The organism is Streptosporangium sp. NPDC001559, from assembly GCF_042893955.1.
GTDB lineage: Bacteria > Actinomycetota > Actinomycetes > Streptosporangiales > Streptosporangiaceae > Streptosporangium.
On the sequence record NZ_JBIAVG010000010.1, the window covers coordinates 1 to 57059 of the forward strand.

At 71.9% G+C, this 57059-nt stretch carries 52 protein-coding genes (1 of these 52 running past the window's edge); 17 read left to right on the plus strand and 35 right to left on the minus strand.

The genetic code is table 11. The features are described 5' to 3' along the window. The 3 genes from ACFYY8_RS22155 to menC all read left to right on the plus strand — a co-directional run. A partial coding sequence (locus tag ACFYY8_RS22155) for a membrane dipeptidase (RefSeq protein ID WP_390043699.1) occupies positions 1–242 on the plus strand: 242 nt, incomplete at its 5' end. After that, positions 239–1045 (plus strand): GNAT family N-acetyltransferase, encoded by an 807-nt coding sequence (locus tag ACFYY8_RS22160; protein WP_390043701.1) that lies wholly within the window; start codon positions 239–241, stop codon positions 1043–1045. The genes ACFYY8_RS22155 and ACFYY8_RS22160, both read left to right, overlap by 4 nt. An 80-nt stretch (positions 1046–1125) precedes the next feature. Beyond that, a complete protein-coding gene (gene menC, locus ACFYY8_RS22165) occupies positions 1126–2244 on the plus strand; it encodes an o-succinylbenzoate synthase (protein WP_390043703.1) in 1119 nt (372 codons plus the stop codon). 66 nt (positions 2245–2310) lie between these two features. On the opposite strand, the gene efeB is transcribed toward menC, so the two are convergent. From efeB to efeU, 3 genes are read right to left on the minus strand one after another with little or no spacing between them, the layout of a single operon-like run. Beyond that, positions 2311–3570, minus strand: coding sequence for an iron uptake transporter deferrochelatase/peroxidase subunit (gene efeB / locus ACFYY8_RS22170; protein WP_390043705.1), 1260 nt, complete (start codon positions 3568–3570; stop codon positions 2311–2313). A 43-nt stretch (positions 3571–3613) separates the two neighbouring features. Next, the gene (efeO, locus tag ACFYY8_RS22175) at positions 3614–4756 is read right to left on the minus strand and encodes an iron uptake system protein EfeO (RefSeq protein ID WP_390043707.1); all 1143 of its coding nucleotides are present in this window, start codon (positions 4754–4756) and stop codon (positions 3614–3616) included. 14 nt (positions 4757–4770) lie between these two features. After that, the gene (efeU, locus tag ACFYY8_RS22180) at positions 4771–5619 is read right to left on the minus strand and encodes an iron uptake transporter permease EfeU (protein ID WP_390043709.1); all 849 of its coding nucleotides are present in this window, start codon (positions 5617–5619) and stop codon (positions 4771–4773) included. A 241-nt stretch (positions 5620–5860) separates the two neighbouring features. Here efeU and ACFYY8_RS22185 point away from each other — a divergent pair, with 241 nt between their 5' ends. Continuing rightward, positions 5861–6712 carry a hypothetical protein gene (locus tag ACFYY8_RS22185; protein WP_390043711.1) on the plus strand — a complete coding sequence of 284 codons (852 nt, stop codon included), beginning with the start codon at positions 5861–5863 and terminating at the stop codon, positions 6710–6712. Between the two features lie 4 nt (positions 6713–6716). Here ACFYY8_RS22185 and ACFYY8_RS22190 read toward each other — a convergent pair whose 3' ends face one another. From ACFYY8_RS22190 to ACFYY8_RS22300, 23 genes are all read right to left on the minus strand, one after another. Further along, on the minus strand, positions 6717–7412 hold the full coding sequence (locus tag ACFYY8_RS22190) for an ABC transporter ATP-binding protein (RefSeq protein WP_390043713.1): 696 nt from the start codon (positions 7410–7412) through the stop codon (positions 6717–6719). After that, on the minus strand, positions 7409–9232 hold the full coding sequence (locus ACFYY8_RS22195; RefSeq protein WP_390043715.1) for a dipeptide/oligopeptide/nickel ABC transporter permease/ATP-binding protein: 1824 nt from the start codon (positions 9230–9232) through the stop codon (positions 7409–7411). Before ACFYY8_RS22195 ends, ACFYY8_RS22190 begins: the two co-directional genes overlap by 4 nt. Then, entirely contained in the window at positions 9232–10236 is a 1005-nt protein-coding gene (locus tag ACFYY8_RS22200; RefSeq protein ID WP_390043717.1) for an ABC transporter permease, read from the minus strand. Before ACFYY8_RS22200 ends, ACFYY8_RS22195 begins: the two co-directional genes overlap by 1 nt. Further along, positions 10237–11823: an ABC transporter substrate-binding protein gene (locus ACFYY8_RS22205; protein ID WP_390043719.1), complete on the minus strand. Its 1587-nt coding sequence runs from the start codon at positions 11821–11823 to the stop codon at positions 10237–10239. It abuts the gene before it with no gap. Positions 11824–11850: 27 nt separating this feature from the next. Then, positions 11851–13437 carry an ABC transporter substrate-binding protein gene (locus ACFYY8_RS22210; RefSeq protein ID WP_390043721.1) on the minus strand — a complete coding sequence of 529 codons (1587 nt, stop codon included), beginning with the start codon at positions 13435–13437 and terminating at the stop codon, positions 11851–11853. 96 nt (positions 13438–13533) lie between these two features. Beyond that, entirely contained in the window at positions 13534–15123 is a 1590-nt protein-coding gene (locus ACFYY8_RS22215) for a PucR family transcriptional regulator (protein ID WP_390043724.1), read from the minus strand. Positions 15124–15152: 29 nt separating this feature from the next. Continuing rightward, the gene (locus ACFYY8_RS22220) at positions 15153–16031 is read right to left on the minus strand and encodes a serine hydrolase (RefSeq protein WP_390043726.1); all 879 of its coding nucleotides are present in this window, start codon (positions 16029–16031) and stop codon (positions 15153–15155) included. Next, on the minus strand, positions 16024–17370 hold the full coding sequence (locus ACFYY8_RS22225) for a serine hydrolase domain-containing protein (protein WP_390043728.1): 1347 nt from the start codon (positions 17368–17370) through the stop codon (positions 16024–16026). Before ACFYY8_RS22225 ends, ACFYY8_RS22220 begins: the two co-directional genes overlap by 8 nt. A 9-nt stretch (positions 17371–17379) precedes the next feature. After that, positions 17380–18705: a serine hydrolase gene (locus tag ACFYY8_RS22230; RefSeq protein ID WP_390043730.1), complete on the minus strand. Its 1326-nt coding sequence runs from the start codon at positions 18703–18705 to the stop codon at positions 17380–17382. Beyond that, positions 18654–20582, minus strand: a complete 1929-nt coding sequence (locus ACFYY8_RS22235; protein WP_390043732.1) for a S9 family peptidase — start codon at positions 20580–20582, stop codon at positions 18654–18656. Before ACFYY8_RS22235 ends, ACFYY8_RS22230 begins: the two co-directional genes overlap by 52 nt. A gap of 98 nt (positions 20583–20680) precedes the next feature. After that, positions 20681–21226 (minus strand): bacterioferritin, encoded by a 546-nt coding sequence (locus ACFYY8_RS22240; protein ID WP_390043734.1) that lies wholly within the window; start codon positions 21224–21226, stop codon positions 20681–20683. A gap of 85 nt (positions 21227–21311) precedes the next feature. Continuing rightward, the gene (locus ACFYY8_RS22245; RefSeq protein WP_352012060.1) at positions 21312–21953 is read right to left on the minus strand and encodes a GntR family transcriptional regulator; all 642 of its coding nucleotides are present in this window, start codon (positions 21951–21953) and stop codon (positions 21312–21314) included. 48 nt (positions 21954–22001) lie between these two features. Further along, positions 22002–22847, minus strand: a complete 846-nt coding sequence (locus ACFYY8_RS22250) for a DUF4438 domain-containing protein (RefSeq protein WP_390043736.1) — start codon at positions 22845–22847, stop codon at positions 22002–22004. Continuing rightward, entirely contained in the window at positions 22844–23686 is an 843-nt protein-coding gene (locus ACFYY8_RS22255) for a DUF4438 domain-containing protein (protein ID WP_352012058.1), read from the minus strand. The genes ACFYY8_RS22250 and ACFYY8_RS22255 overlap by 4 nt, the downstream gene beginning before the upstream one ends. Continuing rightward, a complete protein-coding gene (locus tag ACFYY8_RS22260; protein ID WP_390043739.1) occupies positions 23683–25080 on the minus strand; it encodes a TldD/PmbA family protein in 1398 nt (465 codons plus the stop codon). The genes ACFYY8_RS22255 and ACFYY8_RS22260 overlap by 4 nt, the downstream gene beginning before the upstream one ends. An 8-nt stretch (positions 25081–25088) precedes the next feature. After that, positions 25089–26570, minus strand: a complete 1482-nt coding sequence (locus tag ACFYY8_RS22265) for a TldD/PmbA family protein (protein WP_390043741.1) — start codon at positions 26568–26570, stop codon at positions 25089–25091. Next, positions 26567–27739 carry a Gfo/Idh/MocA family protein gene (locus tag ACFYY8_RS22270; protein WP_390043743.1) on the minus strand — a complete coding sequence of 391 codons (1173 nt, stop codon included), beginning with the start codon at positions 27737–27739 and terminating at the stop codon, positions 26567–26569. The genes ACFYY8_RS22265 and ACFYY8_RS22270 overlap by 4 nt, the downstream gene beginning before the upstream one ends. Before the next feature lie 35 nt (positions 27740–27774). Then, complete coding sequence (locus ACFYY8_RS22275; RefSeq protein ID WP_352012054.1) at positions 27775–28707, minus strand: ABC transporter permease; 933 nt, start codon at positions 28705–28707, stop codon at positions 27775–27777. Between the two features lie 4 nt (positions 28708–28711). After that, the gene (locus ACFYY8_RS22280) at positions 28712–29626 is read right to left on the minus strand and encodes an ABC transporter permease (RefSeq protein WP_390043746.1); all 915 of its coding nucleotides are present in this window, start codon (positions 29624–29626) and stop codon (positions 28712–28714) included. After that, positions 29623–30651, minus strand: coding sequence for an ABC transporter ATP-binding protein (locus ACFYY8_RS22285; RefSeq protein WP_390043748.1), 1029 nt, complete (start codon positions 30649–30651; stop codon positions 29623–29625). Before ACFYY8_RS22285 ends, ACFYY8_RS22280 begins: the two co-directional genes overlap by 4 nt. Next, on the minus strand, positions 30648–31661 hold the full coding sequence (locus ACFYY8_RS22290; RefSeq protein WP_390043750.1) for an ABC transporter ATP-binding protein: 1014 nt from the start codon (positions 31659–31661) through the stop codon (positions 30648–30650). The genes ACFYY8_RS22285 and ACFYY8_RS22290 overlap by 4 nt, the downstream gene beginning before the upstream one ends. Positions 31662–31667: 6 nt before the next feature. Beyond that, positions 31668–33317 carry an ABC transporter substrate-binding protein gene (locus ACFYY8_RS22295; protein WP_390043753.1) on the minus strand — a complete coding sequence of 550 codons (1650 nt, stop codon included), beginning with the start codon at positions 33315–33317 and terminating at the stop codon, positions 31668–31670. Between the two features lie 326 nt (positions 33318–33643). Next, positions 33644–34675: a D-2-hydroxyacid dehydrogenase gene (locus ACFYY8_RS22300; protein WP_390043757.1), complete on the minus strand. Its 1032-nt coding sequence runs from the start codon at positions 34673–34675 to the stop codon at positions 33644–33646. Positions 34676–34930: 255 nt separating this feature from the next. Here ACFYY8_RS22300 and ACFYY8_RS22305 point away from each other — a divergent pair, with 255 nt between their 5' ends. Next, on the plus strand, positions 34931–35431 hold the full coding sequence (locus ACFYY8_RS22305; RefSeq protein ID WP_390043759.1) for a hypothetical protein: 501 nt from the start codon (positions 34931–34933) through the stop codon (positions 35429–35431). 52 nt (positions 35432–35483) lie between these two features. Further along, the gene (locus ACFYY8_RS22310) at positions 35484–36293 is read left to right on the plus strand and encodes a GntR family transcriptional regulator (RefSeq protein ID WP_390043761.1); all 810 of its coding nucleotides are present in this window, start codon (positions 35484–35486) and stop codon (positions 36291–36293) included. Between the two features lie 150 nt (positions 36294–36443). On the opposite strand, the gene ACFYY8_RS22315 is transcribed toward ACFYY8_RS22310, so the two are convergent. The 4 genes from ACFYY8_RS22315 to ACFYY8_RS22330 form a co-directional block, all read right to left on the minus strand. Beyond that, positions 36444–36998 carry a cysteine hydrolase family protein gene (locus ACFYY8_RS22315; protein ID WP_390043763.1) on the minus strand — a complete coding sequence of 185 codons (555 nt, stop codon included), beginning with the start codon at positions 36996–36998 and terminating at the stop codon, positions 36444–36446. 151 nt (positions 36999–37149) lie between these two features. Further along, a complete protein-coding gene (locus ACFYY8_RS22320; RefSeq protein WP_390043765.1) occupies positions 37150–38604 on the minus strand; it encodes a serine hydrolase domain-containing protein in 1455 nt (484 codons plus the stop codon). A 78-nt stretch (positions 38605–38682) separates the two neighbouring features. Next, entirely contained in the window at positions 38683–39345 is a 663-nt protein-coding gene (locus ACFYY8_RS22325; protein ID WP_390043768.1) for a response regulator, read from the minus strand. Then, positions 39342–40496, minus strand: coding sequence for a sensor histidine kinase (locus ACFYY8_RS22330; protein ID WP_390043771.1), 1155 nt, complete (start codon positions 40494–40496; stop codon positions 39342–39344). Before ACFYY8_RS22330 ends, ACFYY8_RS22325 begins: the two co-directional genes overlap by 4 nt. Before the next feature lie 324 nt (positions 40497–40820). Between ACFYY8_RS22330 and ACFYY8_RS22335 the strand changes: the two genes are divergently transcribed. The 5 genes from ACFYY8_RS22335 (at position 40821) to ACFYY8_RS22355 (ending at position 47174) form a co-directional block, all read left to right on the plus strand. Continuing rightward, a complete protein-coding gene (locus tag ACFYY8_RS22335) occupies positions 40821–41372 on the plus strand; it encodes a hypothetical protein (protein WP_390043773.1) in 552 nt (183 codons plus the stop codon). A 388-nt stretch (positions 41373–41760) separates the two neighbouring features. Further along, positions 41761–42234 (plus strand): low molecular weight protein-tyrosine-phosphatase, encoded by a 474-nt coding sequence (locus ACFYY8_RS22340; RefSeq protein ID WP_390043775.1) that lies wholly within the window; start codon positions 41761–41763, stop codon positions 42232–42234. Between the two features lie 227 nt (positions 42235–42461). After that, positions 42462–44915: a N,N-dimethylformamidase beta subunit family domain-containing protein gene (locus ACFYY8_RS22345; RefSeq protein ID WP_390043777.1), complete on the plus strand. Its 2454-nt coding sequence runs from the start codon at positions 42462–42464 to the stop codon at positions 44913–44915. Between the two features lies 1 nt (position 44916). Continuing rightward, positions 44917–46143, plus strand: coding sequence for an MFS transporter (locus ACFYY8_RS22350; protein WP_390043779.1), 1227 nt, complete (start codon positions 44917–44919; stop codon positions 46141–46143). After that, positions 46140–47174, plus strand: coding sequence for a TolB family protein (locus tag ACFYY8_RS22355; protein ID WP_390043781.1), 1035 nt, complete (start codon positions 46140–46142; stop codon positions 47172–47174). The genes ACFYY8_RS22350 and ACFYY8_RS22355 overlap by 4 nt, the downstream gene beginning before the upstream one ends. Positions 47175–47186: 12 nt before the next feature. On the opposite strand, the gene ACFYY8_RS22360 is transcribed toward ACFYY8_RS22355, so the two are convergent. The 3 genes from ACFYY8_RS22360 to ACFYY8_RS22370 all read right to left on the minus strand — a co-directional run bounded on the left by ACFYY8_RS22360 (position 47187) and on the right by ACFYY8_RS22370 (position 49404). Beyond that, a complete protein-coding gene (locus ACFYY8_RS22360; protein WP_386188055.1) occupies positions 47187–47939 on the minus strand; it encodes an HAD-IIA family hydrolase in 753 nt (250 codons plus the stop codon). 106 nt (positions 47940–48045) lie between these two features. Further along, the gene (locus ACFYY8_RS22365; RefSeq protein ID WP_390043783.1) at positions 48046–48480 is read right to left on the minus strand and encodes a nuclear transport factor 2 family protein; all 435 of its coding nucleotides are present in this window, start codon (positions 48478–48480) and stop codon (positions 48046–48048) included. Positions 48481–48504: 24 nt separating this feature from the next. Further along, the gene (locus ACFYY8_RS22370) at positions 48505–49404 is read right to left on the minus strand and encodes a TIGR03619 family F420-dependent LLM class oxidoreductase (RefSeq protein ID WP_390043785.1); all 900 of its coding nucleotides are present in this window, start codon (positions 49402–49404) and stop codon (positions 48505–48507) included. 43 nt (positions 49405–49447) lie between these two features. Here ACFYY8_RS22370 and ACFYY8_RS22375 point away from each other — a divergent pair, with 43 nt between their 5' ends. Then, entirely contained in the window at positions 49448–50383 is a 936-nt protein-coding gene (locus tag ACFYY8_RS22375) for a phosphotransferase (protein WP_390043787.1), read from the plus strand. 46 nt (positions 50384–50429) lie between these two features. Next, positions 50430–50693, plus strand: coding sequence for a zf-TFIIB domain-containing protein (locus tag ACFYY8_RS22380; RefSeq protein ID WP_352012027.1), 264 nt, complete (start codon positions 50430–50432; stop codon positions 50691–50693). A gap of 80 nt (positions 50694–50773) precedes the next feature. On the opposite strand, the gene ACFYY8_RS22385 is transcribed toward ACFYY8_RS22380, so the two are convergent. Both ACFYY8_RS22385 and ACFYY8_RS22390 read right to left on the minus strand, forming a co-directional pair. Further along, positions 50774–51745 carry a hypothetical protein gene (locus ACFYY8_RS22385; RefSeq protein ID WP_390043789.1) on the minus strand — a complete coding sequence of 324 codons (972 nt, stop codon included), beginning with the start codon at positions 51743–51745 and terminating at the stop codon, positions 50774–50776. A 52-nt stretch (positions 51746–51797) separates the two neighbouring features. Beyond that, a complete protein-coding gene (locus tag ACFYY8_RS22390; protein WP_390043791.1) occupies positions 51798–52412 on the minus strand; it encodes a phosphatase PAP2 family protein in 615 nt (204 codons plus the stop codon). 131 nt (positions 52413–52543) lie between these two features. Here ACFYY8_RS22390 and ACFYY8_RS22395 point away from each other — a divergent pair, with 131 nt between their 5' ends. The 4 genes in view from ACFYY8_RS22395 to ACFYY8_RS22410 are tightly spaced (at most 2 nt apart) and all read left to right on the plus strand, a layout consistent with a single transcriptional unit that may run on beyond the window. Next, positions 52544–53761: a hypothetical protein gene (locus ACFYY8_RS22395; protein WP_390043793.1), complete on the plus strand. Its 1218-nt coding sequence runs from the start codon at positions 52544–52546 to the stop codon at positions 53759–53761. A gap of 2 nt (positions 53762–53763) precedes the next feature. Then, complete coding sequence (locus ACFYY8_RS22400) at positions 53764–54918, plus strand: toxic anion resistance protein (RefSeq protein ID WP_390043795.1); 1155 nt, start codon at positions 53764–53766, stop codon at positions 54916–54918. Beyond that, the gene (locus ACFYY8_RS22405) at positions 54915–56489 is read left to right on the plus strand and encodes an extracellular solute-binding protein (protein ID WP_390043797.1); all 1575 of its coding nucleotides are present in this window, start codon (positions 54915–54917) and stop codon (positions 56487–56489) included. The genes ACFYY8_RS22400 and ACFYY8_RS22405 overlap by 4 nt, the downstream gene beginning before the upstream one ends. Next, positions 56476–57059, plus strand: partial view of a hypothetical protein gene (locus ACFYY8_RS22410; protein ID WP_390043799.1) — the 5' portion only. Its footprint extends 40 nt past the window's final position; only the first 584 of its 624 coding nucleotides appear in the window; its start codon is at positions 56476–56478; its stop codon lies beyond the right edge, outside the window. The genes ACFYY8_RS22405 and ACFYY8_RS22410 overlap by 14 nt, the downstream gene beginning before the upstream one ends.

Here is a 57059-nt window from a genome sequence, read left to right on the forward strand (position 1 = left end):
TCGACCACGTCGGCCTCGGCCCCGACTTCGTCCGCGAAGTCATCCACGACACCACCCCACCCTGCTGCGAGGACACCGCCCCCGACGGACTCGACGCCGCGGCCTCCGTCCCCGGCCTCGACGGGCCGCGTGGCCTGCCCATGGTCACCGAGGCGCTCCTGCGGCGCGGGCTGCCCGAGGAGGACATCCTCAAGATCCTGGGCGGCAACGTGCGGCGTCTGTTCCAGCGGGAACTGCGATGAGCGGGGTCGGGCTCGACGCGACCGCGACCGGGGTCAGTCTCCGTGAGCTCCACCACCTCGAGGAGCTGGAGGAGGTGTACCGGCTGCTCGGTGAGATCTGGCAGTCGGAGCCGGGCAACGCGCCGATCAGCGTCGAACTGATGCGGGCGCTGTCGCACGCGGGCAACTACATCACCGGGGCCTACCTGGACGGGCGCATGATCGGGGCCTCGGTCGGCTTCCTCGCCGCCCCCGCCGGACGGGCGCTGCACTCCCACATCACCGGGACCACTCTGGGCAACGGCGTCGGCTTCGCCCTCAAACAGCACCAGCGTCTGTGGGCCCTCGAACGCGGCCTGGACACCATCACCTGGACCTACGATCCGCTCGTGCGCCGCAACGCCCACTTCAACCTGGCCAAACTCGGCGCCTTCCCCACCGAGTACCTGCCGTCGTTCTACGGCGTCATGGGCGACGCGATCAACGCCGGTGACGAGTCCGACCGCGTCCTGGCGACCTGGCCGCTGGCCGTCCCGCACGTCGCCGCCGCGGCGGCGGGCACGCCGTACGCGGTGGACGTCCCGGTGGACGCCGTCGTCGGGCTGCGCGACCGGGACGGCCGGCCCGCGGCCGGTCGTACCGACGCGGAGATCGTGCTGATCGACCTGCCCGCCGACATCGAGACGCTGCGCCACACCGACCCGTCCACGGCCCGCGCCTGGCGCCAGGCCCTGCGGGAGGTCCTCGGCGGCCTGATGGCGCGGGGCGCCCAGGTCGTCGGCTTCCACCGCAAGAGCAGCTACGTCGTCCGGCTCCCCGCCTGACCCCTCCGGACGCTCCGAAGACCGCAGGCACACCGCAGAAGGCACACCGCAAAGGAGACGCGGCACCGGCCGCACACATCATGAAGATCACCGGAATCGAACTCCGTCGCATCACGATGCCCCTCATCGCCCCCTTCCGTACCTCCTTCGGCACCGAGCACCACCGCGACACCCTCCTCGTGCGCGCGGTGACCCCGGACACCGAGGGGTGGGGTGAGTGCTCCGCGATGACCGCCCCGCTCTACTCCCCCGAGTACACCGAGACGGCCATCGACGTCCTGCGCCGCTATCTCATCCCCGCGCTGGTCCCCCACCTCGCCCAGCCCGGCCCCTTCGACATCAACGCCGTCCACCGGGCCCTGCGCCGCTACCGGGGCCACCAGATGGCCAAGTCCGCCCTGGAGACCGCGATTCTCGACGCCGGGCTGCGCACCGCGGGCCAGTCCCTCGGCTCCTACCTCGGCGCCGCCGTCCCGACCGTCCCCTGCGGCGTCTCGGTCGGCATCATGGACTCCATCGAGGCCCTGATCGACGCCGTGGACGACTACGTCGGCCAGGGTTACCGGCGCATCAAGCTCAAGATCGAGCCGGGCTGGGACCTGGCCCCGGTCCGCACCGTCCGGGAGCGCTTCGGCCCCGACCTGCTCCTGCAGGCCGACGCCAACGCCGCCTACACCCTCGCCGACGCCCCCCATCTGGCCAAACTCGACGCCTTCGACCTGCTGCTGATCGAGCAGCCGCTGGCCGACGACGACCTCGTCCAGCACGCCCAGCTCGCCAAGCGGATGAGCACCCCCATCTGCCTCGACGAGTCGATCCACTCCGCCGAGCACGCCGCAGCCGCCATCGCCCTGGGCTCCTGCTCGATCATCAACATCAAGCCCGGCCGGGTCGGCGGTTACCTCGAGGCCCGCCGCATCCACGACATCGCCGGCGCCCACGGTGTGGCCGTCTGGTGCGGCGGCATGCTCGAAACCGGCATCGGCCGCGCCGCCAACGTCGCCCTGGCCGCCCTGCCCGGCTTCACCCTGCCCGGTGACACCTCGGCCTCAAGCCGTTACTACACCACCGACATCACCGCCCCGTTCGTCCTCCAGGACGGTCACCTGCCGGTTCCCACCGGCCCGGGCATCGGCGTCGACCCCATCCCCGAGCTGCTCGACGAGATCACGGTCTCCACCGAGTGGATCCCCTTCTGAGCACGCCGTACGGCCCGCGCGGAACCTCCGCGCGGGCCGTTTCCCTGCGCCACGACCGGGCCCGGCTCAGGTGAGCAGGGTCCTGCCCCAGTAGTCTCCGGCGTCGCGGACCCCGCCCGGGCAGGCGAACAGGCCGCTCGACACGTGCTTGATGTACTCGTTGAGCGCGTCGTGCCTGGCCAGGGAGAGCTGGATCGGAACGAACTGGCGGTGCGGGTCGCGCTGGTAGGCCATGAAGAACAGGCCCGCGTCCAGGCGGCCGAGGCCGTCGGAGCCGTCCACGTAGTTGTAGCCCCTGCGCAGCAGGTGGGCGTTGCCGTTGCTGCTGGGGTGGGCCAGCCGTACGTGGGCGTCGGTCTTGATGAGCGGCTGTCCCGCCGCGTCCCTGGCGTTGAAGTCGATCGGGTCGAACTCGGCCTTCTTCCCCAGCGGGGCGCCCTCGCCCTTGTCACGGCCGAAGATCTGCTGCTGTTCGTCCAGCGGGGCCCGGTCCCAGGTCTCGACCATCATCCGGATCTTCCTGGTGACCAGGTAGCTGCCACCCGTCATCCAGTCCTGGCCGTCGCCGGGGGCGACCCACAGCTGCTCGGCGAGCAGCGCCTCGTCCTCCAGCTTGAGGTTGTTGGTTCCGTCCTTGAACCCCATCAGGTTGCGGGGCGTCGCCTGGGCCCGTGAGGTCGAGGAGGTACGGCCGAAGCCGAGCTGCGACCAGCGCACCGAGACCCGCCCGAAGCCGATGCGGGCCAGGTTGCGCACGGCGTGCACGGCGACCTGGGGGTCGTGCGCGCACGCCTGGACGCAGATGTCACCGCCGGAGATCTCCGGCAGCAGGGCGTCGCCGGGGAACTTCGGCAGCGGGGCCATGGCGGCCGGTCTGCGTGACGCCAGGCCGAACCTGTCGTCGAACAACGAGGCACCGAAGCCGACCGTCAGGGTGAGCCCGGAGGCGGGCAGCCCGAGCGCCTCCCCCGTGTCGTCGGGCGGCGCCTCGGGCAGGCCGCCGACGGCGCCGAAGGTGCCCGCCTCCCTGCCCTGGGTCATCCGCGCCGCGGCGGCCGTCCACTCCTGCATCAGCTCGTCGAGCTCGGCCTTCTTGTCGGTGATGACGTCGAAGGCGACGAAGTGCAGCCGGTCCTGGGCCGGGGTGACGATGCCCGCCTGGTGCTCGCCGTAGAAGGGCACCGCGTCGGTGGCGGAGGCGACACGGGCCGCGGTCGGGCCCTGTCCGCCCTCGCCCGCCCGCAGCGCGACCACACCCGCCCCGGCCGCCGCGACCCCCGCCGCGCCCAGGCCGAACAGCTTCCTGCGGCTGATCCGCTCACTCATGCCTTCTCCTCAGTCCGGCCCGCGCCGCAGGCGACGGTCCCGGTTACTTCGCGACGATCGCGGCGATCTTGCTGATCGGTTCGGACAGCGCGTTGATCGAGTCCGACAGCTTCTTCAGCTCGTCCTTGGACAGCTCGGTGTGGAGCTTCCAGCCGTCGCCGGCGCGGTGCGTGCCGAGCTCCGCCTCGGTCGCGGCGAACCTCTCGTCAAGAGTCTTGACCAGGTCGGGAGCCCGCTCCTCAAGCACCGGCCTGAGCGCCTGCACGGCGGCCTTCGAACCCTGCAGGTTGGCGTCGAAGTCCCACAGGTCGGTGTGCGAGTAACGGTCCTCCTCACCGGTGATCTTGCCGGAGGCCACCTCGTCCAGCAAGCCCTTGGCGCCGTTGCCCAGCAGAACGGGGGAGATCTCGGCGCCGTTGGCCTTGTCGACGATGGTCTTGATGTCGGCCATCAGCTTGTCGGCGACCGGGCCGTCCTTGCTGACGTCCTTGGTGACCCAGAGGTCCTTCTCGATCTTGTGGAAGCCGGTCCACTTCTCGCCCTCGGCCAGGTCGTTCTCCCGGGCGTCGATGGCCGGGTCGAGGTCGCCGAAGATCTCCGCGACCGGCTCGATCCGCTCCCAGTAGGTCCGCGCGACCGGGAAGAGCGCCTTGGCCTTGTCGATGTCACCGGCCTTGACCGCGTCGACGAACTCCTGGGTCTTGGCCAGCAGGGTGTCGCTCTGGGTCTTGATGTAGCGCTTGTAGCCCGCCGTCGCCTCGGCCAGCTTGGCGTCGTCGCTGAGCGGCTTGTGCTCGCCGGTCACCTTCAGCGGGCCCCTGATGCCCTTGCCGGTCATGCCCGGCTTGCAGGCGGTCTCGTAGGCGCCCGCGGGCAGCTCGACGATCACCTCACGGGTCAGGCCGGGCACGATGTTCTCCACCTCGCCCATCACCCGGTCACCGGGGGCGTAGACGTAGAACTCGGTCACCTTGCTGCCGGCGTTGGTGATCGTGAAGGTCGAGGTGCCCGCGGTGACCTCGGTGACCGCGACCTTGCACTCGGTGTCGTTCGCGGCGACGGTGATGGGGCCGCCCGCCGAGCTGCTCGCCGCCTGCGGGCCCGCGGCGGGGGTGCCGCCGCCGGAGCAGGCGGTCAGGCCCGCCATGGCGAGGAATCCGATGGCGACGACGATGGGAGTACGCATGTTGAACCCTGGTTTCATGCCGCGGGACGCGGGTCGGAGACGGAGAGGGGAGGGGAGGCGGGCCGCTTGCGCTGGGGCCGCAGGAAGAGGAAGAGGGTGGGCACGACGTAGAGGAGCCAGGCGGCGGTCTCCAGCACGCTCGGCTGCGGGGTGATGTTGAACATCCCGGACATCAGCGCGCCGTACCAGGAGTCGGCGGGCATGACGGAGCTGATGTCGAAGGCGTAGGTGGACAGGCCGGGCAGGATGTTGGCCTCCTGCAGGTCGTGCACGCCGTACTTGAAGATGCCCCCGGCGACCAGGATCAGCAGCAGGCCCGTCCAGGTGAAGAAGACGGTCAGGTTGATCCGCAGCGCGCTGCGGTACAGACCCCAGCCGAGGGCGACGGCGGTGAGGATGCCCAGGGTGATGCCGATCAGCGGGCTCGCCGACGTCGTCGCGCCCTGCACGGAGGCGAAGAACAGCAGGGCGGTCTCCAGCCCCTCGCGGGCCACGGCCAGGAAGGACATGACCACGACGGCGCCGGTGCCCACCTGGATGGCCTCGTCCAGCCTGGCCCGCAGCTCACCGGAGAGGGAGCGGGCGGCCCGGCGCATCCAGAAGATCATCCAGGTGACGAAGACCGTCGCCAGCAGCGAGGTGACGGCGTCGAACATCTCCTGCTGGCCGTGGCTGAGGTGCGCCGCGGTGAAGGTCAGCAGGGCGCCGAACCCGACGGAGAGGGCGACGGCCACGCCGACGCCCGCCCAGACCTGGGGAAGCCGGTTCTTCCTGTCGCTCTTGACGAGGAAGGCGACGAGGACGGAGACGACGAGGGTCGCTTCGAGGCCCTCTCGCAGTCCGATGAGGTAGCTGGCGAACACCTGGACTCCCGGGAAAACTACGAAGGCTTACCTAATTTAGGGCAGGGCAACCTTACTCTCCACACGAGGATGCTCCTTTTCCGGTCCCCGGTCGAGTTTCCCTTTCGGATGGTTTCGGTTCACCACGACGTCGCCGAAGAGGCCGGGCGCCGGATTCCGGTCCGGTTTCCGGAACCGGCGCTGTTCTCCGTCCGGACCGGCCAGCACACTGAGGCCGAGAGGATCCGAGAGGAGGACGCCCGTGGACCCCACATCGGCCAGACGTCTCTGGCAGTCCGTCGAGCCGTTGCACGCCGCGGTGTACTTCACGCCCGAGCCCGCCGAGGCGGCCAGGGCGCTGGGACTGCCGGGGTGGTGGGCGGGTTACCTCACCGGGCGGGTCGCGCCGCTCGGCCCGCTCGACGCCCCCGCCGCCACGGCCGTGCTGTACGGCTTCGCCCCCGGCAGGGTCGCCAGGGCGCTCCCCGGCGCCTGGGCCCACGCCTCTCCGGGGGACGTGCTCGCCGCCCGGCTCGGCGCCGTACGCGCCGTGCTGGAACGGGCGCTGCCACCCGGGCTGGACGGTCTGGAACGGCTGGCGTCGCTGTTGGAGACGGCGGCCGGGGCGTGCCGCTTCGACGGCAGGCCGCTGGCGGCCGGGTGGTCCGGCGTCCCGGCTCCCCCGGACCCCGTGGGACGCCTGTGGCTGGCGGCGACGGTGCTGCGTGAGCACCGGGGGGACGGGCACGTCATCGCGTCGGTGCACGCCGGGCTACGGGGGCTGGACGCCATCCTCACCCACGTGGCCACCGGGGCGATCACCAGGGAGTCCGTCCAGATCAACCGGGGCTGGAGCGACGAGGAGTGGCGGGAGAGCCACAGCGGGCTCACCGCCAGGGGGCTGCTCGACCGTGCCGGGCGGCTGACCGGGTCCGGTGAGCGGCTGCGGCGCGAGATCGAGGACGCCACCGACCGGCTGGCCGCCGACCCGGTCACCGCCCTCGGGGAGTCCGGCGTCGAGGAGGTCGTCGCGCTGGCCGCCCCGCTCGGCAGGCACCTCGTCGACACCGGTGTCGTCCCGGTGCCCAACCCGATCGGCGCCCCCAGGCCGTGACGTCTCAGGAGGTACGGCCCAGGCGGGGGACGGCTTCGAGCAGGGAGCGGGTGTAGTCGTGCCGCGGGGCGCCGACGACCTCCTCGGTCGGCCCCGTCTCCACCAGCCTGCCCTGGTGCATCACCGCGACGACGTCGGAGACGTAGCGGACCACGGCGAGGTTGTGCGAGATGAACAGCATCGACAGGCCGAGTTCCTCGCGCAGCGAGCGGACGAGGTTGAGCACCGCGCCCTGCACGGAGACGTCCAGGGCGGAGGTGATCTCGTCGGCGACCAGCAGCTCGGGCCTGGCGCCCAGCGCCCTGGCGACGGCCACCCGCTGCCGCATGCCGCCCGACAGCTCGCGCGGGTAGCGACCGGCCAGGGTCGCGGGCAGCGAGACCAGCGAGAGCAGCCGCTCGACCTCGGCCCGGCGTTCCGCGCGGGGCAGGCGGAGTCCCTCTCCGACCGAGGCGCCGACGGTCATCCTGGGGTCGAGGGAGGCGTAGGGGTTCTGGAAGACCATCTGGATGCGCCGCGGATCGGCCCCGGTGATCTCCCCCCGGTACGGCACCAGCCCGGTCACCGCCTTGGCCAGGGTCGACTTGCCCGAGCCGGACTCGCCGACCAGCCCGACGATCGCCCCCGGCGGGATCTCCAGTGTGACGTCGTCGACGGCGGTGAAGGCACCGAACCGCACCGTCAGGTTCTTTATGATCATGAGGCCTCCCAGCAGGCGACGCGGTGCGCCTTGCCGTACGGGACGAGGGGCGGCAGTTCGGCGCAGCGGTCGCCGGCCAGCTCGCAGCGGTCGGCGAAGGCGCAGCCGGAACCGACCTCGGCCGGAGCGGGCTGACGGCCGGGGATGCTGGCCAGCGGCAGGGACCTGTCGGTGTCCATGTCGGGCAGCGAGGCGACCAGCGCGCGGGTGTAGGGGTGCGCGGCGCCCGTGGCGAGCTGTTCGACGGGCAGTTCCTCGACCACCCTGCCCGCGTACATGACGACGACCCGGTGGCACAGCTCCCCGACCACGGCGATGTCGTGGGAGATGAACAGGGTCGCGGCGCCGGTCTCCGCGGTCACCTGCCGCAGCAGGCGCAGGATCTGCCGCTGCACCGTCACGTCCAGCGCGGTGGTCGGCTCGTCGGCGATGATGAGCCGTGGCGTGCCCATCAGGCCCATCGCGATCACCACCCGCTGGCGCATGCCGCCGGACAGCTCGTGGGGGTGCTGGCGGGCACGCCTGGCGGGTTCGGGGATGCGCACGTGGTCGAGGCGGTCGACCGCCCGTTCCCAGGCCTGGGCGCGCCCCGCCCCCTGGTGCACGGTGGACACCTCGGCGAGCTGGCCGCCGATCCGCAGCGCGGGGTTGAGGGAGGCCATCGGGTCCTGGAAGACCATGGCGAGCGAGGTGCCGAGCAGTTTGCGGCGCTGCTGCTCGGTGAGGTCGTCGAGGTCGGAGCCGCACAGCCGCAGCCTGCTCGCCGTCACCTCGCCCGGGTAGGGCACCAGGCCGCCGACGGCGGAGGCGGTCAGGCTCTTGCCGCTGCCCGACTCGCCGACCAGGCCGACGATCTCACCGGGCGCGATGGTCAGCGACAGACCGCGGACCGGGGTCACGCCGCCGGGGAAGGTGACGGTGAGGTCGCGCACCTCCAGGACGGCCTCGGGGTCGGGCTCGGTCTCCTGCCGGGGTACGGCCGCGCCCGCGGGGGCGGCCTTGACCGCCGCGCCGCCACGTGCCGCGGCCCGGGCCAGGGCGTCTCCGAGCAGGTTGAACCCGATGCCCGCGAGCGCGACCGCCACGGCGGGGCCGAGCGCGACGGCCGGGGTGTCGTAGATGCGGCCGAACCCGTCGAACAGCAGCCGTCCCCAGTCGAACGACGGCGGCTGCACGCCGAGCCCGAGGAAGGACATCCCGGCCAGCGCGAGCAGGGCGTTGCCCAGCGCCTGGGTGAGGTTGAGGATCAGCGGCTCGGCGATGTTGGGCAGGACGTGGCGGGTCATGACCCGCATCCGGGGCACGCCGAGCATCCTGGAGGCCGCCACGTAGTCGGCGCTCGCGACGGAGGCGGCGAGCGTCTGGGTGAGCCGCGCGAAGCCGGGCGCGAGGGCCACGCCGATGCCGAGCACGGCCCCCTTGGCGCCCAGCCCGGAGATCACCGCGGTGAACATGGCCAGCAGCAGGCTGGGGAAGGCGACCAGGGCGTTGACCGTGCCGGTGACCAGGCGGGCGCCCCTGCGGGGCAGCACCGAGGGCAGCGCGCCGAGCACGATGCCCGCGGCCGCGCCGATGAGCGTGGTCAGCAGGGCCAGGACGAGGGAGAGCCGTCCGGCGACGAGAACCCTGGCCAGGATGTCCCGGCCCAGGTTGTCGGTGCCGAGGAGGTGTTCGCCCGAGACCCCCTGGAGGATGGCCGCCGGGTTGATGCGCTCGGCCTCCGCACCCCAGATCGGCGGCCCGATGACGGCCAGGACCACCATGAGCGCGACCAGTATGGTCCCGGCGAGCCCGGCCGGGGTCCGCAGCAGGTGCCGCATCAGGTCTCCTTCAGGGCGGAGGTCGGGTCGAGCAGGCCGAGCAGCACGTCGACGAGCAGGTTCACCACGAGCACGATCGCGCCGTAGACGAGGATCACGCCCTGGGCGACGGGATAGTCCTTCTGGGTGATCGACTCCACGATCCGCAGGCCGAGACCGGGCCAGGCGAAGACGTACTCGACCAGCACGCTCCCGGCGATCAGGCCGGTGAGCAGCAGGCCGCCGATGGTGAGGGTCGCGGTGAGCGTGTTGGGCAGGACGTGCCGCAGGTGGATCCGGGCGGAGGGCAGCCGTTTGGCACGCGCCAGCCGTACGTAGTCGCTGCCGAGTTCGCGCAGCGTCTCCACCCGCGAGATGCGGGCGATCATCGCGGCGGGGGCGATGGCCAGGGACAGGACGGGCAGCACGTAGGACTCGGGGCCGCCCTTGCCCGCGGGCGGGAACCAGCCGAGCCCGATGGCGAACAGGGCGACCGCGGCGATGGCGTAGAGGAACTCCGGTATCGCGACGGCCGTGCCGGTGGCCGAGGTGAAGGCCGCCTCGGTGCCCCGGTTGCGGCCGTTCTCCGTACGGACCCCGGCCCACATGCCGAGCGGGACCGCCACCAGCAGGGCGACGACGGTCGCGAGCAGGGCCAGCGCCAGGGTGTTCGGCAGCCGGGAGGCGATGACCTCGCCGACCGGCTCCCCGCTGAGGAAGGAGGTGCCGAAGTCGCCGGAGACCACGTGGCCGACGTAGGAGGCGAGCTGGGTGAGGATCGGCTGGTCGAGACCGAGGGCCGCGCGCCTCGCCTCGACCAGTTCGACCGGGGCCGCCGGGCCGAGCGAGGCGCGCACCGGGTCGCCCGGGATGAGGTGGATCATCGCGAACGACGCGACGAGCAGCACGGCCAGCGAGATCACGAAACGGACGAGGTGCCGCAGCACGAACGCCCCTCGCGCACGGCCCCGGGAGCCGCCGTCCGTGGACGGGCGGCGGCCCCGCAGACGAGGGATGACGGCCACTCAGCCCGCCTCGGTCATCCGGATGGAGGTCGGCACGAACGTGCCCGCCACCATGTCGAACGTGGCGTTCCGCTTGGCGATGAGCATGGTGGTGTCCACGGCGGGCACCAGGTCGGAGGCCTCGAACAGGGCCGACTCGGCCTGGGACCAGAGCTTGCAGCCCTCCTCGCCGGGCTTGGTCACGGCCTCGGCGACGAGTTCGCTGTAGCGCTGGTTGCTCAGGTGGGCGAAGTTGGCGCCCTTGGGGGCCGACGGGCCGGACAGGAACCCGACCAGCTGGGTGGGGAGCGTGACCCCAATGGGCAGCCAGACCACGTCCCAGTCCTGGGCGGCGTTGAGCGACTCCGACAGCTTGGTGTCGATGACGCCGTTCAGCGTGACCTCGACACCGGCCTTCTTCCAGGACTGGGCGAGGTACTCGTTGGCGGCCTGGGTCGCCGCGCCCTTGGTGGTGATGTACAGCAGGCGCAGGCTGAGCCGCTTGCCGTCCTTGACGCGGATGCCGTCGGCTCCGGCCTTCCAGCCGGCGGCGTCCAGCGCCGCGGCGGACGCCGCCGGGTCGAACGCGGGGACGTGGCCGGTGACGCTGTCGCCCTGGCAGGGCTTGGGGTCGCCGACCAGCCCGGTCGCCGGCCGTCCCGTGCCGCTGGTGGCGATCCCGGCGAGTTCGGGGAGGTTGATCGCCTGGGTGAGCGCCTTGCGCACCGCCGGATCCTTGGCGGGCCGGTCGTCGCCCTGATGGTAGAAGAACTGCCCGTTGCCCGCCGACGCGATCGTCTTGCCCATGCCCGGAGTGGCCTCAAGGCGCTTGCGGTCGGCGCCGTAGACGATCGCCCCGTTGATGTCACCGGAGATCAGCAGGTTGGCGGCGGTCTGCTCGTTCGGCACGACCTTCAGCACGACCTTCTCCGGCATGCCGGACCCCTTCGTCGCCGCGCCGCCCGGCCCCCAGACGTAGTCCTCGCGCAGCTTGAAGGTGTAGTGGTCGCTGGGCACCGCCTCGGTCAGCGTGTACGGCCCCGAGCCCGAGGAGGCGTGCGCGATCGAGGAACGGTCCTTGAGCCCCTTGCCGCAGACCACGAACATCAGCGTGGTGCTCTCCAGGATGAAGCTGAACGGCTGGGGCGTGGAGAGCGTCACGGTGCCCGCCGCGTCGTCCGCCTCGGCCTTCATCCCGGCGGGGACGAGCACGCCGTACACGGGGGACTTCGTCGCGGGGTCGGCGATGTGCCTGACGTTCTCGGCCACGTCGGACGGGGTGAGCTTGGAGCCGTCGGAGCAGGTGACGTCCTTGCGCAGGGTGAAGGTCACCGAGTCCGGCTTGACGTCCCACTTCTCGGCGAGCCTGGGCAGGAGCTTTCCGTCCGGGGTGTAGGCGACCAGGGTGTCGTAGGCCAGCGACAGCGTGGTGTTGGTGACCCCGAGGATGCCCATGGCCGGGTCGAGCGCCCCGGGATCGGCGCTGAGCGCGAAGGAGAAGGTGCCTCCCGCCGCGGCCTTGCCCGAGGGGCCGTCGGAGGTGCCGCCGCAGGCGGTCGCGAGCAGGCTCAGGGTGGCGAGAGCGGCCACCGGAGCGGTTTTCTTCATCGGAACTCCAGGAAGGATTCTTGCTGCTTAGCCTGCCGCGGTCATTCGGATAGAGGTCGGGGAGAACGAGGCCGCGGGGAAGTCGAAGGTGGCGCCCCTCTGGGCGATGAGCACGGTGTTCTCCACGACCGGGACCAGGTCGGAGGCCTCGAACAGGGCCGACTCGGACTCGGTCCAGAGCTTGCAGCCCTCCTCGCCGGGCTTGGTCACGGCCTCGGCGACGAGCTTCTCGTAACGCTCGTTGCTCAGGTGGGCGAAGTTGGCGCCCTTGGGGGCCGACGGGCCGGACAGGAACCCGACCAGCTGGGTGGGGAGCGTCACGCCGATGGGCAGCCAGACCGCGTCCCAGTCCTGGGCGGCGTTGAGCGACTCCGACAGCTTGGTGTCGATGACGCCGTTCAGCGTGACCTCGACGCCCGCCTTCTTCCAGGACTGGGCGAGGTACTCGTTGGCGGCCTGGATGCCGGCCCCCCTCGTGGTCACGTACAGCAGGCGCAGGCTGAGCCGCTTGCCGTCCTTGACGCGGATGCCGTCGGCTCCGGCCTTCCAGCCCGCCGCGTCCAGCGCCGCGGCGGACGCCGCCGGGTCGAACGCGGGGACGTGGCCGGTGACGCCGTCGCCCTGGCAGGGCCTGGGGTCCGTCACCAGGCCCCTGACCGGCCGTCCCGTGCCGCTTGAGGCGATCCCGGCCAGTTCGGGGAGGTTGATCGCCTGGGTGAGCGCCTTGCGCACCGCCGGATCCTTGGCGGGCCGGTCGTCGCCCTGGTGGTAGAAGAACTGCCCGTTGCCCGCGGCCAGGACGAGTTTGCCCATGCCCGGGGTGGCCTCAAGGCGCTTGCGGTCGGCGCCGTAGATCACGGCGCCGTTGAGGTCGCCGGAGATCAGCATGTTGGCGGCGGTCTGCTCGTTCGGCACGACCTTCAGCACGATCTTCTCGGGCTGCCCCTGGTTCTTGGTGGTCGCGCCGTTCGGCCCCCAGGCGTAGTCCTCACGGAGCTTGAAGGTGTAGTGGTCGCTGGGCACCGCCTCGGTCAGCGTGTACGGCCCGGAGCCCGAGGTGGCGTGCGCTATGGACGACCTGTCCTTGAGTCCCTTGCCGCAGACGACGAAGATCTGCGCGGCGTTCTCCAGGATGAAGCTGAACGGCTGGGGCGTGGAGAGCGTCACGGTGCCCGCCGCGTCGTCCGCCTCGGCCTTCATCCCGGCGGGGACGAGCACGCCGTACACGGGGGACTTCGTCGCGGGGTCGGCGACGTGCCTGACGTTCTCGGCCACGTCGGACGGGGTGAGCTTGGAGCCGTCGGAGCAGGTGACGTCCTTGCGCAGGGTGAAGGTCACCGAGTCCGGCTTGACGTCCCACTTCTCGGCGAGGCCGGGAACGATCTTCCCGTCGTCGGCGGCGAAGACCAGCGGGTCGTAGGCCAGCGACAGCACCGTGTTGGTGATCGAGAGCACCGCCATGGCCGGGTCGAGCGCCCCGGGGTCGGCGCCGAGTGCGAAGGAGAAGGTGCCTCCTTCGGCGGGCTTCCCGGACGGGCCGTCGGAGGTGCCTCCGCAGGCGGCCACGAGCAGGCTCAGGGCGGCGAGGGCGGCCACCGGACCTGTGTTTTTCATCGGAACTCCAGGAAGGTGGGGGGCGATGCCCCACACTCGCTCTTTCGCGCGGCTCGTTCTTCGTGCTCAATCACAAAAAGCGGGTCGCCCGTCGTGTTATCTGCCGAAGATCCGCATCTGGAGCATCACGGTCAGCCTGGCCTCGGAGTCGCCCAGGTCCAGGCCGCCGATCTCGGTGAGCCGCTTCAGCCGGTAGCGGAAGGTGTTGGCGTGCACGTGGACCCTGGTCGCGGCGGCGTTGACGTCGCCGAAGGCGTCGAGGTAGGCCCGCAGGGTGGGGACGAGCTCGCTGCCGTGCTCGGCGTCGTAGGCCAGCAGCCGTTCGTAGGGGCCGGTCGGCGCCTGCTCCTCCGCCTCGGCCAGGTCGGCCAGCTGCAGCAGCAGCGCCTCGAAGTGCACGCCGGTGTAGCCGGCGACGGCGCCGGAGGCCTCCCTGGCGCGCAGCACCCGCAGCGCCCTGTCGGCGTCGGCCCTGGACCTGGCCACCTCGGAGAGGTTTCCCGCCAGGCGCCCGACCCCGATGTTGGCGGGGTGTCTCGGGCCGACGCGGGCCAGGAAGCTCTCGGCGACCCGTACGGCCCGTGACTCCTCCTCGCCGCCGCTGCCCGCGTGCAGCGGCAGGACGGCGTAGGCGACCGAGCCGACCAGCGCGGCCGCCGCCTTGGGGTGGATGGCCCCGACGTGCAGGGCGAGCGCGTCGCAGAAGCGCTGCCTGTCGCTCTCCCTGCGCGCGGCGTCGCCGTCCGACCTGCCGCTGAGCTGGGCGGCGAGCACGCACAGCCGTTCGCTGGCGACACCGAGCCGTCCCGCGGCCTCGGCGGCGTCCTTGCCCCCGGCCAGTACGGTCGACAGCAGGTCGGCGCGGAGCCTGCGGCGGGTGTCGGCCCCGGCCCGCTGCCGCAGCAGCTGCAGGGCGACGATCTTCGCGGCGTCGGCGAGGGCGCGCTGCCGCTGGTCGCTCAGCGGCTCGCGCACCGCGGCCCAGATGGAGCCGAGGATCTCGTCGCCCGACCGTACGGCGACCGCGGCTCGGTGGATGCTGTCGCCGTCCAGTTCCAGGTAGATCGGCTCGTGGCTCTGGTAGAGCTTCCTGAAGAAGCCGCGTTCCTCCAGCATCCGCCGGTAGCGCATGGGCACCTGGCGGCCGAGCACCGTCTCGACACGGCCCGGGTCGGCCTCGTCCTGCCGTCCCGAGTAGGCCAGCACCCTGGAGGAGCGGTCCTCGATGGTCACCGGGGCGTCCAGCAGCGCGCACACGGCGTTGGCCAGCGAGAACAGGTCGTCGGCCGGGGCCTCCCCAGGCTCGGCGAGGTCGCCCTCGGCCAGCAGGGAGCGCAGCAGGGCCGCCACCTGCGCCCAGGAGGCGGCCCTGGTCAGCCCGAGGACCGCGACCCCGGTCTCCAGGACCTTGGCACGGACGAGTTCGTCGACGTCGACGGGCTGTTTGACGACGACACCCGCCGCCGGGCCCGCCGCGTCGAGCAGGGCGCAGATCTGCTCGGCGCGGTCGACCCCGACGGCCAGCAGGATGTTCCCCTCGGCGAGCAGCAGCTCGTCGAGGGGGTCGTAGATGTGCACGCCGGTGACCTCGGCGTCGAGCTCGCCGGGCGAGGCGGCCACGTCCAGCACCGTGCTTCCCAGGTCTTCCAGGATGCGTCGGAGGCTGGAACGTGGCCGATTACTCATCTGCTCACGATAATGGACATAAAGTGACATTAGGTGCGCAGGTGGTCTATCGCCACACGAACCGCACGACCAATGGCCGCGTCCGCCTTGGGCAGCCTGAGCCCGAACGAGCGGGTCCGCAGGAAGACCGCCGCCGCGTACCGCCGTCCGTCCGGATACTCCAGCACACCCGCCTCGTTGCGGATGCCCCAGAGCGTTCCGGTCTTCCCGGAGATCTTCACCTCGTCGCCGAAGGCGGAGGACAGGCGGTGCGGCCAGATCTGGTTGCCCAGGATCCTGCGCGCCTCGGCGCAGGCCTCGGCCGGGCCCGCCTCGTCCCGCCAGATCAGGCCCAGCAGGGTGGTGACCTCCCGGGGCGTGCTCGAGGTCGTCCGCCCGGGGTCGCGTACGGCGAGCGACCCGATCCGCTCCTCGGTGACCGCGGCGAGCCCTTCCTCGTCGTCCAGGCCGGACAGGCCGAGTTCGGTGACCACGCTGCCCAGCAGCTCGGCGCAGCCGCCGATCAGCCGGGTCCGCTCCAGGCCCAGCTCGCGCAGCGTGGCGTGCACGTTGCCGAGCCCGACCCGGCGCAGCAGCACGTCGGTCGCCGCGTTGTCACTCATGGTCATCATGAAGTGGGCCAGGTCACGCAGAGTGAGCGAGACGTCGTCCACGCACCCGGAGGTGCCGATGCCGCCGTCCTTGTCCGCCGCGGTCACCGTCAGCCGCTCGGTGCGCTCCAGCTTCCCGTCCGCCGCCTGCCTGGCGTACTCCAGCAGGATCGGAAGCTTGAACACCGAGGCGAGCACCACCGGGTCGTCGGCGCCGAAGCAGACCTCGGCGTCGCCGTCGATCTCCCGGACGTGGACGAAGCCCTCGGTCTCCGCCTCCTCGAACACCGCGCGCAGCGCGCCGGAGATCTCAGACACGACGCAGCGTCCTCGCGCCCGAGTGCAGGTGGGTGGTCCGCCCGTCCTCGCCGACCACGAAGGTGATCGTCTCATGCATGCCGCCCCTGGGCTCGGCCGCGATGAAGGAGTGGCCCTCGTGGTGCACGAACCGGGTGGTGGTCCGTGTCTGGCCGGTCTGCCGCATGAACTCGCCGGGGACCAGGGTGACGTCCAGGCCGCCGGGGGCCCCGGCCACCTCCCAGCTGTACATCGGCCCGGAGTACTCACCGAGGTAGGGCGACGGGTCGACCTCCCCCGGCGCGGGAGCCGGGACGGGCAGATCCGGCACGGGCAGGCCGGTGACCTCGCGGATCAGCGGCAGCGCCAGGTCGGAGATCACCCCGGCGACGGAGCCGCCGTTGACGCTCATCGCGATCACGAAGTCCGACCCGGGCACGACCCGCCAGAACGTGCTCTGCCCGATCGTGCCGCCGTCGTGCCCGTAGACCTCGCCGCCCGAGTCGAACAGCTCGAACCCCAGGCCCCAGCGGTCGGCGAGCAGCCCGGGAACGCCGGGCACGTCGATCTGCCCGGTCCGCATGGCGGCGACGGCCTCCTCCGACAGCAGCCGGGTGCCGTCCTGCGCCACGCCGCCCGCGACGAACATGCGGCCGAAGCGGACCAGCTCGCGCAGGGCCAGGCACATGGTCGAGCCCGCGGGGGCGTTGGAGCGCGGCATCGCCCACGACCGGTGGACGGCGCCGTCGGGGCCGAGGTGCCCGGCCGCCGCCCGGAACAGGATGGCCTCCTCGGGCAGCAGCGCCCAGTGCGTCGCGCCGAGCGGCCCGAGCAGGTGCTCGCGCATGGCCTGCTCCCAGGTGGTGCCGCGCAGCCTGGCGACCAGGGCGCCGAGCACGCAGTAGCCGGAGTTGCAGTAGGAGAACAGGGCACCGGGCTCGTGGACGTGCCCCGCGTCGTGCAGGAAGCCGATGTACTTGTCCAGGCAGTCGTCGCCGCGCCCGGTGTCCTCGAACAGGTCGCCGTCGAAGCCGCCGCTGTGGGTGAGCAGGTGCCTGACGGTGATGACCTTCTCCGAGCCGTCGGCGACGGCGAACTCCGGCAGATAATCCCGAACCGGACGGTCCAGGTCGACCAGGCCCTCGTCCACGAGCTGCATGACCAGCGTGGCGGTCCAGACCTTGGTGGTCGAGCCGACCTGGAAGACGCTGTCCGGCGTGGTCTCGACGCCGGTGTCCCGGTTGACCACACCGGTGGCGACCTGGATCAGCTCACCGCCGGCCCAGAGCGCGAGCGAGGCGCCGGGCACGTCGTGCTCACGGGCGATCGCGTCGAGACGCTCCTGAAGGTTCTCCAGCATTCTCACTCCTCAGGCGATCTTCGGGGTGGCGCGGACGCCGAGGTGGACGTACGGCGAGCCGTCGGGGAGCTCGTAGAAGACGGCCGAGAGCCACTGGGGGTCCCCCTCCGGGCGGCCGACGAAGGTGGTCTCGTTCACGGCGACGAGCTCGACCTCCACGGGCGGCTGCAGTTCGGCGAGGGCCCCGGTGGGCTCGACGAGCAGGAACATCCTGTCGTCGCGGAGGCTCACCGTCATCCGGCTGCCCGCCCGCTGGTAAACGCCGGTGTAACGCTCCCGGTCGGCCTGGAACGGCTCGGCGGGCGGTCCCAGCACGGGCGGGACCGTGATCCCGGCCAGCTCGGCGAACAGCTCGGTGGCCACCGCCTGGTGGAAGGCCGCGGTGTGGCCGCCGTTGGCCAGCGAGCACACGACCGTCTCGGTGTCGGGGAGCACCCAGAACATGGCGGCCTGGCCGATGGTGTTGCCGCCGTGGGAGATCACCCGGTGGCCCTGCCACTCGTCCAGGATCCAGCCGATGCCCCACTGCCTGCCGAGGGTGTACGGGTTGGGGATGTCGACCTGCGGCTCCCACATCGCCTTCGGGTCGGCCAGCAGGCCGGTGCCCAGGTGGGCGCGGCCGAAGGCGACGACGTCGGCGGGGCGGGCGGAGATCAGCCCGGCGGGGCCCGCCGAACGCATGAGGCTGGAGACGGGGGCGGGCTTGCCGTCGAGGTGTCCCATGGCGGCGCGGAAGCGCAGCACGTCCTCGGGCAGGGTCCAGGTGTGGGTCAGCCCGAGCGGCTCGATGATCTGCTCGCGCAGCGCGGCGTCCCAGGTCTTGCCGGTGAGCCGCTCGATGACGCGCCCGGCGACGACGAAGCCCGAGTTGCAGTAGGACTGGGTCGCGCCGAGGGGGTGGTTCTGCGCGAGGTCGGCGCAGGCCGCGACGTACTTCTCCACGCAGTCGTCGCCACGGCCGGTGTCGAGGAACAGGTCGCCGTCGATGCCCGAGGTGTGGGAGAGCAGGTGCCTGATCGTGACGGTCTTGGTCACCTCGGGGTCGGCGACCCGGAACTCGGGCAGGACCTCGCAGACCGGCGTGTCCAGCGTCAGCGCGCCCTGCTCGGCCAGGATCATGATCTGGGTCGCGGTCCACACCTTGGTGACCGACCCGATCTGGAAGAGCGAGTCCGTGGTCGTCTCGACCCCGGTGTCCACGTTGAGCAGCCCCGCGGCGAACTCGTGGACCTCCCCTTCGTGCAGGAAGGCCAGGTTCGCGCCGGGAACCTCGTACTCGGCGATCAGCTCGGCGAGACGGCCGTGCCAGCGCTGGGGATCCACTGTTCCAGCCATGCGACGATCCTTTCGTTGTAGTCCGTTCGGTGGGAGGGCCTGCCGTTGAGGATGAACAGGTGGGAGCCGCCGGGGTAGCGGACGAGCCTGACCGGGACGCCCCGCTCGCGCAGCGCGGCGAACCACTGCTCGGCCTGGCCGACGGGACAGCGGTCGTCGTTCTCCCCGTGCAGGAGGAGGGTCGGCGTGGTGACCTTCCCGACGTTCTCCATGGGCGACTGGCCCGTGACGTCCCCGCCGCACTCGTGGACCTTCAGGAGGTACCCGAGGTCGGAGGTCCCGGCCATGCTGTTCAGGTCGCTGACGCAGCCGCCGGGGATGGCCGCCCGGAAACGGTCCGTCCTGGTCGGCAGCCAGCAGGAGACGTAGCCGCCGTAGCTGTAGCCGGTCAGCCCGAGCCGGTCCGGGTCGGCCACCCCCTCGGCGACCAGGTCGTCGATCGGGCTGAGGAAGTCGTCGGTGTCGGCGATCCCCCACGCGCCGACGGTCGCGGTGTAGAACGCCTCGCCGTACCCGTCGCTGCCCCTGGGGTTGAGGGTGAGCACGGTCCACCCCTTGGCCGCGAGCACCTGGTGGTAGAGGTGCACCCCGTCGAAGATCGGGGCCCACGTGTTGTGCGGGCCGCCGTGCACGTCCAGCAGCAGCGGGCCGGGTCCGGTGAGCGTCTCGTCGCGCAGCACGAAGCCCTCGACCGGTGTGCCGTCCGGCGCGGTGAACGTACGGCTGCGCGGTGTGAACAGCTCGACGTCGTCCAGCGCGTACGAGGTCAGCCGCATCGCCGCGGGCTGTCCCGCCTCCCCGTCGCCCGGCAGGTCCAGGAGGTAGACCTCCCCCGCGCTGTGCGGCGTGGCCGCGACGTAGGCGATCCTGCCCGCGGCGGCGCTGACACCGGAGACCACCTGGTCCCCGCCGACGAGCTTTTCCCCGCCCGCGCGGTAGAGGTGCGTGCAGCCGCCGTCGCGGGCGCAGAAGATCAGTTCGTCCCCGGCCTGCTGGGGAACCGCCCCGGGGTAGCCGGGGGCGCCGACCATGAGGTTGCGGTCCAGGCCCTCGGTCACCTCGGTGAGGTCGCCGCCGTCCAGGTGGAACAGGCGGGCGTGACCGACGGGCCCGCCGGTCATCCCGGCGACCAGCAGCCGTCCGCCGGTCCACCACGCCCCGGCGCAGATCAGTTCCTCGCCGGTGAGCCGCTCCGGCACGCCCTCGGGGTCTCCCCCCGATTCCTCCTCGGGGCCGAGGTCGGGCACGTCGATCGAGTAGGCGGCCCCACCGATGACCAGGTCGCGGTCCTGCCCCGTGTCGGCGACGAAGGTCAGGCGCAGGCCGTCCGGCGTCCAGGACGGTTCACCGGCGAAGGAGTCGCCCGAGGTGACCCGGACGGTCCGTCCCGTCTCGACGTCCACGACGAACAGCTGCGTCGTCAGGCCGCGCAGCAGGCCGGCGCCGTCGGCCTTGTAGCCGAGCAGGTCGGTCACCACCGGCGCCACCGGGTCGGCCTCCCCGTACGGCGCCGCGTAGGCGATCCTGGTCCCGTCGGGCGACCAGACCGCCGCGCCCGCTCCCAGCGGGGCGTCCGTCAGGACACGCGGCTCGCCGCCGTCCATCGGCAGCAGGTGGATCTGCGCCCTGCCTTCGACGGGGCGCAGGAAGGCGAGCGTACGGCCCGCGGGAGACCAGCGGGGGGACGAGTCGTGCGGGCCGCCCGTCAGGCGGCGCGGCTCGGCGCCGGGGGCGGCGAGCCAGATCTCGGAGTGGTTGGCGTCGGTTTCCCGGTCGGCCGTGGTCACCGTGTAGGCGACGGTGCCTCCGTCGGGACGGAGCCGGGGGTCTCCCGGAACCGCTATGCGGTAGAGGTCGCTGAGGGAGAGGCGGGGCATGTCCGAACGCTAGGCGCCCGTCCGCCCCGCTTCTTCGGCCGTCACGACGAACCGGACCGGTCCCGTTGTGCCGTCCTCCAACGATGCCCGGGGCGCCCTCAGCCCTTCAGCGCGGCGGGGAGCCGTTCGAGCAGTCCCCTGAGGTCGTCGGCGTGGTCCTCCTCCTGGGCGAGGATGTGCTCGAAGACCCTGCGGGTGGTGACGTCGTGGTCACCGAGCCACTGGATGATCTCGGTGTAGGAGACGATGACGATCCGCTCCGCGACCAGATCCTCCTTGATCATCTCCACCAGGTCGAGGCTGGCGTCGTACTCGGTGTGGGACCGGGTCGCCAGTGCCTCGGGGCTGAGATCGGGATCGCCGCCGAGCTGCACGATGCGCCGGGCGAGCATGTCGGCGTGCTCCTGCTCCTCGCCCGCGTGTTCGAGGAACTCGGCGGCGACCGGCTCGGCGTAGATGCCGGTCGCGGTGTAGTAGTGCCTTTTGTACCGCAGCACGCAGACCAGCTCGGTGGCCAGCGCCTCGTTGCACACCTGGATCACGCGCTGCAGGTCGGCGCCGTACGCGGGGGTGATCGGCCCCTTGTCGATCTCCTGCCGGGCCCTGTCCCGGATCTCCGTGATGTCGGTCAGAAACTCTGCCATGTCCCTCCCTCTACCCTGCTTGTCTCACACGGCAAGCCCTCCGCTCCCCCAAGGGGAGACCTTCGAAGGTGCCGGCTGAGAAAAGTCAGCCCCCGGTGTCCGCGGGCAGCGTGGGTTCGAGGTAGTGGGCGTGGATGACCGACTCGATCCGTTCCGGGTCGCCGGAGGCCAGGCCGCTGATGACGAGACGGTGGCGGCCCGCCGCCTCGGCCATCTCCAGCTGCTGGCGGTCGAGCGAGGAACGCATGAGGGCGTACATGTGGCCGTTCATGGTCTCCCACAGCTCGGCCAGGCGGCGGCGCCCTGAGGCCAGGACGATCTCGCGGTGGAAGCGGGTGTCGATGTCCACCAGCTCCTGCATGTCACCCGCCCTGGCCGCGCCGTCCATCTCCTGGACGAGCTGTTCGAGACGTTCGAAGAAGCCGGAGGGCAGGTTGGTCACGGCGTCGCGGGCGGCGGCGGACTCAAGGACACAGCGGGCGTAGCAGATGTCCTGGATGTCCTCGGTGGACATGCGGGTGACCATGCTGTACCTGCGCGGGTTGATGTCGACCAGTCCCTCGTTGGACAGGTCGCGCAGCGCCTGACGCACGGTCGCCCGGCTCACGCCGTACTCCTCGGCGATGCCCGCCTCGACGAGCCTGGTCCCGGCGGGCAGCTCGTCGTTGAGGATCTTGCGTCGCAGCGCCAGCCGTACCGTCTCGGGTAGGGATAGGTGTTCGAGCACTTCCCCTGGTGTCCTCTCTCGCGTCGCTCGCGTTGACGCCTGTCTGGTTCAGTATGGAGCGCCGCTCAGCACGGTCTCCGACAGCGCGGGTTCTCCGCCGGGGTCGACCGTGACGGGCAGCAGGTCCGCCGGGCCCGTCAGGACGGGGGTGACGCCGGGACCGTGGCCCGGCAGCGAGCTGTCGCCGTGCGCGACGACGCCGACGGTGCGCCGGCCGCGCCGGTAGCCCATGTTGTGCCGCACGTCGACGTCGTCGAGCGCGACCAGGTCACCCAGGCGCAGCCCGGCCAGGCCCGGAGTGGAGGGCGTGACCTGCACGTCCAGGTCCCACATCTGCGCGGGACGGCCCAGGCCGTTGCCCGCCAGGCGGCTGGGGACCACGCCGCGCACGGTCACCGTGACCTTCCCGTCCTCCACCCGCAGCGGCAGCAGGCCGAGCAGGCGCGGGTCGAGGTTGAGCACCTCGACGCCGGGCACGTCGAGGGAGGCGCCCTGGCCGTGCCCGCGCACGGAGATCCCGTCCCCCGGGCGCAGCGCCGCCAGGTGCTCCTGCGCCAGGCTGACGATCACCCGGCCCGCCTCACCGCGTTTGCCGACCACCCAGCCCCGCGCGCCCCGCGCCGCCCCGGTACGGACCACGACCTCGTTGCCCACGCAGGCGTAGGCGGTCAGCGCGTGCCGGGCCGCCGGGTCGGGGTGGACCAGGCAGGCCCCCGGTGCCGCGTGGTCGGCGTCGAAGCCGAACGCCGAGTCGCCGAGCCGTACGCCGAGCACGACGCCGCCGTCGCCGACCGGCACGTACGGTCTGCCGTCGGCGTCGATCCGGTAGGGCGTCATGCCGTCGATCTCCGGGTGTTCGACGATCCCGAGCAGGTTCACGGCCAGCGTGCTCATCGGATCACCTCCAGGTTGGCGTCGGGACTGCGGACGATGTGGAAGGCCTCGGCGGGGCCGGTGATCAGGGACGACGGCCCCGGTCCGTGGCCGTGCAGCATGCAGTGCCCAGTGGAGATCACGCCGATAGTGACATATCCGGACCGGTAGCCGCGACCGAAGCGGTGGTCGGCGTCCTCGATCGCCACGAAGTCACCGATCCGCAGCCCCTCAAGGCCCAGCGACAGGTCGGGGGACAGGCCCGCGTAGGCGCCCATGAGGTCGGTGTTTGCGAACTCGGAGGCCATGCCCGCGCCCGCCCCGACGGCCTCGGCCGGCACCGTCGCCGCCACGTGCACCTCAAGCCTTCCGTCGGCGCGGGTGCCGCCCGGCATCCGTTCGACCAGTTCGGGAGAGCAGTTCTTCACGGTGAGGGCGGGGTGGTCGGTGAGCCGCAGCCCCTGCCCCCTGGCCACGACCGTGACGGGGTCGCCGACGGTGACCTCGGCGAGCGCCTCCTCGGGCAGGTCGGCGAGCACGTAGGCGTGCTGGCCGATCACGAACCCCTCCGCCCCCGAGGCGGTGCGCACCGTGTTGCCGACGCAGGTGAGGAACTGCAGCGCCATGTTGGCCCCGGGGTCGCGGTGCCGGATGGACAGGCCGGGTTCCAGGTGGTCGGCGGCGTAGCCGGTGGCCGGGTCGCCGCAGTGCACGCCGAGCGTGACGCCGCCCATGCCGGGCAGCAGGAAGGCGCGGCCGTCGGCGTCGGGCCTGGGGCCGTTCCTGTCGGCCAGCGGCGGCCAGACCTCACCGGTCAGGATCTGGGTGACCAGGCGGGCGGCGTTGGTCTCCGCCCTCATGGCCTGGGTCCGAACCTGAAGCCGCGCACCCGCAGGGCGGGGGCGGTCGCGGCGCCGTTCCACACGTTCATCAGCGGCTGGGTGGCGAGTGTGTCGCCGACCGCGTCCACCCGGGACAGCAGCCCGAAGACGCTCTCGGTGAACCGTTTGCCCGCCACGGGGCGGGTGATCCTGCCGTTCTCGATCAGGAAGCAGCCGTCCCTGCTCACCCCGGTGATGGTGGTCCGCCCGGGGTCGACGACCCGGGTGTACCAGAAGCGCTGCACGTAGACGCCGCGTTCCACCCCGGCGACGAGCTCCTCGTGCGGCGTCGTGCCGGGGGCCATGACCAGGTTGGCCGGGATGGCCAAGGGCGACTCCTCGCGGGCGATGTGGGCGTGCCCGGTCGAGGGGACGCCGAGTTCAGCGGCCGTGGCCAGATCGGTCACCGCCTCCCCGACCCGCCCTCCGGTGAGGAACCCGACCCGTCGTTTCGGTGTCCCCTCGATGTCGAACGGGAACGGCAGCCCGACCCCGGCCAGCGCGTCGTCGGCGACCGTGACGCACGGCGCGGCGACCGGCTCGCCCGGGGTGCGGGCGACGGCGCCGACCCCGGCGGAGAGCGCCTGCCCGGTGAACCCGAAGGCGCCGAAGAAGTGCAGCAGCTCACCGGCGGCGATCGGGCCGAGGACGACGTCGTGCACGCCGTCGGGCAGCTCGACCGGCCGCCTGGCCCGCGCCGCCTCGGCCACGGTACGGCTCGCCGCCTCCCGCAGGCCCAGCGCCCGCGCCGACCTGCCCAGGTCGCACCAGTAGGAGGAGCCCTCGCCCGCCTTGACGGTGAGGGCGCCCGAGGCCTCGGTCGCGGCGGCGTAGGCCCGCACACCGCCGGTCCCGGCGACCGCGAGCTCGGTGACGGCGCGGCCGAACATGCCGTAGGCTCCGGCGCCCGCGGCCCTGGCCTCACCGATGACGTGGGCGGCCTCGGCCGAGCGGGCGGCGGCGTCCCACTCCTCGACGTCGGCGTGCCACAGGTCCGGTTCCGGGTACGGCCGTGCCCGCGCGACGCCGCAGGCTCCCCGGGCGCCGCCGCGCGCCAGTTCGAGCGCGGCCCGCGCGGCCGTCTCCGGCTCCTCGATCCTGGAGGTCGCGGCCCGCGCGGTACGGCCGTCCACGACGACCCGCACCATGAGCTGTCGTTCCACGATGTCCTGCGCCTGGTGGATGCGCTCCCCGGCGAAGCGGGTGTACTCCCCCGAGCGCACGGCGAGGAACGCCTCCGCCTCGTCGGCCCCCGCGGCGCCCGCGAGCGCCCGTTCGACCGCCTCGATCGCGCGGTCCCCTCCGGTGTACGGCCTCATCCCGTCTCCCCCGTCCAGGCTTCCGTCCAGGTTTCCGGCCGGGCTTCCGTCCATGCCCGCCATCACGCGACCCCGATCCGCACGCCGCGCACGAGAGCCGGGGAGGCGCCGTGTCCGAGGAAGCCCCACTGTTTCGGCTCGCCCTTGCCGCAGGGCATGCCGAACGCCCTGAACTCCCCGGGTCCCGCGACGGCCTCGACCGAGCCCCAGAAGCGCGGCGTCACACCGCCGTAGGAGAGGTTCTTGAGCAGCCGCCCGCGCCTGCCGCGCCGTACCTCGTAGGCGACCTCGGTGCCGAACTGGAAGTTCCAGCGGCGCTCGTCGATGGACCAGCTGCGGTTGTCGTCGACGTAGTAGCCGTCGCCGAGGCGGTCGAGCAGTTCGTCGAGGCTTCCCGAGCCGGGTTCGAGGAAGACGTTGGTGGCGAAGCAGACCGGCGGGTAGGCCCAGCCGTCGGCCCTCGCGGCACCGATCGGGGTGAGGCCGAGCCTGGCGGCGCTGTCCCTGCTGGACAGGAAGTCGACCACGACGCCCTCGCGGATCAGCTCCCGGCGCGCGGCCGGGGTGCCCTCGTCGTCCCAGCCGAAGGAGCCCCGGGTGCCGGGCACGGACGGGTCGGCGGTGACGTTGACCGCGGGTGAGCCGTAGCGCAGCGCGCCGAGCGCGTCCGGGGTGATGAAGGACGTCCCGGCGAAGTTGGACTCGTCCCCGAGGATGCGGTCCAGTTCGAGGGCATGGCCGCATGACTCGTGGATCTGCAGCGCCATCTGGGCGGGGCCGATCACCAGGTCCGCGGTGCCCGACGGCGCGACCGGCGCGGTGAGCAGGGCGACGGCCTCCTCACCGACCCGCGCGGCCTGTTCGGCCAGCCGCAGCGACTCCACGTACTCCCATCCGGCCGCGGCGGTGTTGCCGTGGAAGGAGTTGGGGTAGGAGCGGCGCTGCACGTCGTGCTCGTCGGCGGCGAAGACCAGCACCATGGCGCCCGACTCGACCAGGTGCTGGTGCTGGCGGGAGCCCTCACTGTCGGCGAAGTGCCGGTGCTGCCGTTTGGCGTTCAGCCCGACCTCGGCGGAGACGACCTTCTCCGGCGCCCCGGCGGCGGCGAGAGCCCGGTCGAGCAGGCCGTACCTGCCGGAGAAGGAGAAGGGGTCGGTCGTGACCTCGGTGGTGTGGCGCCCGCTTGAGGGCGGGCGCGGCGGGAGGACGACGCGTTCTGCGCCCTCGAAGGAGGCGGCGCGCGCGGCGGCGACGGCCCGCCCCGCGACGGCGCGGACGTCGGCCTCGTCTCCGAGCGGCGCCGCGGCGAACCCCCAGACCCCCTCGCGCAGGACCCGCACCCCGACGCCCAGGTTCAGCTCGGAGCGCTCGTCGCGCGCCCCGCCGTGCCTGCCGTACAGGCGGGTCTCCTCGCACTCGACGAGCCGGACGTCGGCGTACTCGACGCCGGGGCCCGAGGCGGCGCCGAGCGCCGTCTCACACAGGGCCCGTGCCGCCGCGTCGTCGTGGGCGTTCCCCCAGGTGTGCGCCTCCTGGCCCGTCACCTGGCCTCCTCAAGCGATTCGAGCGGGCCCCCAAGGGGGCTTTCAAGAGGGTCCTCAAGGGGAAAGGTGACCCAGCTGCGCTCGCGGAAGGACCGTTCGAAGGTGTTGATCGTCTCCTGGACCAGCGCGCCCTGCCCGAAGTCGCCCTGGTTGACCGGGTCACCGGAGAGGATCTCGTCGGCGAAGTCCCGGCACAGGTTGGAGTAGAACAGCAGCGGCCAGGGTTCGGTCGAGCGGCCGCCCTCGGGGAAGAGGCGCTGCGGGATCTCCCGCTCGACGAACTCGACGGAGCCCTTGCCGGCCGTCCTGATCGTCTGGCAGACGCCCGCCTCCTCGACCAGCCTGACGACGATCGCGCCCTCGGAACCGTAGACGCGGGCCTCGATGCCGGGGAAGTTGCCGACCGTGACGAACGACGACTGGATGGAGGCCAGCGCGCCGCTCTCGAACTCGGCGATCCACATGTCGCCGTCGTCGATGTTCATCCTGGTCATCAGGCCGGTGTCGCGTACGACGCGTTCGGGGACGAAGTTCCGCATCGTGCCGACCGCGGAGGTCATCGGGGAGTCGACCCACCAGTGCATGATGTCGATGATCGGCGCGCCGTAGCCCTCGATGGACGACACCTGGATGACGTCCGGGTCGGCGTCGGCGTCCACCTGGCGCAGCGGGGTCGAGGGGTCGAGCCACTGGCTGTTCTGCTCGTAGCCGTTGAAGATGTACGGCTCGCCGACGAAGCCCGCGTCGATGAGCTCCTTGGCGTACAGCACGGCGGGGGCGTATCTGAAGGTGAAGCCCAGCTTGGTCTTCAGCCCCTTCGACCTGGCCAGTTCCGCGGCCCTGCGCGTCTGCCGGTAGTCGTGGTGCACCGGCTTCTCGCACAGGACGTGCTTGCCCGCCTCGAGGGCGGCCCAGGAGATCTCGAAGTGCGCCCGGTTCCCCGTGGCCACGTCGACGACGTCGATGCCGGGGTCGTCGAGCAGCTCTCGGTAGTCGGTGACGACGCGCCCGACGCCGAAGCGCCTGCCGGCCTCCCCGGCCACGTCCGCGTCGGAGTCGGCGAGGGCGACCACCTCGACGCGGGGGTCACGCTGCCAGCCGGGGATGTGGGCGACCTGCGCCCACCGGCCCGCGCCGACGACGGCGACCCGCACCTTGTCCTGTCCCATTGTGAGAGATCCCTTCGGGGGTTGTGCCGACCCGGTCAGCGGCGGTTGCGCACGCGAGGGTCGACGACCGCGTACGTGAGGTCCACGAGGAAGTTCATGACGACGACGAAGAAGGCGGCCAGCAGCACCGCGCCCGTGACGATCGGGACGTCGAGCTGGTCGATGGCGTCGTAGGTCAGCTTTCCGACGCCCGGCAGCCCGAAGACCGACTCGATGATCAGGACTCCGCCGAGGAAGTAGCCGAAGTCCATCCCGATCATGGTGATCAGCGGGGTGAGCGCGTTGCGCAGCGCGTGCCTGGTCAGGACGGTCCGCTCGCGCAGCCCCTTCGACCGCGCCATCTGGATGTACGGCGAGCGCAGCACCTCCAGCATCTGGGCGCGGGTCATCCTGGCGTACCACGCCGCGCCCGCCAGGCCGAGGGTGAAGGTCGGCAGCGCCAGGTACCACCAGAGCGGGTCGCCGAGCCCGTTGAGCGGGAAGATCGAGAACCGGTAGGCCAGGTAGTACAGCAGCAGCAGTCCGACCCAGAACGGCGGGGCGGACAGGCCGATGAGCGCGCCGAGTGTGGCGAGCCTGTCGGCGGCGCTCTTGGGCCGGTAGGCGGCCACGATCCCGGCGGGGACGCCCAGAAGGAGCTGCCAGACGATCCCGCCGACCGCGATGAGCGCCGAGGTCGGCAGGGCCTGGGCGAGCTGTCCGGCGACCGGCGCGCCGTGCAGCGCGTAGGAGGTGCCGAGGTCGCCGTGCAGAAGCCTGCCGAGGAAGGCGGTGTACTGCGACCACAGGGGGGCGTCGAGCCCGAGCTGGTGCCGGATCGAGGCCACGGTCGCCGCGTCGGCGTTGGGGCCCGCGATCAGCCTGGCCGGGTCGCCGGGTACGGCGTAGGCCATGAGGAAGGCGAGTGTGACCACGCCGAGCAGGACCAGGACCATCTGTCCGATCCGGCGCAGAACCCATCCCGTCACGCCGTCACCTCCGTTCCGGTGCGGTCGGGTCGAGCAGGTCGCGCAGCCAGTCGCCCGCCAGGTTGAAGGCCAGGACGGTGGCGATCAGGCAGAGACCGGGGGCGAACAGCAGCCACGGCGCGACCTCGTAGTATCTGCGGCCGTCGTCGACCATCTGGCCCCAGGAGGCCTCGGGCACCGGCACGCCGACGCCGATGAACGACAGCGAGCTCTCGATGAGGATCGAACTGGCCACGCCCAGCGTCGCGTAGACGATGATCGCCGGGACGAGGTGCGGGAGGATGTGCCTGACCATGATCCGCGTGTCGCTCACGCCGAGCGTGCGGGTCGCGGTGACGAACTCCCGCTCACGCAGCGAGAGCACCATGCCCCGGATGACGCGTGCCAGGTAGGTCCAGTAGACCAGCGCGATGACCAGCACCACGTTGCGCTGGCTGGGCCCGGTGACGGAGATCAGCGCGACGCAGAAGAGCAGGATCGGGAACGACATGACCATGTCGGTGATCCGGCTGATCACGGTGTCCACCAGGCCGCCGAAGTAACCGGCGGTCACCCCGGCCACGACCCCGACGACGGTGGCCAGGCCGTTGGCGACGACGCCGATGGTCAGCGAGACGCGGGCGCCGTACAGGAGTCTGGACAGCACGTCGCGGCCGTTGGGGTCGGTGCCGAGCGGGAACTCCCCGCCGGGCGGCACGGGCGCGCCCCTGGCGGTCAGCCCCTCGGCGTAGGTGCGCATCGGGTCGTGCGGGGCCAGCAGCGGCGCCAGGATCGCGGCGAGCACCAGCAGCACGAGCACGGCGACCGAGACGAGGGCGGGGACGTCCCGCAGGAGGCTGCGTCCCGCCCTGCGCAGGCCGTCGCGCACGCGGGGCCCGGTGGGCTCGACGGGCTGTGCGGCGGTCACGGGATCGGTCACGGTGTCACCTCGGGATTCCGCTCCGGCCCGGGGTTCCGCTCCGGTTCGGGCGCGAGGTGGCAGGCGGTGAGCTGGCCGCCCCGTTTGACCGCGAGTTCGGGCCTGACGGTGCGGCAGATCTCCTCGGCGAGCGGGCAGCGCGGATGGAAGGCGCAGCCCGCTGGCGGGTCGGCGGGGCTCGGCGGCTCCCCGGCGAGCCTGACCCTCGGCCCGGTACGGCGCGCGCCGGGCACCGGGACCGCCGCGAGCAGCGCCTGGGTGTAGGGGTGCCGTGGGGCGCCGAAGACCTGGTCCCTGGTGCCGATCTCCACCAGCCTGCCGAGATACATGATCGCGATCCGGTCGGCGGCGAACCGCATCGTGGACAGGTCGTGGGAGATGAACAGGTAGGCCAGTCCGCTGTCCTCCTGCAGGTCCTTGAGCAGGTTGAGGATCTGGGCCCGTACCGAGACGTCGAGGGCGGAGACCGCCTCGTCGCAGGCGATCACGGCCGGGTCGACGCCGAGCGCGCGGGCGATGGAGACCCGCTGGCGCTGACCGCCGGACAGCTCGTGCGGGTAGCGGGTGGCCAGGGCGGCCGGCAGCCCGACCCGCTCCAGCAGCTCCCGTACCCGCGCGGGCCGTTCCCCGGCGGGCAGGCCCCTGACGCTCAGCGCCTCCTCGACGGTCGCGCCGATCCTCATACGCGGGTCGAGGGAGTCGTAGGGATCCTGGTAGACCATCTGCATCTGGCGGCGGAAGGTCTTCAGGGCCGCGCCCCGCAGCCCCGCGATGTCGCGCCCGCCGATGCGGACGCGCCCACCGGCGGGGTCGGTGATGCGCAGCAGGGCGCGGGCGACCGTGCTCTTGCCCGAACCCGACTCACCGGCCAGGCCGAGGGTCTCCCCCGGCGCGACCGTGAACGAGACGCCGTCGACGGCCCGCACGGTCACGCCGCGGCGGCGGGAGAAGTGCACGCGCAGGTCCTCGACCTCGACGACGTTCACCTCGCGTTCTCCTCTCTGGTGTGCGGTCCCGGTGCTCATGGGCGCTCCCCGGCCCCGGTGGCGACGTGGCAGGCGACGCCGCCCTCCATCCGCGGTTCGATCTCGTGGCAGACGTCCTCGGCGAGCGGGCAGCGTGAGGCGAACGAGCAGCCGGGCGGGCGGGCGCCCGCCTGGGGCGGACTGCCCGGGATGGACGGCAGCCTGCGCGGCAACGGCCCCGTCATGGCGGGGATCGAGCCGAGCAGGGCGCGGGTGTAGGGGTGGCGGGGGGCGCCGACGATCTCCTCGGTCGTGCCGCTCTCGACGACGCGCCCGCCGTACATGACCAGGACGCGGTCGCAGAACGTCGAGACGACGCCCAGGTCGTGGCTGATCAGGATGACGGCCGTGCCGAGTTCGGCGGTCATCCTGTCCATCAGGTCGAGCACCTGGGCCTGCACGGTGACGTCGAGCGCCGTGGTCGGCTCGTCGGCGATGAGCAGCCTGGGCGAGCAGGACACGGCGATGGCGACGGCGACCCGCTGCCGCATGCCGCCGGAGAACGTCATCGGGTAGTCGCGCAGCCGGGCCGCCGCGTCCGGGATGCCCACCTCGGCCAGCAGCTCCGCGGCCCGTACGGCGGCGGCCCTGCGGTCCATGCCCAGGTGCTCACGGAGCGTCTCGGTGACCTGGCGTCCGATCCGCACCAGCGGGTTGAGGCTGGAGAGCGGGTCCTGGAACACCATGGCCGCCTGCGCGCCCCGCCAGCGGCGCAGTTCGTCCCTGGGGAAGGCGAGCACGTCACGTCCCTCGAAGCGGACGGCGCCCGACTCGACGGTCGCGGCGGGCCCGAGCAGCCGCATCACGGCCTGGGCCGTGACGGACTTGCCCGAACCGGATTCGCCGACGATACCGAGGCGTTCGCCCGCGGCGACGGAGAAGGAGACCCCGCGAACGGCCGTGTGGTCGCCGTTGGGCGTCGCGAAGCGGACGACGAGGTCGTCCACGTCGAGCAGCGCGTCCATGGTCAGCCTTTCACCGGGGGCGGCGGGAGCATCGGGGATCGTCACAGGGGGTCAGCCGAGCGGCTTGCCGTCGGTCTTCCAGTAGTTGGTCATGTCCCAGGCCCAGACGGGCTGCGGGAAGTAACCGCCCACGTTCTTGCCGAAGACCTCGGTCTTCGAGCCGTAGTAGAGGGGCACCAGCGAGTTGCCCGCCAGCAGCCTGGTGCTGGCCTGCGTGTAGAGCCGCTGGGCCTCCTGCTCCGAGTCGGTGGCCAGGGCCTTCGCGACCAGGTCGTCGGTCTCCTCGTCGCAGGAGAAGGCGTAGTTCTGGCCGCCCTGGACGGCCGCGGCGCAGGCGGTGAGGGCCTGGAAGAAGTTGCTGCCCTCGGGGTAGTCGGCCACCCAGAAGCTGAGCGCCATCGGCGCCTTGCCCGGGGTGCCCGCCAGTTCGAAGAACGTGCTCTGCTGGAGCGGGCGGGGCTCGGCCTTCACACCGATCTTGGCGAGGTCCTGCTGGAGCTGGGGCAGCAGGTTGGTCCACGGCGGGGTGTTCCAGGAGTAGAGCGTGGTGGAGAAGCCGTCGGGGTAGCCCGCCTCGGCGAGCAGCTGCTTGGCCTTGGCGATGTCCTGGTCGTGGACCAGCTTCTCGTCGGTGTGGCCGAGCACGCCGGGCGGCAGGAACTCGTTGGCCACCTGGCCCTGGCCGTTGACCAGCTTGAGCAGGAAGGCGCGGTCGACGGCGTAGGAGACGGCCTCGCGGACCTTCGGGTCGTCGAACGGCTTCATCTTGACGTTCAGCGTCAGGAAGTAGGTGCTGGGCTTGGCGATGGTGACGGTGCGGTCCTTCAGCGCCGCGTTGGCCGTCACCGACAGGTACTGGGCGGGCGGGATCGGGTCGCCCATCAGGTCGATCTGGCCCTTCTCCAGCTGCAGCAGCGCCACGTCGGGGTTGACCCCGAGCAGCTCGACGACCTTGTCCACGTAGGGGCGGGGCCTGTCCCAGTACTTGGCGTTCTTCTCCAGCACGATCTGCCGGCCGGGGGAGAACTCCTTGAAGACGAACGGGCCGGAGCCGAGCGGTTTGGTGGCCGCCTCCGCGCCGGAGCCCTCGGGGATGACCGAGGCGTGCGGCATGGCCAGGATGTACTTGAAGGCGGAGTTGGGCTGGGTCAGCTCGATCCGCAGCTCGCTGTCGGAGACGACCTGGATGCCCTTGGGGGTGCCCTCGGGCTTCTTTCCGTACTCCTCGGCGCCCGCGACGCCGGTCCAGAAGCCGCGCACCGGTGACTTGGTCGCGGGGTCGAGGATGCGGGCGAAGGAGTAGGCGAAGTCCTTGGCCGTGACGGGCGAGCCGTCGGAGAAGGTCATCCCCGGCCTGATCCTGATCGTGTAGGTCCTGCCGTCGGGCGAGACCGTGGGCGGCGCCTCGGCGCCCTGCGGGACGAGTTCGCTGGTCGAGCCCTTGTAGTCGTAGAGGCGGTCGTACAGCATCCGCATGTTGTTCCAGCACGTCGCGTCGTAGCAGACGGCCGGGTCGAATGTCTTGGGGTCGGACTTGTAGGCGACGGTCATGGTCCCGCCGGCCCTGGGCGTGCCGTCGGCCGGGCCCGTGCCGGGGGTATCCGCGTTTCGCTGGACCCCGCCGCAGGCCGCGGCGGCTCCGAGCGCGACCACGGTCGTCGCCGTGGCGAACATGATGCGGGAGCGGCGTGTTTTCGCCATCGGTTCCCTCCTCTGGAAGAGCAATGCGGAGTCCTCGATCCCCCGAGGACCTGGTGGAGGGACTGGCCCGCCGTCCTGCTCGCTGCCTCCGCTGTCGATCGTCGACAATCGACAATATGGAACGAGATTCGGGCTACCGTCAATAGCTGATTCGGCCCGTTATGAATCCGCGTTCAACATACCTGGCAGGGCTGTGAGCTGCCGAAACGCGGGCGCGCCCGACCGCCCGCCCCACCGCGACCCCCTTGGGGACACGCCGTACGACGAGCCGCCCCACGGCGGCCCGCCGGAACTCCGGGACGGGCGTCAGGACATCCCTCGTGCGGTCAGTAACCCTTCTCCCGGTCGAAGACGTTGCGCAGCGGACGCCCGTCGAGCCAGCGCCTCAGGTTGTCGGTGAACAGCTCGGTGATCGCCCGGTTCTCCGTGTCGACGGTCGAGGCGGAGTGCGGGGAGACGACGACGTTGTCCATGTCCCACAGCGGCGACTCGGGTGGCAGCGGCTCGGTCGAGAAGACGTCCAGGAAGGCGCCGCCGAGACGGCGGGCGGCGAGCGCCTCCGTCAGCGCCCGCTCGTCGACCACCTGGCCGCGCGAGATGTTGACCAGCACGGCCCCCGGGGCCAGCGCGGCCAGTTGCCGTTCCCCGACGAGGCCCTCCGTCTCGCCGGTGAGCGGGCAGGCGAGCACCAGCGCCCCCGCCCCGGCGAGGGCGTCGTCGATCTCGGTGAACGGCCACAGCCCGGACAGCCCGGGGATGTCGTAGGTCCGCCCCGGCCTGCCGACGCCGACGACCTCGACCCCGAGGGCCGAGAACACCTTGACGACCTGGCGCCCGATGCCGCCGAGACCGACCACGGCCAGCCGCAGGCCTGTCAGACCCCGGGTGGTGTAGCGCTCCCAGTTCCGCCGCGCCTGCCGGCGTGCCAGGTCGGGCACGCCCTTGACGAAGTGCAGCACCCCGGTGAGCGCGAACTCCGCCAGGGGAACGGCGTGGACGCCCGCGGCGGTGGTGAGCACGAGGTCGCCGTCCGCCAGCCCGGTCCTGCGGGCGAACTGCCCGATGCCCGCGCTGGTGGCCTGCACCCAGCGCAGCTCGGGGCAGTTGACCGGCATGGCCGCCGGGTCGAGCCAGTCGAAGTCGAAGCTGACGTGCGCTCCGGCCCGCAGGTCCCGCCAGCGGTCGAGGTCGGCCTCCGACAGCTCGGGCCTGATCCCGGTGTGGTCGGCGGAATAACGCGGACGGGGCAGCAGATCCGGCTCGTAGAGGACCTCGACCCGTGGATCGACGGCCCTGACGGCCTCCACATGCTCGGGTTCCAACGGTGACGCCACCAGCACGCGGAGCTTGTCTGCCACCACGCCTCCTCGATTGTCGATCGTCGACAATCGAGGCTAGGACGGCCTCTTTCCCTCCCGCAAGGCTCCGCGATCGTGAGTACCCCACAGTTCCCACACCCGCCGGTGAAGAAACCCTTAACGACGAGGCCCCGGCGGCGGCGGTCGCGGTAAGGCCCTCCCTACCCCCGACTCGGGTGCGCGCGGGCGTGAACGGCCACGTCCTCGCGGTGAAGACTCTTCACGTATCGATCCCCCCGACTTCGAGGAGGCCTCATGTCCACCCAGCTCCTGGCCGGCTCCCCCTCCGTGCCCGCCTCCGTCAGGTCCGCCGCGTCGCTCTGGTTCATCGCCGTGGGCGCGGGCGCGTTCGAGTCCGCCCTGGCGGTGGCCGATCTGCTCGCCAGGGGAACGGCCTCCGCGACCGGCCTGGCGGGCGGTCTCGGTCTCCGGCTCGCGATCTTCGCCGGAGCGATCTTCCTGGCGGTGCGCCTGCGTCAGGGCCGGGGCTGGGCACGTGTCACCCTGGCGCTGACCCTGGGGATCTTCGGCACGTTGTCGCTGGTCGTCGAGCCGGTCCAGTGGCTGATGGCCGGAAACTCGATCCTCGAATTCTTCGCCGACGCCGACGTCATGACCCTCACCTTCGCCCTCAGCCGGGTGGTGCACCTGACGGCGGTGCTGGCCGCGATGGCCCTCATGTTCAGTCCCGCGGCCAACGTCTACTTCCGCGACGCCCGTTCCGGTCTCTCCCGGACCCCCGGCGAGACGGCCTGAGGCCTCGTCGGCGCTCTGATGTATCAACGTTTCACGTTGATATCCTTGGCCGGTGTCCGACATCCATGGCGTGGTCACCGGAACGCCGCACATCCCCGCGCTGTTGCTGGTCGGCGGGGACGAGACCGGCCTCGACCGCACGAGCCAGGCCTACCGGGCGATCAGGCGCCAGATCATCGATCTGACGCTGCCGCCCGGCAGCGGCTTCACCGAGACGTCGCTCGCCCAGCAGTGGGGCATCAGCAAGACGCCCGTGCGCGAGGCGCTCGCCCGGCTGAGACGCGACGGGCTCGTGACCGCGCTTCCGCGCGCGGGCTACGTCGTCAGCCCGATCACGCTCCAGGACACCGACGATCTCTGCGCCCTGCGGTCGCTGCTGTCCGGTGAGGCCGCGGGCGCCGCGGCGCGCCTGGGAGTCACGGCGCCGGCGCTCGAACGGCTCGAAGCGCTGTCCAGGGTGCCCTTCGCGCTCGCGGCGGGCGAGGCGGGGCAGGAGGAGTCCCTCCGGGCCGGCATCGAGTTCGAGGGCGTCATCGCCAACTTCAGCGGAAACAGCCGTCTGGGCGAGGCGATCGTCGACGTGCTCGACGAACTGGAGCGTGTCCTGAGGATGGCCGCGTTGATCGACCCCGGCATCGCGAGCCCGCCCGGAGAGCTTGGGACCGTCTTCGAGCGGCTGCGCGCGCGGGACGCGGACGGCGCCCAGGACGCGATGCGCGCGCGGTGCGAACGCGTGCGCCACGACGTGCTTCGGGTCCTCGCGAAGAGCGCCTCCGTGAGCAGGGCGCACATCGAGCTGCCCGCGCCGTCGCGTCCCGGGCCCGGTGCCACGGCCGGGAAGCGTCCCGGCGCCTCCGGGTGACGGATCGGCCTCTCCTGTTCGCTCCGGCCCGAAGGCCGGGGCACCGCGGACGAGCCCGGCGGCCTCCGATCCGTCAGAGCGCTCCCGGCTTCCGGTCCTGACGCCGGACCCGGTCCGCCGGAACCCCGGGGTCGCGGCGCGACCCGGCTGTCACACCCGCCCTCCGTGCCATCCGGCGCAGGGCACGACCTCGAACCCCCGGCTGGGGAAGACGGCGTCCATGAAGAAGTCGTGCATCGCCTGGTCGCCGTCGGCGCAACCGTCGCGCAGCACGGTCACCCGGTAGCCGCGGTCCGCGGCGTCGTAGCACGTCGCGGCCACCATCGCGCTGGTCGCGACTCCGGCGACGGCGAGTGCGCCGACACCGCGGGCGCGCAGCACGAGGTCGAGGTCCGTACCGGCGAACGCGCTGGCGCGGCGCTTCAGCACGACGACGTCCTCGTCGGCGACCGGCAGATCGATCTCGATCCCGGCCGAGCTCTCGTGGAAGGTGTCCCCGGCGTCGTAGAACGTCCGGTACAGCGCGTCGCCCGGCGGCAGGTCGGCCCCGTTGTCGCGGAAGGCGAAGTGCACGAACACGACGAGCACACCGGCCGCGCGGGCGCGCGGGAGCAGTTCGGTGAGCGGTGGCAGGACCTGCCCGGCGAACGGATAACCGCCCGTGATGCCCCGTTGGACGTCTCCGATGATCAGTGCGGTGGTCATGAAACGCTCCCGTCCGGCCGCTCCGTCCGGCGCCCCGCCGGTCGAGGACCGTGACCGGGGCACCGGGGTCTCCTTCGCTCGACGCGCGACTGAGATCACAGTAGGTGCGAGTTAAGATATCAGCAATCCTCCGCAGCCGATCCGGCGAGCCTCACGACGGGGCGCCGTCGAGGACCAGGGCGGAGGCCGCCCGGCCGACGTGGTGGAAGCACCAGAGGCGACGGCCGAGCGCGACCGCCCCGAGCACGAAGCAGGTGAGGCAGAGGAGCGCCAGCAGCGGCATCAGCCAGGCGGTGACGATCCAGTAATGGAAGCTGAACTCCCCCCAGATCGGTGTCGGCAGCACCACGCCCAGCACCGTCACCAGGGCAAGGGGCACGAGCCGCAGAACCAGTCTCGGCCGGCGCGCCGCACGGCGCCGCGAGGCCCAGCGACGTGCTCGGACGACCGCCGTGACCAGCAGCGCGGCCATCCCCAGCGTGAGCCCGAGCAGGACCGCGTTCACGACGGTGAGCGGGTTGCTCATCGGCGTCACCGGGGCCCCGATCCGTTCGGCGAGAAGGTCGGTCGAGAGCGTGGCGGGATCACCGGCGCCGTTGGTGAGGACGAGGGCGGCCACACCGGCCTTGGGCGAGAAGACCATGTCCCCGGTCCACGTCGCCAGTGTTCCGCCGTGGCCGACCAGCGACGGCGGGGCGCCCGCCGTGACGGGGCGGGCCTGCCAGCCGAGGGCGTGGTCGCCGGCATTCGGCTGGGGGGTGTGCAACGCGGCCAGGGAACGGGCGCTCAGCAGGCCCGCGCCGAGGGTGCCCTGGTTGAACCGCAGCCACCGCACCATGTCGTCCAGGGTCGAGATCACCCCGCCGTTTCCGACGCAGAACCCGGGCATCTCCGGTGCCGCGACGGCGACGCCGAGAACGACCTCGTACCCGGACGTCAGGCCCTCGGCGTGATCGGAACACCCCAGCGTCGAGCTGGTGCCGGTCATGCCCAGCGGCGTGAACAGCTCGGTGCGGAGGAAGGCGTCGAAGGACTTCCCCGACACCACCTCGACGATCCGCGCCGCGATCGAGTAGTTGGTGTTGTGATACTCCGCGTGGGTGCCCGGAGCGGTGGCCAGGGTCTTGTCGGCCAGCCTCGCCACGACCTCCCGTGCGCCGCGCGGAGGCGGGAACACGTACTCGTTGTTCGTGCTGATCGACAGCCCCGAGGTGTGGCTGAGGAGCCGGCGCACGGTGATCTCGGTGAAGCGCGGATCGGCCATCCTGAAGTCGGGCAGGACCTTGACGACCGGGTCGTCCAGGGAGACGCGGCCACGGTCGACCAGCAGCATGATCGCCGTGGCCGTCATCGACTTGCTCATCGACGCGACCCGGAACCGGGTCCGCGCCGTCACCGGGTCGCCGTCACCGTCCCGGCCGCGGACGATCGTCTCGACCGAGGATCCGTCGATCACGGCCGCCGCGACACCCGGCGTGCCGAAGACGGAGCGGTACTCGTCGACCAGTCGTCCGCCGTCGGCGGTGGCGGTGGCGGTGGCCGGTGCCGTCCAGCCGAGCAGCGCGGCGACGAGCGCGAGGAGGGAAATCACACGTAGGAAACGCACGACGTCGAACCTAGGCAGGGCGTCACCGGCCGGCATCACCCCAAGGGGTGGGACGGCCTCGCCCGTCGGGATGGAATCTCAGCCGGGCAGGTCGCTGCGGCCCACGAGCCCGTTCTCGTACGCGTGGATCACCACGTGCACGCGGTCGCGCAGGTTCAGTTTCTGCAGGATGGCCCGGACGTGCGACTTCACCGTGTTCTCGCTCAGCACCAGCTCCGCGCGGATCTCGTTGTTGGACCGGCCTCGGGCGAGCAGATCGAAGATCTCGACCTCCCGTGGAGTGAGGCCGTTCAGGGCCGCCGTCCTGCGCACCGGCACCTGCCGTACGAAGTCGAGGACCGTCGCCGCCACCCCCGGGGCCAGCGCCGACGTCCCCGAGGCGACGTCGCACACGGCCTGGGCCAGGGCGGCGGGCCGGATGTCCTTGGTCAGGTAACCGCTCGCGCCGGCCCGGATGGCGGCCACGACCAGTTCGTCGTCGTCGAACGTCGTCAGCATGAGCACCCGGGTCGCCGGGGAGATCCTGACGATCTCCGCCGTGGCGGCGACCCCGTCCACGCGCGGCATGCGGATGTCCATCAGCACCACGTCGAGGCGGTGCCGCCGGACGACCTCGATCGCGTCACCGCCGTTCGCGACGTCGTGGGTGACCTCGATGCGCTCGTCGGCCGACAGCACCGTACGGAGCGAGGCCCGCAACAGCTCCTGATCGTCGACGAGCATGACGTGGATCCCGGTCATGCCCCCTCCTTCGTGGGGAGCCGCGCCCGCAGCACCCATCCGTCGTCCCCGTCGTCGATCGACAGGGTGCCACCCGCGGTACTCACGCGTTCCCCGATCCCCATCAGGCCGGTCCCCTGGCCGCTGCCGCCGCGAAGCGCCCTGCCGCCGTCGTCGCGCACCTCGACCACCACCTCGGCCGGGGTCCAGCGCAGGTGAACGGTCACCTCGACCGGCGGTTCGAGGTGACGCAGCGCGTTGGTGACGCCCTCCTGCACGGTCCGGACCACCGCGACCTCCGCGCTCAGGCTCAGCGGCCGCCGCTCCCCCACCTCGGCGAACGTCACCGTGTGGAGCGGGCTGGCCGCCGAGGCCACGAGGTCGGGGAGGACGTCGAGCGAGATCGGGACCTTCCCCGGCCGGGAGCCGGCGCGCGGCGCCACGGTGGCCAGCATCGCGCGCAGACCCTGGTGGGCGTCCCGGCCGGTCTCGGCGATGTCGCCGAGTTCGCGGCGGGTCGCCGGGTCCGCCGTCGTCACCGCCGCGGCCTCGATCCGCGCGACCATGACGGTGACCGTGTGGGCGATCACGTCATGCAGGTCTCTGCGAATGCCGGCCCGTTCCTCCGCGACCGCCGCGGCCAGCCGCTCGCTCTCGGCCCTTCGGCGGGCCTCGTGCCTGCGGCGTACCAGCAGGGCCGCGAGCCACACGCCGCCGACCACGGACATCAGCAGCCCTCCCTCGACCAGGTGGGTCCACACGGAGACGCCGGAGGGCAGCCGGGCCCACGTCACCAGTTCATTGAGGACGATCCCGAGCAGGGCGACGGCCAGCGCGACCACCGAGGACCTGACCGGGACCAGGCCGGTCAGCCGCCACAACGTGAGAGGGAAGCACACAGCCGAGGGCAGCATGGTCGGTGACCAGCCCAGGAGGGGCGTCATCACCAGGACGAGCATCGCCAGCGCGCCGATCGCGTACCCCTCCCACGGCCGCCCGCGGGCCGTCACCGCCCCCACATGGAGCAGGACGGCGGCACCCGCCACGGCGAGGGTCTGCCACAGGTCCGCGCCGAGGTACCGCAGGGCGCCCGCCAGGATGACCATCGTCAGGAGGAGCAGGACCACGTGCGCCGCCACCGGCCATGTGCTCCGGCGCTGGGAGGCTGTCACGGTCGTCGCCTTCCGGTGGGCTCGTGGGGGGAGCCGTGCCCGGCTCGACGTGCCACAGGATAGCCAGCGGCGGGCGGGCCCGATTCCGGTGCCCCGTCACGCGCCCCATCGCCGAGGGCCGACGGCGAGCCGCCTCGTCGGACGTCGGACGGCCCTCGTGCACGCCGGATCGGACTTGCCCGCGCCCTGCGGCAAGGGCCGCCTTACCCGATGTCACGTAAAGTATTCTTGTATTTACTTTCCGTGATGGCCATGGTGAGGGGGAACGTCCTGGCGCGTCAAAGACCACGACACGCCCGATCACCCCCCTGGAGGAGTTTCCCCATGTCCCAGCCCCATCGCGTCCGCGGCGCCGCCCTCCTGGCCGCCCTGGTCGCCGCCACCGGTCTCGCCTCTCTCACCTCGCCCGCCCACGCCGCCGGGAGCGTCACCTGCGACACCGCGGGCACGATGTACTTCAAGCCCGGGGTGCAGATCATCCCCCTCAGGCAGGACATCGAGATCCGCGGCGCCAACGGCTCCTGCCGTGACTCCACCGGCCTCGGCATCGACGAGGCCAGGCTCACCGCGAACTTCAGCGGCGTCTGGCTCACCTGCGAACTCGGCGGCGGCGGCACCGGCCACGGCACCGGCACCCTGGACTGGATTCAGGACGACGGCACCCGGGCCCGCAGCAACCTCGACCTGAACTTCGAAAGCAACATCGCCAGCGAGGTGACCCTGTCCGGCCAGGTCGTCGGCGGTCCCCTCGACGGCGAGAGGTTCTCCGCCCACCTCAGTGCCGACCTGCTCCGGGGCACCCTCAAGTGCACCGTCGGCGGCCCCTTCGGCGGCGCCAAGAGCGTCGGCTACCACGGCGAGTTCACCGTCGGCTGACCCCGTCCCACCTCGTGCGAGGTGATCCCCGAACCGGCGAGGGGGGGGGGGGGGCCCCCCCCCCCCCCCCCCCCCCGGGGGCCCCCCCCCCCCCCGGGGGCGGGGGGGGGGCCCCCCGCCCGCCCCGGGGGGGCGCCCCCTGGGGGGGCCCACGGGGGGGGCCCCCCCGGGGCCCCCCCCCGCGGGGCCCCCCCCCCCCCCCCGGGGGGGGGCGCCCCCCCCCCCCGGGGGGGGGGGGCGGGCCCCCCCGCCCCCCCCCCGCCTCGGCGTCTCACACGGCCCGTCCGGTGCCCGGTGCGGCCCCGTCGTCCACGGATGCGCGCGGCCCCGTCGTTTCCCGCGGGGGCTCCCGCTCCGGGGGAGCCGGCGGGGCGGCATGCTGGGGGGCATGAGTTATCGCGTGTGCCTGGTGTGCCTGGGAAACATCTGCCGCTCCCCCATGGCCGAGGTCGTCCTGAGAGACACCCTGGCCGACCACGGGCTCGGCGATCTGGTGACGGTCGACAGCGCGGGCACGGGAGGCTGGCACCAGGGCGACCCGATGGACCAGCGGGCCTCGGAGGTGCTGGCCGAGTACGGCTACGACGGTTCGGCGCACCGGGCGAGGCAGTTCCTGGCGGGCTGGTTCGGCGAGGTTGACCTGGTGCTGGCGATGGACCGGGACAACCTGCGGGTGCTGCGCCGCCTGGCCCCGGCGGGGGCCGACGTGCGGCTGCTGCGTTCCTTCGACCCGGCGGCGCCCCGGGACGCCGAGGTGCCCGACCCCTACTACGGGGGCCGCGCGGGCTTCACCGAGGTGCTGGAGATGGTGCGGGCCGCCTCAGAGGGCCTGGCCAAGCACCTGGCGGCCACGCTGCGCTGACCTCGCCCCTCCGCGAAAAACAAGGTGGAACCGGGTACCGCGCGCTGACCACTATCGGTCAGCGGGGCGATACGCACCCTCTAGCACGTTCTTACCCTTTGTTCTAACTTGAAGCGAAGTCTTTAGCATCGCACGTTCTCCGCGAGGTGACGGATGCCGCGCGCCGGTCGAGACGGCGCGCGGCCTCCGGGTGACCACGGTTCCAGGGCCGGCAGAGAGGTGATCGAGTGATCGCGCGCAGACGACTGAGGACGGCACTGCTGGTCACGGCTCTGACCGTCGCGATCGGCGGCTCCGGTCCCCTGGCCACGGGAGTGGGGACGGCCGCGGCCTGGCCCCAGACCCCCAAGGTCGACCCTCTCCCGCTTCCCGTCGACCCGGGCACACCCCAGGAGGCGCTGGACGCCCTGGGGATCAGCGGCTATCCGGACCGGCTGAGCGTCCAGCCGGGTGAGTCCGTGAAGTTCATGGTGAGCACGAAGAGCCCCACCTTCAGGGCGACGATGGTCCGGGTGGTGCACGGCGACGCGGACCCGCGCGGACCCGGCCTCAAGGAGCAGGTCATCGAGTCCGCCGTCAACAAGGAGTACCCCGGCCACCACCAGACCCTCCCCGTCGGCTCGTACGTGACCGTCCCCGACGCCCCCGCCCTGCGGCTCGGCGGAAGCTTCACCATCACGGCGTGGATCGCGCCGACCACCGTCCCCGGCTCCGAGCTCAACCCCGTCGCCTACCGGCGGACCCCCGTCGGCACCGGGGCCGCGCAGGGAATCGTGACCAAGTGGTCGGAGAAAGAACAGGCCGGATACGGCATGTTCGTGGACCGGGACGGCGGGCTCGGCCTACGGCTGACCGACCGGTCCGGGCAGGCCCACACGGTGAGCACCGGCGTGCGGCTCAAGCCGTGGGCCCCGGCGCTGCGCGGGGTCGAGCCCGGCGGCGCCGTACGGCCGCAGCACGTGAACTCCTCCGGCTGGTACTTCGCCGCGGTCTCCTACGACGCCGGGACCGGGAAGGTGAGGCTGTACCAGTACCCGCTGACCGGTCACCCCAACGACTCCCAGGCCGTCGTCACCCGCACGATCGAGGCCCGCGGGCTGCGCGACGCCACCGCCCCGCTGCTGGTGGCCGCCTACCAGGGAGCCCAGGACCGGCCCATCGGGTTCTACAACGGCAAGGTCGACGCCCCCCGGGTGTACGGCCGGGCGCTGGAGGAGCGGGAGGTCCAGGCCCTGCGCGACGGCGGCCCGGCCGGGCGGACGGCGCTCGCCCTCGACCTCTCCCAGCGGATGGACACCGACCAGGTCGTGGACGTCTCCCCCAACCGGCTGCGCGGCCGTACGGTCAACCTGCCGGTCCGCGCCGTCACCGGGCACAACTGGCGGGCCGACGAGCAGAACTTCAGGCGGGCGCCCGAGCAGTACGGGGCGCTGTACTTCCACGACGACGACCTGGGCGACGCCGCCTGGGAGAGCGCCTTCACCTGGCGGGTGCCCGCCGACGCCCGCAGCGGCGTCTACGCGGCCAAGCTGGAGGCGGACGGGCGCGTCTACCACGCGACCTTCGTGGTGCGCCCCAAGCGGGGCAAGGCCACCTCCAAGGTCGCCCTGCTGGTACCGACCTTCAGTTACCTGGCCTACGGGATGACGGGCGGCCTGACGAGCGGGATGAGCCAGTACTCCCGGCACAGCGACGGCAGCGGCGTGGTCTACTCCTCCGCGCTGCGGCCCATCACCAACCTGCGCCCGCTCTCCACCGGCCCGAAGGGTGAGGGCAGGCCGTGGCAGTTCGAGGCCGACACCCACATCATCGACTGGCTGGAGTCCACCGGCCGCACCGTGGACTACATCACCGACCACGACCTGCACCGGGAGGGCAGGAAACTGCTGGACGACTATCAGGTCGTCGTCACCGGCAGCCACCCCGAGTACACCTCGGAGCCCATGCTCGACGCTCTGGAGGGCTGGCTGAACGACGGCGGCAGGCTGATGTACCTGGGCGGCAACGGCTTCTACTGGGTCACCCCGCTCGACCGCACCGGCACCTACACCGAACTGCGCAGGCACGACGGCACCGAGGCCTGGCAGAGCGCCCCCGGCGAGTACTACCACAACACCACCGGCGAGTTCGGCGGCCTGTGGCGTTTCCGCGGCCGACCCCCGCAGCAGCTGGTCGGCGTCGGCTTCACCGCCCAGGGCTTCGGCTCACGGCTGGGAACCGGCCTGTACAGCCGTCCCCTCGACCGCTCCCCCGAGAGCCACGACCCCAGGGCCGCCTGGGTCTTCGACGGCGTCAAGGCCACCGGCCCCATCGGCGACTTCGACTCCCTGCAGAGCAGGGGCGGCCCCATGGGCGAGGAGCTCGACCGCGCCGACTACGCCCTCGGCACGCCGGACAACACCGTCGTCCTGGGCTCGGGCACCGGCTTCGGCGACGAGTACATGTTCGTCAAGGAGGAGAACAACACCGCCAACCTCATGGAGGGCGGCACCGTCAACTGGCTGGTCCGCGGCGACGTGGCCCTCACCTTCTACCCCAAGGGGGGCGCGGTCTTCTCCGCCAGTTCGATCTCCTGGGCGGGCAGCCTGTTCTACAACCACTACGACAACGACATCTCCACCATCACCGGGAACGTCCTGAACGCCTTCTCCGCCGGCGGACCGCTCCCGGGCGCCGGCTGAGGTGTACGTATCGGTACGCGACGTCCCGCGCGGCACGGGGCCGAGATCCCCCGTACCCCGGGTCGTCGTGGTCCTCGGCCTGGTGAGCCTGATCACCGACGTCTCCTCCGAGATGGTGACGGCCGTCCTGCCGCTGTTCGCGACGCTCGCCCTGGGGCTCACCCCTCTGGCGTACGGCATGCTGGACGGTCTCTACCAGGGCGCGACCGTCCTGGTCCGGCTGCTCGGCGGCTTCTTCGCCGACCGGCTGCGCCGTCCCAAGCTCGTGGCGGGAGCGGGGTACGCCCTCGGGGCCGCCGCCAAGCTGATGCTGCTGCCCGTGGCCGGCGCGGGGGCGCTGTCGGCCGCGGTCGCGGTCGACCGCGCGGGCAAGGGGCTGCGGACCGCGCCGCGTGACCTGCTCATCGCCACCGCGGCTCCCCCCGACCGGCTCGGCAGGTCCTTCGGCGTGCACCGGGCCCTTGACGCGACCGGCGCGCTGCTCGGCCCCGTCGTCGCGTTCGGGCTGCTCGCGCTCGCGCCGGGCGACTTCGACATGGTCTTCGTGGTCTCGTTCTGCGCCGCGGTCCTCGGCGTGCTGCTGTTCCTGCAGCGCGTACCGGAGCACGCCCCGTCCCCGGCCGGACCGGTCTCGCCCCGCGACGTCGCGGCGCTGCTGCGGATCGGCGGGTTCCTGCGGCTGCTCTGCGCCGCGGCCGTGCTGTCGGCGGCGACGATCGGCGACGGCTTCCTCTACCTCGTCCTGCTGCGCGGCGAGTCGGTCACGACCCGCTGGTTCCCGCTGCTGTTCGTCGGCACGAGCCTGGTCTACCTCGCCCTGGCCGTGCCGTTCGGCAGGCTCTCCGACCGTCACGGCAGGAACCGCGTCTTCGCCGCCGGGTACGGCCTGCTGCTGTGCGCCTACCTCGCCGCGATCCTGGCCGGAGGCGTCGCCGGGGCCGTGCTGTGCCTGGCGTTCCTCGGCGCCTACTACGCGGCGACCGACGGCGTGCTGCCCGCCGCGGCCACCCCCATGCTGCCCGCCGGGCTGACGGCGACCGGGATCTCCGTCGTCCAGACGGCGGTCGCGGGCGGGCGGGCCCTGGGCGCGGTGGCCTTCGGCGCGGTCTGGACGGTCGCCGAGGGCGAGACCGCCGTATGGATCTTCACCGCCGCCCTCACCGCCGCCCTGCTCACCGCCGTACCGATGATCACACGAGCCCGCGACCGCCGTACGGAGGCCCGATGACCCAGCCCAGCGCGCGCGGGACCGGGAACGACAGGCTCATCAAGGTGACCGCGGTCCTCGTCGCCGCCGTGGCCGTGGGCTACGTCGTCCTTTCGGTGCTGCGCGCGGGGGCGGCCGGCGGCGCGGGCGACGGCCAGGCCGAACTGCCCGAGGGCCGGCAGGTCGTGTTCCGGTCGTTGCTCCCGGGACCCGGGTTCGGCCACCTCGCCGTGCTCCCGGCCGCCGACGTGCGGCGCGAGCGCGTCGTCCTGCCGCCCCGCTGTGAGCGCACGGCCGCCTCACCCGCGGGCGGCCTCTGCCTGCGCCAGACGCGCAACCCCATCCAGCCGTTCGCCGTCACCCTGCTGGACGAGCGGCTCCGGCCCGACGGGGAGGCCCCGGTCACCGGGATACCGAGCCGCGCCCGGATCTCCGAGGACGGCCGCTACTACGCGACGACGACCTTCGTGACGGGACACTCCTACCTCTCCGACGGCTTCTCGACCGAAACCCTCATCGGCCGGGTCGGCGGCGACCCGATCGGCAACGTCGAACGGTTCACGTTCCTGCTGAACGGGCGGCCGAACGAGAACGCCGACCGCAACGTGTGGGGTGTGACGTTCGTCCCCGGCGGAGAGCGGTTCTTCGCCACCGTGGCCACCCAGGACCGCAGGTATCTCGTCGAGGGCGACATCGGGCGGCGCACCCTGACCGCCCTGCGGGAGAACGCCGAGTGCCCGTCCCTGTCGCCGGACGGCAGGCGCCTGGTCTACAAGAAACGGACCGGGCTCAACACCGACGTCTGGCGCTTCCACTCCCTCGACCTCGCGACCGGCGCGGAGACCCCGCTCGCGGAGACCCGCAGTGTGGACGACCAGGCGGCGTGGCTCGACGACGACCATGTGATGTACGCGGTGCCGAAGGGGGGCGCGGGCGGTCGCGACGCCGACGTCTGGGTGGTGTCCCTGAGCGGCGGCGCGCCGCGCCTGTTCATCCCGGACGCCGACTCGCCGACCGCCCGCTCCCCCGCCTCCGAGATGCCGCTGCGCTGACCCCCGGGGGCGTCAGACGTCGGCGTCGATCAGATCGATCAGGTCGGCGACCGAGTCGGCCACCCGGGACGGGCGGAAGGGGTAACGCTCGATCTCGTCCTTGGACGTGACACCGCTGAGCACCAGGATCGTGTGCAGCCCGGCCTCCATGCCGGAGACGATGTCGGTGTCCATCCGGTCGCCGATCATGGCGGTGGTCTCGCTGTGCCCCTCGATGGCCCGCAGCGCGCTGCGCATCATCATCGGGTTCGGCTTGCCGACGAAGTACGGCTGCACGCCGGTCGCCTTGGTGATCATCGCCGCGACCGCGCCGCACGCGGGCAGCGACCCCTCACTCGACGGGCCGACCGGGTCGGGGTTGGTCGCGATGAAGCGGGCGCCGCCCTCGATGAGCCGGATGGCCCGGGTGATCTGGGTGAAGCTGTAGGTGCGGGTCTCGCCGAGCACCACGTAGTCGGGGTCGATGTCGGTCAGCACGTAACCGGCCTCGTGCAGGGCGGTCGTCAGCCCGGCCTCACCGATCACGTAGGCCGAGCCGCCGGGCCGCTGGCCGTCCAGGAACCGCGCCGTGGCCAGCGCGGAGGTCCAGATCGACTCCGGCGGGATCTCCAGGCCGACGGCGCGCAGCCGTACGGACAGGTCCCGGGGGGTGTAGATGGAGTTGTTCGTGAGCACGAGGAAACGCCTGCCCGACTGGTGCAGGCGGCGGACGAACTCGTCCGCGCCGGGAACGGGGTGTCCTTCGTGGACGAGGACCCCGTCCATGTCCGACAGCCAGCACTCGATCGGCTTGCTTTCTTTCACCGTTCCCCCGCGTTACGGCCCGACAGATACGACATCACGCAACTAAGAATGACAGGTCCGGCATACCTCACACGCCGCCGTCCCCCGTCACACGCCAGGCCTGTTCCTCGACCAGTTCCCCGCTGCGCCAGCCGTACGGCGTGCGGACCAGGCGGTGGTGGTGCCAGCCGCCGCGCCGGACGAGGCCGGCGTCCAGGACGCCTCCTGGAGGGACGAGCGTGCCGGTGTAGGGGACGGTCACCTCGGCCTCGTCCCCCTCGAACCTGACGACCGGCAGGCCGATCAGGTGGTGCCGCACCGGCCAGCGCGACAGCGTCTCGGCCAGCCACCGTCTGGCCTCCTCGCGGGTGCCCCGGATGCCGCCCGCCGAGGTGTGGTCGAGCACCGCGCCCGCGGTGAACACGAGGTCGAGGCGTGCCCATTCTCCGGCGTCCAGGACGTGGGCGTATCTGGCGAGCAGGTCGCCGATCTCCAGCCGGTCCGCGATCTCCCGTTCCCTCATGCCCCCATCCAACCCAACACCAGGTCAGGGCGCGAGGGCCTCCAGCGCGGCCTCCGCCCTGCGCATCGACTCACGGGGGTCGGCGTCGGGCGAACCGATCTCCGGATCGAAGTTGAGGTCGTGGAAGACCTCGGTGACGCCCTTGGCCTCAAGGGCGGCCACGTCCCGTCTGATCTCCTCGAACGATCCGGTCAGCGGGGCGCGCCCCGGGTCTCCCCCCGGCCTGACCTGGGTGACGCCCCGGGTGACGAAGCGCAGCGCCTCGGCGTCCCTGCCCGCCGCGCGCGCCGCCTCCTTTACAATGTAGATTTTTTTGTCGACGCGGTCCAGGTTCTCACGGCTCGAACCGATCCAGCCGTCCGCGAGACGGCCCGCCCGCCGCAACGCGACCTCGGCGCTCCCGCCGAGCAGGATGGGCGGCTGCGCGGGCGGCTTGGGGTCCTGGTGCGCGGGCGGCAACTCGTAGAACTCGCCCCGGTGTTCGACCGTCTCCTCCGACCACAGCCGCCGCAGCAGGCCGATGTACTCCTCGGCGCGCCGCCCCCTCCCCTCGAGGGGCACCCCGGAGGCGGCGAACTCCTCCGGCATCCAGCCGAGCCCGAGCCCGGCGTCCAGCCGCCCGCCGGAGACCGCCTGCAGGCTGGCCAGCTGCTTGGCCAGCAGCGGCGGCGAGGCGAAGGGCATGTTGAGCACCGCGACGCCGAGCCGTATCCGCTCGGTGACCCCCGCCAGGTAGGCCAGCGTCACCACCGGGTCGTGCACGCTGCGGTAGACAAGGTCCGTCCCGTGGCCCCGCGGGTACAGCAGCCGCTGGAAGGTCCACAGCTCGTGGTAGCCGAGCTCCTCGGCCCTGCGGGCGATCCGCACCATGTTGGCCGGTGAGGCCCACGCCCCGGACAGCGGCGCCGCGAATCCGATCCTCATGCCAGCACCCTACGCGGGCCCGGATCGGTGGTTCACTTGCCGGGTGAGCGACAGTGAGGACTTCCACGACGGCCCCGACGACGATCTCATGGCCGGGCTCGGCCGCGTCGCCGCCCGGTACGGCTCCGCCCCCGCCGAGGTGGTGCCGACCAGGCCGGACGTGGTCATCGTCCGGGCGGGCGGCGTCGTGGTGAAGGCGCACGCCCCCGGCGCCCCCCGTGAGCCGCTCGAACGGAGGATGCGGGCCGTGGCGCACCCGGCGCTGCGCGGGAGCATGCTCGGGCCCGTGACCGAGGAGGTGCTGTCCGTGGGTGGCAGGCTGGTCACCGTGTGGCCCGCGGGCACCCCGGTCGATCCCGCCGCCCCCGAGGCTGCCCCCTGGGAGGAGTCGGCGCGGCTGCTGGCCCGGCTGCACGCCGTACCGGCCGGGGCGCTGCCGCCGCTGCCCGCCGCGGGCGGACCGGGCAAGGTGGCCGCCATGGCCGCCCGGCTGCGGGGCAACCCCTCGGCCGCGGCGCGGGCCACCCTGGTCGCGCTGGCCTGCCTTCCGGCCCTGGACGCCGCCCCCGCCCCCGAGGTGACGGGGCTCACCCACGGTGACTGGCACATGGGCCAGCTCGTCAGGACCGGGGAGGGGTGGATCCTCATCGACGTCGACGACCTGGGGGTCGGCGACCAGGCCTGGGACCTGGCCAGGCCCGCGGCCTGGTTCGCCGCCGGACTGCTCGACCCGGCCGTCTGGCACCGTTTCCTGGCCACCTACCGGGCGGCGGGCGGGCTCGCCGCGGGTGCGGACGGCGACCCGTGGGAGCGGCTGAACCTCCCGGCTCAGGCGATGACCGTGCAGCTCACCGCGGCGGCCGTGATCGCGGCGGAGCGGGAGGGACGGCCACTGGACGAGGTCGAACAGACACTCGTCGACACTTGTCAGAGGATTGTCCAGTTCCGAACCGCCTGCCATAGTGTGCCCACGCAGTAGGTTGTGGTTACGCCAAAAGCAACCCTAGGACAAGGAGATCGGCCAGATGCAGTGCCCGAAGTGTCGGGGCAACATGCGCACCTATGAGCGCAACGGTGTCCACATCGACCAGTGCGACAGTTGTCGCGGCATCTTCCTGGACTACGGCGAGCTGGAGACGCTGACCCGGATCGAGAGCCAGTACCACTCCGCTCCCCCGCCTCCCCCGCCGCCGCCCATGCAGCACGGGGCTCCGGGCTGGGGCGCGCCGCATCACGGTCACTACGGTCACCACCGCCGCAGCTGGGTGGGCATGCTGTTCTCCAGCTGACGCCCCACGGGCCACCGGAGAGGCCGGGACCGCGATCTCGCGACGGAGGTCGCGGTCTCGTCGTTCCCGGCCCCCGGAGGTCAGCTGGGGAACTCGCTCGGTTTGATGTGCTTGGGCCGTACGGTGCCGCCGACGACGGCGTTGAGGGTCAGCGTCCAGTTGGTCCAGCGGATCTGCGACCAGGTGCGGGTGGTCCTGAACCTGACGGACTTGCCGAACTGCTCGAAGGTGCACGAGCGGCTGAAGGCGCGGGCCCTGGAGTCCCAGTCGACGCCGAGGGTGTAATAGACCTTGTACGTGCCGTCCCGCACCCCCTTGATCTTGAACGACGACTTCTTGCGGACGTAGACCGAGATCACCTTCTTCTTGCCGCGCGTCAGCACGACGACCGCGTCCCTGTTGTTGCCGTTCTTCAGCTCGAGGTAGGCGCGTCCCGGGCGGCTCTCGGAGGAGATGTAGGAGCCGTTGCCCAGGCGGCGCGACCGCTCACCGCTGACCTTGACGGAGACGACGTCGGCCGGATATCCGACCAGCGCGCGGCCGCTGTCGCGCACCGGCGAGAGGCGTCCGCTCTCGTCGGCCCCCGTCAGCACCGCGGGCCCGGTGCACACGTCCTGCGCCTCGACGTCCTCCTTGGCGTCGGACAGCGCGCTCGTGAGGCTTCTGAGCGCGCCCACGTAGTTGCCGTGCTGGACCTTGACGTCGGACGGCGGGACGAGGGCCTCCAGTCCCGAGACGGCGCTCTCCATCGTGGAGACCGTCCGTTCGAGCCGTTCGCCGAGGCCCTTGCCTCCGGTGTCGTTCAGTTTCCTGATCGCGTCCCTGATGGGGCCGCGCGCCTTGTTCAGTTCGGCGCGGTAGGCGTCGGCCGTGAGCTCGACGACCGTCGGCACGGTGGCCGGGTCCGATCCCACGACGGGTCCGGTTCCCTCTCCGACCACACCGCCGGCGGTCGGACCGCCGACCACGGGATCGTTCGAGCTTACGGTGGTGCAGGCGCTCAGGGCCATCGTGGTGACCACGGCGCATGAGATCAGTCGGGGGGCAGTCACCTGCCCCACTATCGCCGGGCCTGTCACGACCCGTCAAACGTGAAAAACCCGATCAGTCATCCTCCGCCTCGTTTACGGCGTTTCCTGGGACCATTCCCCTGATGCGCGCGGCCCTCCGCAGACGTACGGCGGGCACGGCAGGCCACAGCCGCCGGGTCAGCACCCCTGCCGCCACACCGATCCCGGCCCCCGCGAACACGTCGCCCGGGTAGTGCACGCCGGTGTAGACCCGCGAGAAGCAGACCGCCGCCGCGAGAAGCGTGACGGGGGCGGCGACGGGCAGCGGAGCCTCCATCGCCACGGCGGTGGCGAAGGCGGCGGCCGAGGCCGAGTGCCCGGACGGGAACGAGGTCGAGGCGGGCACCCTGATCAGCCGGGCCAGCGGGAAGCCCTCCAAGGAGGGCCTGGAGCGGCCGAAGAACCGCTTGCAGACCAGGTTCACCATCGGGCTGGCCACCCCGATCGCGAGCAGCCCCCGGGTGGCCGCGCGGCGCAGCGGCGCACGGCCGCTGAGCGCGCATCCCCCGGCGACCCCCGCCCACAGCAGCGAGTTGTCGGCCGCCCGCGACAGGGCGGGCAGGAGGCGTTCGAGACCGGGGAGCCTGGCGTCCGCGACCGCCGCGAACACCCGCCGGTCCAGTGCGCCCAGCCGGGATCTCAGTCGCATGACGGCCTTTCCAGATGACGAAGGAATGAACGGCCTCTTAATTCTCATGCATACCCCGGCATCCGGCGCGCGCTCGTTTCCCCTCCTCCGATAATTCCAACAAGAGATGCTATTTGTAGAAATGGGGTGGAATGAAACGGTCGATCGGTGTCGTCCTCGCGCTGCTGCTCGGCGCCGCGGTCGTCGTGGCCGTCGTCCTGGGCAACAGGAACGACGAAGGCCCAGGTGGCGGCCTGGTGACGGTGCGCGGGGTGATCGGCTCGGAGAAGAAGCCCTTCTTCGAGGATCCCCAGGTCCGTGCCGCGTTCGCCAAACACGGCCTGCGGGTCGAGGTGGACACCGCGGGCTCCCGGCAGATCGCCACCGAGGTCAAACTCGACGGCTACGCGTTCGCCTTTCCCTCAAGCCTTCCCGCCGCTGAGAAGATCAGAAAGGACCGCGGGGTCTCCACCGTCTTCTCCCCCTTCTACTCCCCCATGGCCATCGCGACCTTCCAGCCGATCGCCGACCTGCTGACGAAGGCGGGCCTGGTGCGCGACTCGGGGCGTGGCTACCCGGTGTTCGACGTCGCCAAGTATCTCGACCTGGCCGCCAAGGGCACCCGCTGGGACAAGCTGCCCGGCAACACCGCCTACCCGGCGCGCAAACGGGTGCTGCTGACCACGACCGACGTCAGGACCTCCAACTCGGCGGCCATGTACCTGGCCATCACCAGCTACGTCGCCAACGGCGAGGACGTGGTCAACAGCACCGGGCAGGTGACCGGGGTGGCGAGGGCCGTGGCGCCGATCTTCCTCGACCAGGGTTACTCCCAGGCCTCCTCCGAGGCCCCCTTCGACGACTACCTGGTCATGGGGTCGGGCAAGACGCCGATGGTCATGATCTACGAAGCCCAGTACCTCTCCCACGTCTTCGCGGGGGACGGCTCGATCAAACCCGGGATGCGGCTGCTCTACCCGTCGCCGACCGTGCTGAGCAAGCACACGCTGGTGCCCCTCACCGCCGACGGCTCGCGGGTCGGGAAGCTGCTGACCGAGGACCCCGGACTGCGGGACCTGGCCGCCAGGTACGGCTTCCGCACCGCGGACCCCGCGGCCTTCACCGGTCTGGTCGCCAAGTCCGGCGCCCCGGCGGCGCGCGACCTGGTCGACGTGGTCGAACCCCCCACCTACGAGCACCTGGAGGGGCTCATCACGAACATCGACCGGCTGTACGCCAGCGGCGCCGTACCCCAGCAGGGAAACCCGGGCAGCCCGGGACGTCCGGAAGCCACGGAAAGAACCACGGAAAGAACCGCAGAAAAAACCCCGGAAGAAGCCTCAGGAAAAGCCCCGGAAGGAGTGCGCTGAAGGTGGCCGAGAACGAACTGGCCCTCACCCCCCCGGCCCCGGTCACGGCCGTCTCCCCGTCCTCCGCGGTGACCATGCTGCCGCTGGCCGAGGGCCGCGCGGACGAACTCGCCGCCAAGGCGCGGCGGTTCGCCGACGAACTGGCCGCGCTCGACCACAGGGCCCCGGACTTCACCCGCAAGGTGAACGACATCTCCTCCATGGGGGACGGCGAGATCCGCTCCGCCTCCCAGACGGCCAACCGGATGCTCAAGCGGCCGGTGACGGCCCTGGCCTCGGCCAAGGGCGAGAGCGCGGACGCCCAGGGGCGGGTGGCCGACCGGCTGGTCGCGCTGCGCCGTACGGTGGTCGACCTCGACCCCAGGCAGGCGGCGAGCGGCCCGCGCAAGCTGCTCGGGCTCATCCCGTTCGGCGACCGGCTGCGCGACTACTTCGCCAGGTACCGCTCCGCGCAGCAGCACCTGGACGACATCATCAGGGCGCTGAAGTCGGGCCAGGACGAGCTGCTGAAGGACAACGCCGCCATCGAGGGCGAGAAGGCAAGCCTGTGGGAGACGATGACCCGCCTGCAGGAGTACGCCGTGATGGCCGCCGAGCTCGACCGCGAACTCGAGGGGCGCGTCCTCGTCCTGGAGGCCTCCGACCCGGAGAAGGCCACCGCGCTGCGCTCCGACGCCCTGTTCACCGTACGGCAGCGGCACCAGGACATCCTCACCCAGCTCGCGGTCTCCGTTCAGGGGTACCTGGCCCTCGACCTGGTCCGCAAGAACAACCTCGAACTCAGCAAGGGCGTCGACCGCGCCACGACCACGACGGTCGCCGCGTTGCGCACCGCGGTCACCGTCGCCCAGGCGCTGACCAACCAGAAGCTGGTGCTCGACCAGATCACCGCGCTCAACGCGACGACCGGCGACCTGATCCTGGCCACCAGCGAGATGCTGCGCACCCAGGCGGGGGCGATCCAGAACCAGGCGGCCTCGACGGTCGTCGACATGGACGTGCTGCGCAGGGCCTTCGACAACGTCTACTCGACCATGGACATGATCGACAGCTTCAGGTCACAGGCCGTGGAGAGCATGGCGACCACCGTGGAGAGCCTGAGCACCGAACTGTCGCACGCCAGGACCTACCTTGAGCGCGCCGAGGGGACCCGATGAGGCATCTCGCAGGCCGTCGTACGGCCCGGCTGACGGTGGCGCTCGCGCTGCTCTGCGCGAGCGCGCTCGCGGCGTGCTCGAACGGAGCGGGCGGCGAGGTCGAGGACGGCCCCGACGTCCTCAGGGTGCTGGCGGGAAGCGAGGTCAAGGACCTCGAACCGATGCTGCGGGACTCGGGGGTGAAGGTGCGGATCTCCTACACCGGCACCCTGGACGGCGCCGAGCAGGTGGCCAGGGGCGACGCGGACGGCTCCTACGACGCGATCTGGTTCTCCTCCAACCGCTACCTGTCGCTGATCGACGGCGCCAAGGCCCGCCTGTCCACCGAGACCAAGATCATGTCCTCCCCCGTGCTGCTCGGCCTCAGGACGGCCAAGGCACGCGAACTCGGCTGGGAGGGCAAACCGGTCAGCTGGCAGCAGATCGCGGACGCCGCCCAGCAGGGACGCTTCACCTTCGGCATGACCAACCCGGCCTCGTCCAACTCCGGATTCTCCGCGCTTGTCGGGGTGGCCGCGGCGCTGTCGGACGCCGGGGAGGCGCTGAGCCCGGAGCAGGTCACGGCGGTCACGCCCAAGCTGAAGCAGTTCTTCTCCGCCCAGCGGCTGACCTCGGGCTCCTCCGGCTGGCTGGCCGAGGCCTACGCCAGGGACGGCGGGGTCGACGGCCTGGTGAACTACGAGTCGGTGCTGCTGGGCGTCAAGGGGCTGAGCCTGATCTACCCGAGCGACGGGGTGGTCACCGCGGACTACCCGCTGACCCTGCTGGCCTCGGCCGCCCAGGAGAAGCGGGAGCTGTACGGCAAGCTGACCTCCTGGCTGCGCGCCCCGGACACCCAGCGGCAGATCATGACCACCACCCACAGGCGGCCCGCCGTGCCGCAGGTACGGCCCGGCCCCGAGTTCGGCACCGCGCCGCTGCTCGAACTGCCCTTCCCCAACCGCAGGAGCACCGCGGACGAGCTGATCACCGCCTACCTCGACGAGGCGCGCGTCCCCTCCCGGGCCCTGTTCGTGCTGGACGTCTCGGGATCGATGGAGGGCGACAGGATCGAGAACCTGCGCCGGGCGCTGGTCACCCTCACCGGCGCCGACACCTCGGCCTCCGGCACGTTCTCCCGCTTCCGCGATCGGGAGAACGTGATCATGATCCCGTTCAGCGGCTCGGTCGGGCAGCCGAAGTCGTTCACCCTCCCGGAGGGGAATCCGCAGCCGGTCCTCAACGAGATCAAGTCCTACGCGGAGGGCCTGCGGATCGAGGGCGGTACGGCGATCTTCGACGGGCTGCGCACCGCGTACCAGCAGGCGGCGACACCCGGCGACGGGCACTACACGTCGGTGGTGCTGATGACCGACGGCGAGAACACCGACGGCATCTCCTACGACGACTTCGCCGCCTTCTACCGGGCGCTGCCCGACGAGCAGCGGCGGACCAGGACGTTCGTGGTGCTGTTCGGCGACAGCGACGTGGAGGAGATGAAGCAGATCGCCACGCTGACCGGCGGCGCCGTCTTCGACGCCCGCGACGGATCACTGGCCGCCGCGTTCAAGGAGATCCGTGGCTACCAGTGAGCGGGTGCTGAGGTATCTCGGCTCGACCAGGAACATCACCGGATGCGTCCTGGCCCTGGCGGGTCTCGGCGCCCACCTGCTCGGCCTGGCGGGCGCGTTCTGGCCGCTGGTCGTCGCCGGTCTGTACGGCGTCGGCGCGCTGCTCGCCCCGCCGGAGCGGATCAGGCTGGCCGTCTCCAACGCCGAGGTCGAGGCGGGTCTGCTCAGGACCGACCTGGAGGCGCTGCGGCGGAAGGTGCGCGGCTCGGCGCGCTTTCCCGAGGACGTGCAGGCCAGGGTCGGCGCCCTGGCCGAGGTGCTCGACGGCGTCCTCGGCCGGGCGGAGGCGCTGACCACCTCCCCCGACCACCTGCACGTCGTCTCCCAGACGATCCGCGACTATCTGCCCTCCAGCCTGGAGGCCTACGCCAACCTGCCCCGCTCCTACGCGCTGACCCGCCGCCCGGAACGCGAGCGCAGCGCCCACGAGGAACTGCTCGCCCAGCTCGGTCTGCTGGAGACCAAACTGGGCGAGGTGGCCCAGGCCGTGCACAGAGGCGACGACCAGGCCCTGAGAGACCACGGCCGCTT

Coding starts and splice junctions, on each gene's coding strand:
- ACFYY8_RS22160 (WP_390043701.1), top strand. CDS start 239: ATGAGCGGGGTCGGGCTCGACGCGACCGCGACCGGGGTCAGTCTCCGT.
- menC (WP_390043703.1), top strand. CDS start 1,126: ATGAAGATCACCGGAATCGAACTCCGTCGCATCACGATGCCCCTCATC.
- efeB (WP_390043705.1), bottom strand. CDS start 3,570: ATGAGTGAGCGGATCAGCCGCAGGAAGCTGTTCGGCCTGGGCGCGGCG.
- efeO (WP_390043707.1), bottom strand. CDS start 4,756: ATGCGTACTCCCATCGTCGTCGCCATCGGATTCCTCGCCATGGCGGGC.
- ACFYY8_RS22190 (WP_390043713.1), bottom strand. CDS start 7,412: ATGATCATAAAGAACCTGACGGTGCGGTTCGGTGCCTTCACCGCCGTC.
- ACFYY8_RS22195 (WP_390043715.1), bottom strand. CDS start 9,232: ATGCGGCACCTGCTGCGGACCCCGGCCGGGCTCGCCGGGACCATACTG.
- ACFYY8_RS22205 (WP_390043719.1), bottom strand. CDS start 11,823: ATGAAGAAAACCGCTCCGGTGGCCGCTCTCGCCACCCTGAGCCTGCTC.
- ACFYY8_RS22210 (WP_390043721.1), bottom strand. CDS start 13,437: ATGAAAAACACAGGTCCGGTGGCCGCCCTCGCCGCCCTGAGCCTGCTC.
- ACFYY8_RS22215 (WP_390043724.1), bottom strand. CDS start 15,123: ATGAGTAATCGGCCACGTTCCAGCCTCCGACGCATCCTGGAAGACCTG.
- ACFYY8_RS22225 (WP_390043728.1), bottom strand. CDS start 17,370: ATGCTGGAGAACCTTCAGGAGCGTCTCGACGCGATCGCCCGTGAGCAC.
- ACFYY8_RS22230 (WP_390043730.1), bottom strand. CDS start 18,705: ATGGCTGGAACAGTGGATCCCCAGCGCTGGCACGGCCGTCTCGCCGAG.
- ACFYY8_RS22235 (WP_390043732.1), bottom strand. CDS start 20,582: ATGCCCCGCCTCTCCCTCAGCGACCTCTACCGCATAGCGGTTCCGGGA.
- ACFYY8_RS22240 (WP_390043734.1), bottom strand. CDS start 21,226: ATGGCAGAGTTTCTGACCGACATCACGGAGATCCGGGACAGGGCCCGG.
- ACFYY8_RS22250 (WP_390043736.1), bottom strand. CDS start 22,847: ATGAGCACGCTGGCCGTGAACCTGCTCGGGATCGTCGAACACCCGGAG.
- ACFYY8_RS22255 (WP_352012058.1), bottom strand. CDS start 23,686: ATGAGGGCGGAGACCAACGCCGCCCGCCTGGTCACCCAGATCCTGACC.
- ACFYY8_RS22260 (WP_390043739.1), bottom strand. CDS start 25,080: ATGGACGGAAGCCCGGCCGGAAACCTGGACGGAAGCCTGGACGGGGGA.
- ACFYY8_RS22270 (WP_390043743.1), bottom strand. CDS start 27,739: ATGGGACAGGACAAGGTGCGGGTCGCCGTCGTCGGCGCGGGCCGGTGG.
- ACFYY8_RS22285 (WP_390043748.1), bottom strand. CDS start 30,651: ATGAGCACCGGGACCGCACACCAGAGAGGAGAACGCGAGGTGAACGTC.
- ACFYY8_RS22295 (WP_390043753.1), bottom strand. CDS start 33,317: ATGGCGAAAACACGCCGCTCCCGCATCATGTTCGCCACGGCGACGACC.
- ACFYY8_RS22305 (WP_390043759.1), top strand. CDS start 34,931: ATGTCCACCCAGCTCCTGGCCGGCTCCCCCTCCGTGCCCGCCTCCGTC.
- ACFYY8_RS22315 (WP_390043763.1), bottom strand. CDS start 36,998: ATGACCACCGCACTGATCATCGGAGACGTCCAACGGGGCATCACGGGC.
- ACFYY8_RS22325 (WP_390043768.1), bottom strand. CDS start 39,345: ATGACCGGGATCCACGTCATGCTCGTCGACGATCAGGAGCTGTTGCGG.
- ACFYY8_RS22335 (WP_390043773.1), top strand. CDS start 40,821: ATGTCCCAGCCCCATCGCGTCCGCGGCGCCGCCCTCCTGGCCGCCCTG.
- ACFYY8_RS22340 (WP_390043775.1), top strand. CDS start 41,761: ATGAGTTATCGCGTGTGCCTGGTGTGCCTGGGAAACATCTGCCGCTCC.
- ACFYY8_RS22355 (WP_390043781.1), top strand. CDS start 46,140: ATGACCCAGCCCAGCGCGCGCGGGACCGGGAACGACAGGCTCATCAAG.
- ACFYY8_RS22360 (WP_386188055.1), bottom strand. CDS start 47,939: ATGGACGGGGTCCTCGTCCACGAAGGACACCCCGTTCCCGGCGCGGAC.
- ACFYY8_RS22365 (WP_390043783.1), bottom strand. CDS start 48,480: ATGAGGGAACGGGAGATCGCGGACCGGCTGGAGATCGGCGACCTGCTC.
- ACFYY8_RS22370 (WP_390043785.1), bottom strand. CDS start 49,404: ATGAGGATCGGATTCGCGGCGCCGCTGTCCGGGGCGTGGGCCTCACCG.
- ACFYY8_RS22380 (WP_352012027.1), top strand. CDS start 50,430: ATGCAGTGCCCGAAGTGTCGGGGCAACATGCGCACCTATGAGCGCAAC.
- ACFYY8_RS22390 (WP_390043791.1), bottom strand. CDS start 52,412: ATGCGACTGAGATCCCGGCTGGGCGCACTGGACCGGCGGGTGTTCGCG.
- ACFYY8_RS22395 (WP_390043793.1), top strand. CDS start 52,544: ATGAAACGGTCGATCGGTGTCGTCCTCGCGCTGCTGCTCGGCGCCGCG.
- ACFYY8_RS22405 (WP_390043797.1), top strand. CDS start 54,915: ATGAGGCATCTCGCAGGCCGTCGTACGGCCCGGCTGACGGTGGCGCTC.